Below are 49486 nucleotides of genomic sequence, written 5' to 3'. Positions count from 1 at the left end.
GCGCTGGCGGGGGGGGGGGGGTTGGGGGGGGGCGTGGGGTCGTCCGCGGCGTGCTTCCGCCATGGAAGCACCCCGCGGTGGTGGGGGGGGGGGGGGGGGGGGGGGGCCCGCGCCCCCGCCCGCTCCCCACCCCTGTATCTATTGCACGAACGGGATCTCCCGTTGCACCGGGCGGATGACATAACCGACCGGTAGCCATCCCGTGCCACCCGGCGCCAGCGACACCGTTTCGAAGATCACCGCGCGGGTGTAGTGGGCCACGAAGATCACGTTGAGGTAATCGCCGGCGGGCAGCCCCACCGGATCGCGCACCCGCGTCACCTCGAACCATTCGCGGCCGACGAGGAGTCCACGATCCACGCGGATCTTGCGCAGATAGCGCACCCATTCGGGGCGCGAGACGAGCTTCTGCATCATCGCGCCCGCTTCCAGCCACATGGCGTCCGCGCGGCGGCCGTCGGACATGCGGACCCAGTGCGTGGCGCAACTCACCGCGTTGTCCAGCGAGTTGGGCTGCGGGCCGAGGCGCGGCGCGTTGCTGATGCTCAGCAGCGAGGCGAAGGGCTTCGCGCCGGGAATGCCAGCCGCGGGAATTTTTCGTGCGGGTGCCGGCACCGAGGACATGGACCGTTCTCCGTCATGGGATCTCAGCTTCCGGCGCCGGGCGGCCGGTGCCAAGTCAGCCGGATGGGATACGCGGTTGGTGGGGGGCGGCGGGGTTGCCGCGCTGGCGCGCGGATCGCCGACAAGGTCGGCTCCCACCAGGCAGAGGGAAACTTGAGGGAGGGGAAACTTGAGGGAAGGGAAGCTCGAGGGAAGGGAAACTTGAAGGAAGGGAAACTTGAGGGAAGGGAAACTTGAGGGAAGGGAAACTTGAGGGAAGGGAAACTTGAGGGAAGGGAAACTTGAGGGAAGGGAAACTTGAGGGAAGGGAGACGTGGGGGAAGGGATGCCTGGTGGGAGCCGACCCTGTCGGCGATAGCTCACTTGTGTGGGAGCCGACTTGTCGGCGATCAGCGCCGCCCGAAGGCGAGGACGTCGGACGTATAGGTCTCCACCACGAGGCTGAAAGGCTGGTTCGCCTCCGTATACAGCACCGCCCGGTGCCGCAGCACCTCGTGCGGAATGGCCAGCGCCGCCTTGTGCGCTGGCGGTAGCGGCGCGTCCATCTCCCAGCCCGCGGGCAGCGGCGACCACAGCAGGTCGGCGCTGATCGTCTGCCGGCGGAAATGCAACGCCTGGACCACCTTCCCGAACGGCTGGTCGGTGGTGTCGAGGATCTGGTTCATTTCCGGGGTGAGCCGCGCGGGCACGTACCAGTTGTCCGCCTCGGACAGCACGTGCTCACCGCAGGCCAGCTGCACGCGGCGATAGCGCACCGGCTCGTTCGGACCGATGCCCAGCGCCGCCCGCTCGTCGTCGGGCAACGGCTTGTCCTGCCCCTTCACACGGCGGGCGAGGATCTTCACCTCCGGCGCCAGCGCATGCGCGCCGCACCAGCGCTCCAGCGTCAGTGTGGCGCTGGGGTGGCTGAGCAGGTCGGCATTGAGCGACTGCAGGAGCGCCAGCGCCTGCGTGCGCGAGGTGATGTCGTCCGTCCACGGCTCGCGCGCCTGCGCGGTGGCCGCCATGACGGCGAGGGACGTGGCGGCGATGATCGTTCGGGTGTTCATGGAAACAGGAACCTTGGGGGGAAGGTATCGCCGCTGAAGCGGCTCCCACATGCTGGTTTCGTGACGTGTGCGGGTCAGAGGCCCTTGGCTGCCTGGGCGACGGCGCGGAAGAGCGCGCGGCCCTTGTTCATGGTTTCTTCCCACTCGGCGGCCGGGTCGGAGTCGTAGACGACACCGCCGCCGGCCTGCACGTGCAGGCGGCCGTCCTGGATCACCGCGGTGCGGATCGCGATCGCGGTGTCCGCGTCGCCCCACCAGCCGAGGTAGCCGATGGCGCCCGCGTAGATGTTGCGCTTGAACGGTTCGAGTTCCTGGATGATTTCCAGCGCGCGGATCTTCGGCGCACCGCTGACCGTACCCGCCGGGAACGCCGCCTTGAGGACATCCATGTACGAGAGATCGTCACGGATATCGCCTTCCACCTGGGAGACGATGTGCATCACATGCGAGTAGCGCTCGACGACGAACGAATCGGTGAGCTCCACCGTGCCGGTCTTGCTCACGCGGCCCACGTCGTTGCGGCCGAGGTCGATCAGCATGAGGTGCTCGGCACGCTCTTTCGCGTCGGCGAGCAACTCGGTCTCGAGCGCGACGTCTTCCGCCTCGTCCTTGCCACGGCGGCGCGTGCCGGCGATCGGGCGCAGCACCACGCGGCCGTTCTTCAGGCGCACGAGGATCTCCGGTGACGAACCGACGATCTGCGTCGAGCCGATGTCGATGAAGTACATGTACGGCGACGGGTTCATCGCGCGCAACGCGCGATAGACGTCCACGGGGCGCGCGTTGAAGCCGATGCTCAGGCGCTGCGAGGGCACCACCTGGAAAATGTCGCCGGCGCGGATGTATTCCTGCGCCTTGCGCACCGTTTCTTCGTATTCCTCGCGCGTGAAGGAGGATTGGAAGTCGGATTCGTCGAGCGCTTCCGGCTGCAGCATCTGCGGATACGACACGCCACTCTGGCGCAGGCGGAAAGCCAGCGCGTCGAGGCGGCGCGACGCTTCGGCATAGGCTTGCGGCTTCGCCGGGTCGGCATGGACGATGAGGTACAGGCGGCCCTTGAGGTTGTCGAAGACGGCCACTTCATCCGCCAGCATCAGCAACACGTCGGGCGTGCCCAGCTCGTCCTTCTTGTCCCATTGGGCCAGGCGCTTCTCGATGTAGCCGATGGTCTCGAAACCGAAGTAACCCACCAGGCCGCCGGTGAAGTCCGGCAGGCCGGGCAGCTTGGGCACGTCGTATTGCTTACGCAGGATCTCGATCTCGGCAAGCGGATCGTCGAGGTGACGGCGCTCGACCACCTCGCCGTTGTCCTCGACTTCCAGTTCGTGCCCGCGCAGGCGATACACGCGACGCGCCGGCAGGCCGATGATCGAATGACGCCCCCAGGTGGCACCGCCCTCCACGGATTCGAACAGGAAGGTGTACGGGCCATCGGCCAGCTTGAGGTACACCGACAGCGGCGTGTCGAGATCGGAGAAGACCTCGCGCACCAGCGGAATCCGGGTATGGCCCTGGGCGGCGTAGGCGTCGAACTGTTCGCGGGAGATCATCGGGCGATGGGGGCGCGTTGGAGTGATCGCCGATTGTAGCCGCTTAAGGTGGGAACCGACCCTGTCGGCGATGGGTGCTCGCCGCAACCTGGCCCGCTGTTGTGGGAGCCGCTTCAGCGGCGATGGGTGCTTGCCTCACCTGGCCCGCTGCCGCGGGATCGCCGACAAAGTCGGCTCCCACAAGGCTCCTACAAGGTCGGCTCCCACCAGGGCGATTGCCACCCGAGTGGGGCAACGGAGGACTCCCACCGCTCAGGCGAGGCGTTGGCGGGGGAGGCCCTTGAGGTGCAGGGTGAAGGCGACGCCGTCTTCGAGGTTCCGGGCGCTGGCGCTGCCCTGGTGGCGCTCGGCGACCAGGCGCACCACGTACAGGCCGAGGCCCAGGTGCGGCGCGTCGCCGGGCGTCGCCTTGTCGCGCAGGCTCACCAGCGAATCGAACAGGCGCCCCTGCATCGCCGCGGGCAGCGGCGGGCCCTGGTTCGACAGTTCGATGTCCGCGCCCTCGGCCGTGGGCCGCAGGGCGATGCGCAGCCAGCCGCCGGGCGGCGTGAACGACAGTGCGTTGTCGAAGAGCTTGTCGAGCGCCTGCGCGATCAACTCCGGCGACACATGCATGAAGACCGGCGCGGACGGCAACTCGACTTCCAGGCGACGGTCGCCGGCCAGTCCGCGATACCCCTCGGCGCACCCGCGCACGATGTCGGCCAGGTCCACGTCTTCGGCCTCCGCCGAGGCGATGGCGCGCTCCATGCGGCTGGCTTCGCTCATCGCGCGGACCAGCGCACCCAGCCGTGCCACGCCGTCGCGCGCGCGGGCCAGGTAAGGTTCCGCCTCGGCCGGCAGGCCGGCGTGGTCGAGGTTGTCCAGCGAGGATTTCACGATCGCCAGCGGCGTGTTGAGTTCGTGCGAGAGCTTCGAGGCCAGCGTGCGCAGGTAATCGGTGTATCCGCCGACCACCTCGAACAGGCGCTCGAAGCTGCGCGCGAGATCGCCCAGTTCGTCGGTGGCGTCGGTCAACGGGAACGGGCCGTCCAGGTGGCCATCGTTGTCCTGCGCGCGTTCCGCCGCGTTGCGCAGGCGGCGCAGGCGGAAGGTGAGCCGCGTGGCGAACAGCAACAGCACGCCACCGGCGATGAGCAGCACGGCGAAGCTGGTGAGCAACAGGCCGAACAAGGCGCGATTGGCGAGCAGCGGCACCGCGCGGCTGGGCTGTTCGAGCAACACCACGCCATGCAGCGCGCCACGCATCTGGATCGGCATGGCCGCGGCGAGCACCACGCTGCCACGCGCCTCGCCCGCGCGCCACGCCGTGGCCGGCTTGCCTTGCAGCGCTTCGCGCACCTCGGGCAGGTCGATGCGCGGGGCGTCTTCGGCCCATGCGCTTTCGTCGTCGAGACGGGTCGCCAGCAGCGATCGGTACACCAGGGAGGCGAACCAACCCGGTCGTTCCGTCGCGGGGAGATCGGGCAATTCGAGCTTGCCGCTTTGCGCCACCAGCCACGCGTCGGCCGAGAGCACGCGCACGCGCACGCCGTCGGGCGCCAGCCTCGCCACTTCCTGCGAGAGCGACGGAGAGAAGTCCAGCAACGGCCGGCTCTCGGCGGTGAGCGGTTCGTTATCGCCGTCGGCGGCGACGTGCACGCCCAGGCCGAAACGGTCGAGGCGCAGGCCACGCGGCAGGCGGAACTCCACGCGGAAACCGCTGCCGTCTTCCTGCCACTGCGCATTGATGCGATCGGGCAGCACGCCTGCTTCCGCGTCCAGTGCGATGGCGGTGGTGGGACCGGGCGCGGCGCTGGCCATGAGGTAACGCTGCACGTCCTCGCCGCTGGCGATCGACACGATGAGGTGATCAGCGCTGAGGACGAGGCGATCGCCGGCATCGGCGCGTCGACGGTGCGTGGCGCGCACGTCGACGTAGAAGTACAGCCAGTGGTCGTCCTCGGCGAGCATCACGCGCGCGTTCTTGCCGAAGGTCTGCGCCCAGGGGCTGAGCGATGCCCAGTCGTCGGCGTAGCCATCGACGGTGATCGGCACCGGGGTGTGCTGGAGGTACCAGGCGGCGCCGGCGGGTGGCAGCGGGGCGTCGACCACCACGAGGCTGCGTGCCATGGCGCGGGCGGAGGCGACCAGGGCCTGCGCCTGGCCTTCGCGCAGGAGCGTTTCCATCTGGCGCACGTAGAGCCACCCGGCGATGGGCAAGGCCAGGGTGCAGAGGGCGACGAGAAGGAGTTTCTGGCGGAGGGTCATGGCGAGAGCATCGCCGACAGGGTCGGCTCCCGCCAGATGGGTGGCGAGTCAGCTGATTCGATGGTGTGTGTGGGAGCCGCTTCAGCGGCGATGGGGTGCTCGCAGCGAGTTTGCCCGCTGCCACGGGATCGCCGGCATAGCCGGCTCCCACGAGGACCACTCCCCGACGGACCACTTCCAGACAGTTCACTCCCACAAAGGCCACCCCCACTCATGGAACCGGTTGGGATGGAAGCGGCCTGACGGGAGCCGGCCAGGATGGCTTGGTGGGAGCCGACCCTGTCGGCGATGCGGTGTATCACGGCGTCCAGCGATACCCCACGCCGTGCACCGTCTCGATGGCATCGAAATCCGGCGCCAGCGCCACGAACTTCTTGCGGATGCGCTTGATGTGCGAGGTGATCGTCGCGTCGTCGACCACCAGTTCCGCCTCGCGCATCAACTGGTCGCGGTTCTTCACGTGGCCGGGGAAACGCACCAGCGTATGCACCATCCAGAATTCCGTGACCGTGAGCGGAATCTCGATGCCGTTCCACAGCACGCGCATGCGCTCCGATTCCAGTTTCAGCGGCCCGTGCTCGATCACCGTCTCGCTCGCGGCGGGCGCCTTCAACGATTCGATGCGACGGAACAGCGCCGCGATACGCGCGGCCAGCTGGTGCAGGCTGGTGTCCTTGGACAGGTAGTCGTCCGCGCCAAGGCGCAGTCCCGAGATCACGTCGAAATCCGAATCGCGCGCGGTCAGGAAGATGATCGGCAGCGTGGCCGACTTCGCGCGCAGTTCGCGGCAGAGATCGAAGCCGCCTTCGGGCTCGTCGCCCAGGCCGATGTCGATGATGACCAGTTCCGGCAGGCGCATGGCGAAGGCCATCGAGGCCTCCGCGCGCGAGCCGTAGCCACGCGTTTCGTAGCCGAACCGGTTCAGCGCCTCCACGTAGTTGGCGCGGATGAGCGGTTCGTCTTCGACGATGGCGATGCTGCGGGCCATGGGGCATTCCGTGGATGTGTGGATCGGCGTGCGCAGGGTGCTATGGGGGCGCCCTCTCCGCAAGGGTGCGGGCGCGATTGCCCGCGTTTTGCCCCTTCTTGCGCCGGTGGCGAGCCGCAGCGCCAGCCCGGCCGTGCGTGGCGGCCATTATTTCACCTAGTGCAATGATGAAGTGTCAGATCAGGTGATTCTCACTACGCATTAAGTACCGCAATCTGGCGGCGCGGTACGGGAATCGGCCCGGCCGGACTCTCTCAGGACATCGACATGAAGCTCTATCACCATCCGCTGTCGGGCCACTCGCACCGCGCCCGGCTGTTCGTCTCGCTGCTGGGCCTGCCCCATGAACTGGTCGAGGTCGACCTCATGGCCGGCGCGCACAAGGCCCCGGAATTCCTGAAGCTCAATCCCTTCGGCCAGGTGCCGCTGCTGGACGACGATGGCGTCGTGGTCGCGGATTCGAACGCGATCCTGGTGTACCTGGCCAAGAAAGCCGGCCGCACCGACTGGCTGCCGGACGACCCGGCGGGTGCCGCCGCCGTGCAGCGCTGGCTGTCCGTGGCGGCCGGCGACGTGGCCTACGGTCCCGCCGCCGCGCGACTCATCACGGTGTTCGGGGCGAAGTACGACGCCGATGAAGTGATCGCCCGCGCCCATGTCCTCCTGAAACGGCTGGAAGCCCGGCTGTCGGTGCAGGAGTGGCTGGCCAGCGAGCACCCGACGATCGCCGATGTCGCCATCTACAGCTACGTCGCGCGGGCGCCGGAAGGCAACGTCGATCTCTCGGACTACCCCGCCGTCAACGCGTTCCTGCGCCGGATCGAGGATCTTCCCGGCTTCGTTCCCTTCGCCCGGACCCCGGTCGGCCTCGCCGCCTGACCTTGCCTTCTCGCCCCGCACAGGACATCGCCATGACCGCGTCACTGAAAAAGCTGCCGACATGGCACGAGGGCGAGACCTTCATCCAGGAGAAGGTGGGCGTCGCCGAACGGATGGCGGTCGTCGGCCAGCGCGTGGTGCGCGACTTCATGCCGGAGCAGCACCGCGAGTTCTATGAACAGTTGCCCTTCGTCGTGCTGGGCAGCGTCGACGCGCACGGCGATCCCTGGGCCACGCTCCTCGCAGGCATGCCGGGTTTCATGTCGTCGCCGAATCCCACGACGCTGGATATCGACCTCCGCCCCGACCCGAGCGACCCCGCGGCGGAAGGTGTGCGCGCGGGCGAGGCCATCGGCCTCCTGGGTATCGAGATGCATACGCGGCGCCGCAACCGCATGAACGGCTTCGTCGCTGCGCCAACGGCGGGGGCGGGGTTTCGGGTCGACGTCGACCAGAGCTTCGGAAACTGTCCCCGTTACATCCAGCTACGCGACGCAAGGTACGTGCGTGACCCTGCCCTGCCTTACACGGGCGCCGTGGAAGAGTCGACGCAGCTGGATGACGCGGCGCGCGACACGATCGAGGCAGCGGACACGTTCTTCGTCGCGACCTACGCCGACCGTGAGGACCGGCGGCAGGTCGACGTGTCGCATCGGGGTGGCAAGGCGGGCTTCGTCCGCGTCGACGCGGACGGCACGCTCACCGTGCCCGACTTCAATGGCAACCTCTTCTTCTCGACGCTCGGCAACATCGTGCTCAACGGCAAGGCGGGGCTCGTCTTCGTCGACTACGAAAAAGGCGACCTGTTGCAGATGGTCGGCGATGCCGAGGTGATCCTCGACTCGCAGGAGATCGCCGCGTTCCAGGGCGCGGAACGGCTGTGGACCTTCCGGCCGCGCCGTATCGTGCGCCGCACCGGTGCCTTGCCGCTGCGCTGGTCGTTCCGCACGGACGGCTGGTCGCCCAGCTCACTCATGACCGGCGATTGGGACCAGGCGGCGGCTCGTTTGCAGGCGGCCTCGCTCGCGACGCGCTGGCGCCCTTTCAAGGTGACGCGGATCGTCGAGGAAAGTCCGTCGATCCGCTCCTTCCATCTGCAACCGGATGACGGCGCGGGTCTTCTTTCGCACGCCGCCGGGCAGCACCTTCCGGTGCGCGTCACCATCAGCGGCACGGACAAGCCCGTCATACGTACCTATACGCTGTCCGTCGCGCCATCGGACGGCGTGTACCGCATCAGCGTCAAACGCGACGGCGCGGTATCGCGCCATCTCCACGACACCCTGAAGATCGGCGACATCATCGAGGCCCGCGCGCCCGATGGGGACTTCACCATCGATCCCCACGAGGCGAGGCCGGCGGTGTTGTTGGCGGGAGGCATCGGCATCACGCCGTTGCTCGCGATGCTGCGTCACATCGTCTACGAAGGTTTGCGCAAGCAACGGATGCGTCCGGTCTTCCTCATCCAGGCGGCGCACTCGAAGGCCGACAGGCCGTTCGACAAGGAGATAGCGACACTCGTCGAAGCCGCGCAAGGCGCGGTGAAGTGGATCCGCGTGCTGAGCGACACCCGCGGTGCCGAAGAAGGCACCGACTACGACGTGGCCGGACGCATCGACATGGCCCTGCTGACACGCGTGCTGCCCTTCAACGACCACGATGTCTATCTTTGCGGGCCCGCGGCGTTCACGCAGTCGCTCTACGACGGCTTGCGCAAGTTCGGCATCGACGACACGCGAATCCACGCGGAGGCGTTCGGACCATCGTCGTTGAAGCGCGCGGTGGACGCGGGCATCGCGGCACCGGTTCGTCCTCCGGTGTCGACCGAGCCGGTGCCCGTCACCTTCATGGATTCACTGAAGGAAGCACGTTGGACGCCGGCATCCGGCAGCCTGCTGGAACTGGCGGAAGCGCGTGGCCTGGACCCCGAATTCAGCTGCCGCGAAGGCACCTGCGGAACCTGCCGGACGAAGCTGCTCAAGGGTGCCGTCACCTATATCGAGGAACCCACCGCGCGCGTCGCCGCCGACGAGGTATTGATCTGTTGCGCGGTGCCTGCCCAGCGCGAAGGCGACGAGGAAAACCGCATCCAGCTCGCGCTCTGATGCTTCAGGCACGGGTGCTATCATCCTCGCGGAACGGGCGAGGGGAACGGATGGATCGCTGGCAGGCCATGCGCATCTTCGTAAAGGTGGCGGAAACGGAGAGCTTTTCCGAGTCCGCGCGTCAGCTACGCATGAGCGCGCCGGCAGTGACACGCGCCATCGCCGCGCTCGAAGACCTGATCGGAGCGAGGCTGTTCATCCGCACCACGCGTTCGGTGAAACTGACCGAACCGGGCAGTCGTTACCTCGACGATTGCCGCCGCATCCTGGCCGATATCGACGAGGCGGAAGCCGCCGCCGCGGGCTCGTACGCCACGCCCACCGGCACGCTCTCCATCACGGCATCGTTGCTGTTCGGACAGATGTACGTGCTGCCGGTCATGCACGAATACCTCGAGACCTATCCCACCGTTTCCGGCAGCCTTCTGTTCGTGGATCGGCCTGTGAACATCGTCGAGGAAGGCATCGATGTGGCGATTCGCATCGGCCATCTTCCGGATTCGGGGTTTTCCGCCATCCAGGTCGGCTCGGTCCGGCGCGTGGTCTGTGGATCGCCGGACTACTTCGAACAGCATGGCGTTCCCGCCACCCCTGCCGACCTCAAAGATCACCGTATCGCCGTGTCGACCAGCGCATGGACCTCGCCGCATTGGCGCTTCGCCGGCGACCATCGGGTGACGATCGACGCCTGGCTCCAGTGCAACACCAACGATGCCGCGATCGCGACCGCCACGGCGGGCCTCGCCTTGACCCGGGTGCTTCATTACCAGGTCGGTCCGGCCCTGCTCGATGACCGTCTCCGGGTCGTGCTCGCCGACTACGAGGAGCCGCCGCTGCCCATCCACGTGCTTCATCCCGAAGGCCGGCACGCGCCCGCCAAGGTACGGGCCTTCGTCGACCTGGCCGTATCGCGCCTTCGCGGGAACCCGCTGCTCAACTGAGCAAGGCGTTCGTCCCTGCACGAAGTCTTTGCCCGCGATTTGCCATAAACGATCCGCGGATTGCCCCACCCGGGACGCTCCGCCCGCCGCGCGTGGCATTCAAATGGCCATGACGGCGCGCCACCCGGCGCCGGAGGAGAACCCATGAAAACCAAGCCCGACGCCGACAACACCGAACTGGACCGCGACTTCGAGCCGCTGCGCGTCGCCCTCGCCTTGGGCGCGCTGGTCCTGGGCCTGCTGTTCGGCCTGCACTGACGGGAGACGCACGCATGGATCTCTTCGACGACTTCGTGGAACCGGCCATGGAAGGCCTTGGGGCGATCGGCACGCACGGAAGCGCGCCGATCGCCGGGCCGGCGGAACCCGACCCGAACTGGCAACCCGTGTGATCGACTGAGCCTCCTTCACTCCCCCGGCCCGATGGCCCGGGGGAGCTTTTTCGTGCGTCTCGTCAGTCGGCCCGTGACTTGAGCGCGGCGACCTGGCCGATAGGCACCAGTTCCGCGTCGCCGACGAACACGTGGCTGTCGTAGCCGTAGAAGTACATGGCCTTCTGCGTCTGCAACATGCGGCCGAGCGAGAAGCCACTCTGCAGCGGTGCGTCTTCGACAAGGCCCGAGGCGCCGTAGGGCACGGTCACGCCGTCGATGAACACGCTGCCGCCGAAGTTGGTGGCCCAGGCGATCTGCTGGTATTCCCGGTCGAAGCGGCGTTCGGCGCGCGGAGCGGCGACGTCGTCGGCGTAGGTGGCCTTCAGCTCCTTCCAATAGGCATTGGCCTGGGCCAGTTCCTCCGGCGTGACCTGCTTGTACGCGGAGATGAAGGTGGGCTCGTACGAGGGGTCGTGGCGTTCGGCGGCCAGCGCCAGCCAGGCGAGGCCCAGCGGGCGGTTCTTCTCGGCGTGGTCGCCATTGAAGTACATGACGCCGAGCGCGTACTGCGCGGGCTTGCTGGCCCAGCGGGCGGCGTCCTTCAGGCTTTCGCGAGCCAGGCCGTCATGGCCGCTCCAGTAGTTCCGGGCGGCCGAGCAGAAGTAATAGTCGCCGGGCAGGAAGCGCTCCAGGCCCCCGGGGCACGGCAGCAGCGACTTGGACACGACGCTTTGCTGGTCCGGCAGCGGCTGCGGGCGATCGCCCGCGGTGGCGGCGAGGGGCGCGGCGAGCGCCAGGGACAAGGCAACTACGGACAACGTCTTCATGAGCGCATCCTCCAGAAAGCCCCCCCGGGCGTACCAACGGTACTACGGTACTCCCCTTGTCGCCGTGAAACCTTGTTTAGACGGATGGCCGCTTACTTGCCGTCGATGGCCGCATGCATCCGGCGGATCACATCGGCGTAGTCCGGCGCGTTGAAGATGGCCGAGCCCGCCACGAAGGTGTCCGCGCCGGCGGCCGAGATCTGGCCGATGTTGTCGGCGTTGACGCCGCCATCCACCTCGAGGCGGATCTTGCGGCCGCTGGCGTCGATGCGCTCCCGCACATGACGGATCTTGTCCAGCGCGCCCGGGATGAACTTCTGCCCACCGAAACCGGGGTTCACCGACATGATCAGCACCATGTCGATCTTGTCCATCACGTAGTCGAGCCAGTTCAGCGGCGTGGCCGGGTTGAACACCAGGCCGGCCTCGCAGCCCTCGCCCTGGATCAGCTGGATGGTGCGGTCGACGTGCTCGCTGGCCTCGGGATGGAAGCTGATGCTGCGCGCGCCGGCCTTGGCGAAGTCGGGCACGATGCGGTCCACCGGCTTGACCATCAGGTGCACGTCGATGTGCTCGGTGATGCCGTAGTCGCGCAGCGCCTTGAGCACCATCGGGCCGATGGTGAGGTTGGGCACGTAGTGGTTGTCCATCACGTCGAAGTGCACCCACTGCGCACCGGCGTCGAGAACCTTGCGCGTGTCCTCGCCCAGGCGGGCGAAGTCGGCCGAGAGGATGGACGGGGCGATGACGGGGGACTGCTTGGCCATGATGGGTACCGTGGTGTGACGGAAGGTGGTCAGGGTATACGGTTGTCACTAAAGCTGGCGTGGACGGGAGTGCTTTGTGTCGCTGCCGCGACATCGCCGACAAGTCGGCTCCCACCAGGCTGCTCATCGCCGGCAGGTCGGCTTCCACCGGTTAGGTGGCCCTACCGGAGTGCCGGCTCTTGTGGGAGCCGACTTGTCGGCGATGCTCTCACTTGAAGCCCCTCTCCGCCTTGATCCGCTCGTACGCCGCGTTGATCTCGCTGGCCCGCGCCTCCGCGCGCCGGCGCATGTCGTCCGGCAGGTCGCCCAGGCGGTCGGGGTGGTGTTCGGAAATCAGCTTGCGATAGGCACGCTTGATCGCACGGTCGTCGGCGTCTCGCTGGATGCCGAGGACCGCGTACGGATCCGGCCCCTGCGTGTTCCGCTGCGGCGGCACGTAGCCGCCACCGCCACCGTACGAGCGGCCACTGGCGCCGGCGTTCCAGGCGTAGCCCTTCATCGCCATGAGCGCCATCAGTTCCATGTCGCTGACCCGAAGGGCGAAAGCGAGCTGGCGCAGGATGGCCATCTTCTCCGGGGACGGATTGCCCTCGGCGAGCACCGTCTCGATCACCACGTCGATCACCGGGAAGGCATGGTCGCGGCGGTGGCCGACCCATTGGCGCAATTCGTCGATGACGGCGGTGGCGTTGAACTCGGGCTGCTTGCCTTCGTTGAACGCCTCGATGGCGACGCGCCGGGCTTCCTGGTCGAGGCCCATCCGCGCCATCAGGCGCTCGGCGATGGCGATTTCCCTCTCGGAAACGCGGCCGTCCGCCTTGGCCACGGCGCCGATCAGTGCGAACAAGGGGGCGACATACCCGCCTTGCGTCGGCGTGCGCCGGCGTTGTTGCTGGCGACTGGCGTCGAACATGAAGCCGAGCGCGCCGCCGACGAGGGCGCCGAGCAGGTTGTGCGTCAGCCACATGCCGAGCACGGCGCCGATGAGAGTGCCGGTGAAATTCATTGAACGGCCCTTGGGGGGTGCGGGGCGGCGGGATTCTGCGCGGAGAACCACTGCGCGAGCTGGTCGAGTTCGGCGTCGGAGAGAGGACCGGTCGCGGCGCGCATCACGGGAATGTCGCGGCGGCCGTCACGGTACTGGCGCAGGGCTTCGCGCAGGTAGTCGAGCTTTTGCCCGGCGAGATTGGGCGCGCCCGGGATCCGCGCCATGCCGTCCTCACCGTGACAGGCCGCGCACAGACCCAGCCGCGCCGGCTTCGCGGGCGGTGCGGCAAGGGCGGGGGCGGTGAAGGCCAGGGCTAATGCCGCGGTCGTAAGGATTCGCATGGCGAGGCTATGGGGGCGGTAACCTAAAATTCTAGCAGGCCGACCCGGCGACCACCGCTACAATGCCCGGATCGATCGCCCCACCGGAGCCCCCACCGTGCCGACCACCCTTTCGCAATCCGACCTGCCTGGCCTGGAGCTCATCCATCGCGGCAAGGTCCGCGACGTCTACGCCCTGCCCGGCAACCGCCTGCTGATGGTGGCGACCGACCGGCTGTCGGCGTTCGACGTGGTGCTGCCCGACCCGATCCCCGGCAAGGGCGAAATGCTCACGCAGATTTCCAACTTCTGGTTCGCCCGCACCGCGCACATCATCCCCAACCATCTCACCGGCGAGGATGTCGCCTCGGTGCTGCCCGCCGGCGTGGATCCGAAGCTGTACGCGAAACGCGCCGTGATCACCAAGCGCCTGAAGCCGGTGCCGGTGGAAGCCATCGCGCGCGGCTACCTCATCGGTTCGGGCTGGAAGGATTACCAGGCCACCGGCGCCCTGTGCGGCATCACCCTGCCCCCGGGCCTGCAGCAGGCGCAGAAGCTGCCGGAGGCGATCTTCACGCCATCGACCAAGGCCGCCGTCGGCGACCACGACGAGAACGTGAGCTTCGACGCCGTGGTGGCCGCCGTCGGTGAAGACCTCGCCAACGCCGTGCGCAAGGCCACGCTCGCCATCTACGCCTTCGCCGCCGCCTTCGCCGCGGAGCGCGGCATCATCGTGGCCGACACCAAGCTGGAGTTCGGCACGGACGAGAACGGCGTGCTGCACGTGATGGACGAGATGCTCACCCCCGATTCCTCGCGCTTCTGGCCCGCCGACGCGTACAAGGTCGGGATCAGCCCGCCCAGCTACGACAAGCAGTTCGTCCGCGACTACCTCGTGGACATCGGCTGGAACAAGTCCCCGCCCGCCCCGAAGGTGCCGGAAAGCGTCATCGCCGGCACCGCGGCGAAGTACGCCGAGGCGCTCGACAAGCTGGCCGGCATCCGACTGGACTAAGCTTCCCCCATCGAGGCATCACGGAGGGGAGCGCCATGCGCGACGCAGCCACCTGGTTCGGCAACTACAGCCGCGACCACCAGAACCCGACCAACCAGCTGATCCACTGGATCTGCGTGCCGGCGATCACCTGGACGGTGGTCGCGCTGGTCTGGCTGATCCCCGTCCCCGGCTGGCTGGGACGGCCGGGTCTCTGGGCCGTGCTGGCGATGTTCCTTGCCTTCTGCTTCTACTACTACCGGCTGTCGCGAACGATCGGCCTGGCCATGGCAGGTGCTTTCGTCGTGCTGGCCCTGGTCACCGATACGATCTACCAGGCCATCGGGTCCACCGGCTTGCTGCGGCTGGCCATCGGCGTGTTCGTGGTGGCCTGGATCGGCCAGTTCATCGGTCACAAGATCGAAGGCCGCCGCCCCTCTTTCTTCACCGACATCCAGTACCTGCTGATCGGCCCCGCCTGGTTGATGAGCAAGGCCCTCGGCCGCTTCGGCGCGTCGTACTGACGGATACGCCGTGACCCAGCCCCTCCTGACCTTCCTCTCCGCCGCCATCTGGTGGGTGATCTATTCCAGCGCCGTCGCCGTCGTCCCCGCCCTGATCGTGTGGCTTGCCCTGCGCTGGCTGGAAAAGACGCCCGTGGTCTTCAACCGGGCCTACATGGCCAGCCTGGTCTGGTCGCTTGCCGCCGTGTTGATGGGCGGCCTGGCGATCGCCGCGCAACATGGCCAGGCGCCGGGGCAGTCGATCTTCGTGCTGCCGTGGATGCGCGCGTCGCTGGTGGCCGACATGCTCCTCGGGGCCTGGCTGATCTGGTGGCTGGTGCCGCGGGTCGACGCCCGCCGGGTGAAACCGACCAGCGCCTGCATGGCGGTGGCCCTGGTGATGGTGGTGGCGATGGTCGTCGGAACGGCCATTCGTCGATAGAAGCCTCCTATCGGCGCCATCCATACGATCACTTGGACTCATGGAACGGCATCCCCATAATGAGATGCATTCCTATTGGAGAGTCCGGCCATGGCCAGAAAGATCAAATACGCCGCGACGCACTTCAGCATCGCGTTTTCCATGAGTTATGCGGTGAACCAGAACGTGGCGATCAGCACGATCGTCGGCATCGCCGAGCCGATCGCCTTCGCCCTCGGCCGCGACGCCTCCCGCGAGGTCCGACGCAGCCTTCCCCTAGCGCGCGCCGCCTGATCCACCGCCTGTGCGGGCGTTGGCGTCGGTGACGGCGCGGGTAAACCCTTCGAACGGGATGTCGGTGATGCCGACCAGCCCGATGTGTGCGTTCTCCCCGTCGAGGATGCGTCCCGTCACCGGCTGGTCCACGTACTGGAACCAGTGCGTTCCCACGATCACGCCCGACGCCACCGCGGCGTCGACGAAGCGCGCATAGGCCTTGCCGCGCTCTTCCTCGCTGGCCACCGCGGCGACGCCGTTGCCGAAGGGACCGCGATCCGCCGAGCCGAAGTGGAATTCCGTGATCAGGACGGGCTTGTCCATCTTGCGGAAGGCGGCTACGTCGAAGCCGTGCTCCGGCAGGTCGGTATAGGTGTTGATGCTGGTCACGTCCGCATAAGCCGCGCTGGCTTCTTCCACTTCCGGCGTTCGGACGGCCAGACGGCCGCCGAGAAACAGATGGTGCGGGTCGGCTTGCTTCAATGTCTGCGCGACGGTGCGGAAATACTGGTTCGCATAGAGTTTCAGGAAGGCGATGTAGTCGGCCGCGATCGCCGGATGCGCTTCGTTGGGGTCCGGCGCCTTGAATCCCTTGGCGGCCACCTGTTCCCAATTCGCCACGGGCACGTCCCAGGCTTTCGCGAACGTGGCGGCGTTGCCGTGGGTCTTCTTCAGGTAGTCGAGGAAGGCTTGTTTCGCGGGACTTTCCGGACCCTGCGCAAGGCTGCCCGTGGCGAGCGCCCAGCGGCCTTGCGGCCCCCTTCCCGCCCATGAGAGTTCGTTGTCGGCGAAATAGCCCAGCAACCAGGGGTCGTCACGCACGCCCTTGGCCGCGTTCGCCACGGCGGCCTCGGTCGCCTTGACGAAACGCGGATCGAAAGGGTCGGGCATGCGGCCCCAGTAGTCGAAACCGGTGCCCACGGTGTTGAAATCGCCCTGGATCAGGATGGGTACGGTATAGGCGATGCGATGATCGTCGGCGAAAGCCGGATCGCTCCAGTTGCCCAGCGTGTTGAACCGCCAGGCCTTGAGCCGATCGACGGCGCGCTTGCGCCATGCGGGCTCGGCCTTGTCGCCGAGCGAACGCGCGACGTTGTTCGCATAGACATCCCACCAGCGCCCGTGATTCATGCCGTTGTCGCGCTGCGAGCCCTGGTCGCTACGGCTGTCGGCCGCGCCGCCGAACGGTCCCTTCGCGGCGCCGGGGTCCGCGAACATGTACTCGCGGCCTTGCACGTAGGTACGTCCGTCGGTGAGGTTGACGGCGTTGACGCCGAGCGAAAAGAAGGCATGGCCTTCGGGCGTCACCAGCCACCAGCGGCCGCCATGTTTCTGCGCGTGGAACCAGCCGGTGGCTTGCATCGCGGGCAGGTCGGTGCGGCCACCGTAGCGATCGAGTCCTTTCGGCGCGGCGATATCCGGCGCCGCGTTGGCCCGTGCTTTCAGTTCGTCCTCGGTGGCGACCTTCTCGGGCCAGGTGGTGCGGGTGTACTGGCCGTACCGGTCGACGATCGCGGTATAGGCATGGCGCAAGTCGTCACCACCGGCGACACCGTCGAGCTTGCCGAACAGCAAGGTCTGCGGAGCGCCGGGTTGCGGCATCGACAACGTCACCGAGGTGACGGCATGCGCATCGATCGCACCGTCGACCGACGTGGCGACGATGCTGTCGTCGAACGGCATCGGCGGGCCCACCTGCATGCCGAACGCACGCGGCGAGGTGGCCTGCAGTGATACGGACACGGTCTGCGGCGGGCCAGGTGGTATGCCCACCGTCGCCGTGAGGTGCTTCGAGGCCGAGGCGACGTCGATCATGAGCGTGACCGGCCACGGCATGCCGTTCTGCACGCGCAAGCGCAGGGTGCCATCGGCGGGCCATGACCAACCGCCCTTCGCAGGAGCGAGTACGAGCGACGGCTTCGCCGCCGGCTTGAACGTCACCGCCACCAGTTCCTCCCCTTCCGCGCTCTTGCGCACGGTGGGATCGAGCACGGTGTCGTGCGCCGCGATGCGCACGGATGCGCCGGGATGGACGAGGTTCACGGCCGTCGCCTGCGCGCTGGCCGGCGCGGCGGCTACGACGGAGTCCATGGCGGCGACCGCCGTGGCTAGCACGAAGAGAGTGATGGGACGCATCGCCCCAATCTGCCACGCTACAGGTGAACGGTGCCACCCCATGCGCAGAACGAGTGTTGTTGTGGGAGCCGGCTACGCCGGCGATCCCGCGGCAGCGGGCCAGGTTGCCGCCGCGCTCGTCGCCGCTGAAGCGGCTCCCACACTGCCGCCACTACTCAAGCCACCGCCCGGCGGCGCCACAGGTAGTACACCGGCACGCCGATGGCGATGATCACCAGGCTCATCCCCGCATCCGCGGGCGCCGTCACCGCGGTGGCGGCGATCACGCAAAGCACCGTCGTGGTGAAGACCAACGGCAACCATGGATAGCCGGGCACCAGATAAGGCGACGGCTCCGACAGCAATTTCTTGCGATACCAGAAGATCGTCGCGATACCGAACGCATGCGACAACCACTCACCCACGGTCGTGTAGTTGAGCAAGGCATTGAAGCTGCCCGAGAGGATCAGCACGATCGCCCAGGCGCCGAGCGCCACCAGCGCGAACTGCGGCGCGCCGGTGCGGGCGTCGATGCGGGCGATGGGGCGGAAGAACATGCCGTCGGCACTCATCACCTGTAGCACGCGCGCGCCGCCCGCGATGGCGATGCTGCAGTAGCCGAAGGTGGAGCAAGCGATACCGACGGCGATGATCGTGGCACCGGATTCACCGAACACGCGGCGCATCAGGTCGGCGGCGGGCGCGGTGCTCGCGGCGAGACCGTCGTGGCCCAGGCCCGCCATGTAGGCGATATTCACCAGCACGTAGCACACCACCACGCTGGCCATGCCGAGTCCGAGCGCACGTGGCAGCGTGCGTTGCGGATCGCGCACTTCGCCGGCCAGGTCGTTGAGGTAATGGAAGCCGCCATACGCGAACATCGCCGGCAGCAATGCGCCGATCACCGTGCTTGCCGGTACGTCGTGGGTGGGATCCGCGGCGAAGGCCAGGCCGAGATGGCCATGGGCGAGGAACAGCCCGACCACGATCAGCAGCGCGACGGCGGCAAGCTTCAATACGGTAAAGATGTTCTGCACCCAGGCACCGGCGCGGATGCCGAACAGGTTCACCGCCACGATGAAGCTGATCGCGCCGACCGCCAGCGGCTTCACCCATTCGTGCGGAAGGCCCATGGCGCGGCACGCGTAGTCGGCGAAGGTGGTCGCGACCGCGGCGACGCTGCCCGGATAGTTGATCAGCGCCATCGTCCAGCCGAACAGGAAGGCCGGCAGCTGGCCGAACGCCTCACGCAGGTAGACGTAGGTGCCGCCGGCTTGCGGACGCCTGGCGCCGAGTTCGGCGTAGCAAAGCACCCCGGCGAGCGTGAGCAGGCCACCGAGCGTCCACAGCACGATGACTTCGGTGCCGGAGCTGGTGAGCTGGGCGACGGTGGCCGGCGTGCGGAAAATGCCCGCGCCGATGACACCGCCAATGACGATCATGGCGGCATCCCAGATGCCGAGGCGACGGAGGTAATGGGCTGGCTGAGGGGCTGGCATCCGCCGACCATGCCATAACCGGCGATGCAGGGCGATATGGCCGTGGTCACGGTGGCCTGCGGGCCTGTTTTTGGTGGGCCTGCTTTGGTGGGACCCTGCTTTGGTGGGAGCCGACCCTGTCGGCGATTCCAGGTCACCGCAAGCCCAATCGCCGACAGGGTCGGCTCCCACCAAGCCGTCACGCTGGCCATGTCCCATCAGACCCGCCGGCCCGGCTTATGGGCTACAGCCAGACCGCGTTCCAGTACGGGTAGTCGCCGACGTTCTGCGCCAGGCCGGCGCGAACGGGATTCGCGACGAGATAACGCGCCGCCGCCTTGACGTCGTCGTCCTCTCTCAGCCCCGCATCGTGGAAGGTCTTTTGCCAGACCGGATAATCGCGACCGCGATGTTTCTTCATCGCCTTGGTGGCCAGCGATTTGAACCGCCCCACCACCTTCGAAAGATCGCCGTCATGCAACTCGACGAGGCCGTGCCAATGGTCGGGCATCACCACCCAGGCGAGGCATGCGGCGCCCGTCCATGTCGCCGGCAAATGGGCGACGCGGGCCACCGCGCGCGCGTAGCCGTGGTCGCGGAACAACGGAGCGCGGTTCCACGTCGTGGTCGTGACGAAGTAGACGCGACCGGGTTCCGATGCCCGGCCACGGCGAAGATCGCGGGAATGGGGTCGTGAAAACATTCACCGACCATGCCCTGCCGCGACGGCCCGCGATGCCGTACGGCACCGCGGGTGTCGGTAGGTTATTTCTTCTTCGGGATGTACAGGTCGGTGATCGTGCCTTCGTACACCTCGGCCGCCATGCCGACGGATTCGGCAAGCGTGGGGTGCGGATGGACGGTGCGCCCGATATCGCCGGCTTCGGCGCCCATCTCGATCGCGAGGGCGAGTTCGGAGATGAGGTCGCCCGCGTGCGGACCGACGATGCCGGCACCGACGATGCGGTGGGTTTCCTCGTCGAACAGAAGCTTGGTGAAGCCTTCGGTGCGGTCGATGCCGATGGCGCGGCCGGACGCCGCCCAGGGGAACTTGCCCACGCCGATCTTCAGGCCCTTTTCCTTGGCCTCGCGTTCGGTCACGCCAACCCAGGCGATTTCCGGATCGGTATAGGCCACCGACGGGATCACCCGGGCATCGAAGAAGCTCTTCTGGCCGGCAGCCGCTTCGGCGGCGACCTTGGCCTCATGCGTGGCCTTGTGCGCCAGCATCGGCTGGCCCACGAGGTCGCCGATGGCGAAGATGTGCTTCACGTTCGTGCGCATCTGGCGGTCGACGGGAATGAACCCGCGCTCGCTGACTTCCACGCCGGCCTTGTCCGCACCGATCTTGTTGCCGTTCGGCGAGCGGCCCACGGACACCAGCACGCGATCGTACACGGTGGTCTCGGGGATGCTCTCGCCGTCGAAGGTGACTTCGATGCCCTTCTTCGTGGCCTTCGCCTCGACGACCTTGGTCTTGAGGTGGATGCCCTTGTAGCGCTTGGCGATGCGTGCCTGCAGCGGCTTCACCAAGTCGAGGTCGGCACCCGGCATGAGCTGGTCGGCCAGTTCCACCACCGTGACTTCCGAGCCGAGGCCCGCGTACACCGTGGCCATTTCCAGGCCGATGATGCCGCCGCCCACGACGAGCAGCTTCTTCGGTACGTCGCGCAGTTCGAGCGCCCCGGTGGAATCGATGACGCGCTCGTCGTCCCACGGGAACGAGGGCAGCTTCACCGACTGCGAGCCCGCGGCGATGATGGCGTTCTGGAAGCGGATGAGTTTCGTGCCTTCGGCCGTCTGGACTTCCATTTCATTCGGCGAGATGAACATGCCGATGCCGGTGACGGTACGCACCTTGCGCGCCTTCGCCATCTGGGCGAGGCCGCCGGTGAGCTTGCCGACGACCTTTTCCTTGAACGAGCGCAGCTTGTCCAGGTCGATCTTGGGCTTGCCGAAGGTGATGCCGTGCGCCTCGATGGCGGCGGCCTCGTCGATCACGGCGGCCGCGTGCAGCAGCGCCTTCGACGGGATGCAGCCCACGTTGAGGCAGACGCCGCCCAGCGATTCGTAGCGTTCGACCAGCACGGTGTCGAGGCCGATGTCGGCGCCACGGAACGCCGCGGTATAGCCACCCGGGCCCGAGCCGAGGACGACCAGCTGGCACTCGATGTCCGCCTTGCGCCCCGAATCGCCCGCCGCCTTCACGTTCGCGACGGGAGCCGGGGCCGCGACGGCCTGCTTCGGCGGTGCCGGAGCGGGCGACGGCATGGCGGGCGCGGGCGTTTCCTTCGCCACGGACTGGCCGACGATCTTGCCGGCCGCCGGTTTCCCGGTGCCGTCTTCGGCTTCGATCAGGGCGATGACGCTGCCGTCGTTCACCTCGTCGCCGACCTTGACCTTCAGTTCGACGATCTTGCCGGCCTGCGTGGCCGGCACGTCCATCGTGGCCTTGTCGGACTCGAGGGTGATGAGGCTCTGGTCCTTCGCGACCGTGTCGCCGACCTTGACCAGGATCTCGATGACCGGCACGTCGTGCGAGCCGCCGAGGTCGGGAACCTTCAGTTCGATGGTGTTAGCCATGATCCGGTCCCCCCGTCAGAGCAACAGCCGGCGGATGTCGCCGAGCTGGTTGGCGAGGTATACGGCGAAGCGCGCGGCGAGCGCGCCGTCGATCACGCGGTGGTCGTACGACAGCGACAGCGGCAACATCAGGCGCGGCGCGAATTCCTTGCCGTTCCAGACGGGTTTCATCTGTGCCTTCGACACGCCGAGGATCGCCACTTCCGGGGCGTTGATGATCGGCGTGAACGCCGTGCCACCGATGCCGCCGAGCGAGGAAATGGAGAAGCAACCGCCGGACATGTCGTTGGCGGTGAGCTTCTTGTCGCGCGCCTTCTTGGAAATCTCGCCCAGTTCCGTGGCGAGTTCGAGCAGACCCTTCTTGTCGGCATCGCGGATGACCGGCACGACGAGACCGTCGGGCGTGTCCACGGCGATGCCGATGTGGAAGTACTTCTTCAGCGTGAGCTTTTCGCCGGAGGCATCGAGCGAGGCGTTGAAGGTGGGGAACTTCTTCAGCGCCGCGACCACCGCCTTGATCTGGAACACCAGCGGGGTGATCTTCAGGTCCTTGTTCTCTTCGCCGAGCTTCTTGCGGAAGGCTTCCAGCTCGGTGATGTCGGCATCTTCGTACTGCGTGACGTGCGGGATCATCGCCCAGTTGCGCGCCAGGTTCGCACCGGAGATCTTCTGGATGCGCGACAGCGGCTTCTCGTCCACCTCGCCGAACTTCGAGAAGTCGACCTTCGGCCACGGCAGCAGGTTGAGCCCGCCACCGGCGGCGACGGCGCCGCCCGCGGCCACCGGAGCGCCAGCGGACATCACCTGCTTCACGTAAGCGGACACGTCTTCGCGCTGGATGCGGCCACCGCGGCCGCTGCCCTTGACCTGGGCCACGTCGACGCCGAGCTCGCGCGCGAAGGCACGCACGACCGGGCTCGCGTACGGGACGGCGTCGGGCATGACGACCGATGCATCGAACGACACCGGCGGCGTGCGCGGCGCGCCACCCACCGGCAGGTCAGCCGACGGCGCGACCGCGGCTTCGCGGCGCGGCGCTTCGGCGGGGGCTTCGGAAACGCCCGGCTTGTCGCTGGACGGCGCCGGCTGTTCGTCGGCGGCAGCGGCTTCGCCGCCCTCGCCTTCGAGGATCGCGATGATGTGGTCGTCGTTGACCTCGTCGCCGACCTTGACCTTCAGTTCCTTGATCACGCCCGCCGAGGGCGCGGGAATGTCCATCGTGGCCTTGTCGGACTCGAGCGTCATGAGGCTCTGGTCCTTCTCGACGCGATCGCCGGCCTTGACCATGATCTCGATGATCGGCACCGGCTTGCCGCCGATGTCGGGAACCTTCACCTCGACCGGGCCGGAGGACTTCGACGCCGACGGCGCCATGGCCGCGGCTGGCGCGGGCGCGGGCGCGGGAGCAGCTGCCTTCGGGGCCTCGGCCTTCGGTGCTTCCGCCTTCGGAGCCTCGGCCTTCGGCTGCGCGGCCGGGGCATCGCCCTCGGCTTCCACCAAGGCGATGACGTGGCCTTCGTTGACTTCGTCGCCGACCTTGACCTTCAGTTCCTTGATGACACCGGCAAAGGGTGCCGGGACTTCCATCGTGGCCTTGTCGGACTCGAGCGTCACCAGGCTCTGGTCTTTCTCGACGCGATCGCCGACCTTGACCATGATTTCGATGACGGGGACCGCGCTACCACCGATATCGGGGACGCGGGCTTCTTTGACGTCGGCCATGGAACCTCCTAAAAACAGGCGCTTGCGGGCGGACGAACCCGCTGGCGGGGGAATGACGGGCGCCGTGCTGCGGCGCAACCGGTCGATTGTAATCCCTAGGGCCCGCCGGATGACCCGTTTTTGCTCGATTCAAACGGTCGTTTGGGACGATTTCTGGTTTGCGGGGCGGTTCTGAAAGGCCGTGGGCCCACGCTGCTTCGTGAGAGCCGACCTTGGGGTCGCTTGGAGGGAGCCGACTTCGTCGGCGATGGATGCTCGCCGGGACCCTGCCCGCTGCCGCGGGATCGCCGACAGAGTCGGCTCCCACTCAGGCGGCTTCCCTCACTTCGCAGGCTGCAGCGGATTGCGCTCGCCCTCGGACGGTGGTCCCACGAGACGGATCTCGCTCTGTGGGTAAGGGATGGTGATGCCGGCCTCGTCGAATCCTTCCTTGATCCGGCGCAGGAGCGTCGTCTGCGTCTCCCACATGTCGGCCGTGGCGGTCCATCCACGGATGACGAGGTTCACGCTGGAATCGCCCAAGGCCTCGGTCCACACGCCGGGTGCGGGGTCCTTGAGGATGCGCGGGTCCGCGGCGAACAGATCCTGCACCACCTGCATGGCCTTGCCGATGTTGTCGCCATAGCCGATACCCACCTTCAACTCGAAACGGCGCGTGCCACGCACGTTGTAGTTGATGATCGCGTCGCCACCCACCTTGGCATTGGGCACGACCGCCTGGCGGTTATCCGGCGTGATCAGGTAGGTATGCATGAGGTTGACGCTTTCCACCGTGCCGTCGATGCCACCCAGGCTGACGAAATCACCCACGCGGAAAGGACGGAACAGGATCAGCAGCACGCCCCAGGCGATGTTGGACAGCGAGCTGTTGAGCGCAAGACCGATGGCGAGGCCGGCGGCCCCCAGCGCGGCGATGAACGAGGTGGTCGGGACACCGACCGTGCCGAGCACGTTGATGAAGAGCAGCGCCAGCAGTACGCCATAGATGAGGTTACGCAGGAACAACGCCAGCGTGAGGTCGACACGCGCGCGTTCGAGCGCACGGCGCCCGAAGTTGGCGATACGCGCGGCAAGCCAGAAGCCCACGACCAGAAGCAGCAAAGCCAGTCCGATGCGGATGGCGTAACCGACGATGAGGACGCTCATGGCGTGTTCGACGCCGAGTCGCTCGAGGAGATCCGTCATTTCCCTGCCCTTGTGCGATGAAAAAGCGCATCGAGGCTATCAGGAAAAGGATGAATGCGTGCTCTGGTGGGAGCCGACCCTCTCGGCGATGGGGTGCTTGCCGCCAACTGGCTCGCTGCCGCCGGATCGCCGACAAGGTCGGCTCCCACCAAAAAACGACAGAGTGGAGCTCCCCATAAAAGAGTGGGGGTCCGCATAAAAAAAGGCGCCTTGCGGCGCCTTCTTGTTACGGGGTGCTGTCGGCCGGTGCTTTTGCCGGTACCTGCGCCGTTTGCGGGGCGTCGATCTTGCGGCCACCGTACGGAAGCACTTCCGCGGCGATCTTGGGATCGGCCTTGATCATCGCGACTTCGTCGCCGACGATGTGGGCGGCTTCGTCCAGCGGCGTGTCCTTGGCCTTCTTCGCGTCGGCTTCCTGCTTGATCTCGGACTTGATGCTGCGTTCGTTGGCGTTGAGGCCGTCGTCCGCCGTGTTGCCATCGTCGCCCAGGTCCGCCGGGCTGCCGTCGCCGCCGAAGATCGCCTTGCGGCGGTTGCGGAAGTCGGTCTGGATGGTGTCGTACTGCTTGCGCTCGGCCTGGCGCGCCGCGAAGTTCAGCGAGATGTCGGTCTTGTCGCGCAGCTTCTGGTACTGCGCCAGCTCGTCGAGCATCAACTTCCACGAGGGCGAAGTGGCCACGCGCGCCTGGTGCTTCTGGTTGAGCGGACCGATGATCGGCTTGAGATCGGCGACCGGCTTGTAGTCGGCCGGATCGATGTGACGCCACGGCAGCGCATTGTCGTAGGTGGACTCGCCGAATTCCTTGGCATCGCCGTTCTGCGGGAACTGCACGTCGGGCGTGACGCCGCGCAGCTGCGTGCTGTCGCCGTTGATGCGGATGAACTCGGCGATCGTCATCTTGAGTTCGCCGTACTTGGCGTCCTCGCCCGTGGTGGCCTTGCCGAAGCGGTCGAGGTCGACCAGGTTCTGCACGGTGCCCTTGCCGAAGGTGGGCTCGCCGATGATGATGCCGCGGCCGTAGTCCTGGATGGCGGCGGCGAAGATCTCCGACGCCGATGCCGAACCACGGTTGACCAGCACCGCCATCGGACCGTCCCACGCCATGCCCGGCGCGTCGTCGCCCTGGGCGTCGACCTGACCACGCGCGTCGCGCACTTGCACGACCGGGCCGGTGTCGATGAACAGGCCGGTGAGTTCGGTGGCTTCGTTGAGCGAACCGCCGCCGTTGTTGCGCAGGTCCATGATGACGCCTTCGACCTTCTGCGCCTTCAGCTCGGTGAGCAGCTTGGAGACGTCGCGGGTGGCGCTCTTGAAGTTGGCGTCGCCGTTACGGCGCGCGCCGAAGTCCTGGTAGAACGTGGGCAGTTCGATCACGCCGATCTTGCGCGTGACGTCGCCATCCTTCACGTCGATGACCTTCGACTTGGCGGCCTGCTCTTCCATCGTGACCTTCTTGCGAACCAGGGTCACGATCTCGTGCTTGCCGTCCACGCCGGCATCGGCAGGAAGGGTCTCGATGCGGACGGTGGTGTCCTTCTTGCCGCGGATGAGCTTGACCACGTCGTCCTGGCGCCAGCCGACCACGTCGACCATCGGACCGGTCTCGCCCTGGCCGATGGCGACGATGCGATCGCCCGGCTTCATCTTGCCGGACTTGATCGCCGGGCCGCCGGGAACGAGTTCGCGGATGGTGGTGTAGTCGTCGCGCGCCTGCAGCACCGCGCCGATACCTTCCAGCGACAGGCGCATGGCGATGTCGAAGGCGTCGGCGGCGCGGGGGCCGAGGTAATCGGTGTGCGGATCGGTGGAGTTCGCGTACGCGGTCATGAAGGCCTGCGTCGCATCTTCGTCGTCGAGTTGGCGCACGCGCGAGATGTACGTCGCGTAGCGCTTGTCGAGCGTCTTGCGGATGTCGTCGTCGTTCTTGCCGGCGAGCTTCAGGCGCAGCCAGTCGTTCATCGTGCGCTTGCGCCACACGTCGTCGAGTTCGGCCTGGTTCTTCGGCGCGGCGGCCTTCTTGCGATCGAAGTTGAAGCTCTCGTTGCCGCTGAAGTCGAAGCCCTGCTTGAGCAGGCTGCGCGCATAGTTCATGCGGTCGACGGCGCGCGTGACGTACAGGTTGAACACCGAGAACGGACCGGTCAGATCCTGGTTCCAGATGGCGTCGTCGAACTGCGTCTTCAGCGGTTCGAACTTGGCGAGGTCTTCCTGCGTGAAGAAGACCTTCTCGCTATCGAGCGACTCGATGTAGGCCTTGTAGATCTTGGCCGACATGGCGTCGTCGAGCGGCTGGGCCTGGTAGTGGAAACGCGTGAGGAAGCGCGCGGACAGCTGCGACGCCTGGGCCTCGGCCTGGGTGGGCTTCAGCGGCAGGCTGGATTCCTTGCGCTGCGGCTCCGGCGAGGTCGCCGCTTCCGAGGCATCCTTCGGTTGGGGCGCCGACTTGCCCGCCGGCGCGGTCGTGCCCGGCTGCTGCTGCGGCGCGGCAGCCTGTGCCTGGACACCCGCGGCCGACAAGGCCAGCAGGAGAGCGATCGCGGGGCGAAGAGTCATGTAGTCGGAGCCTCGGAATGCGTTGGGGCGTTTATTCGACGACGCCGGCGGCGTGAGCCATCAGGTCGGCATGGTAGGAGGATCGCACCAACGGACCGGAGGCGACATGGGAGAAACCCATTTCATCGCCAGCGACGCGCAGCGCTTCGAATTCGTCCGGCGTCCAGTAACGGACCACCGGATGGTGGTGCGCCGTCGGCTGCAGGTACTGGCCGATGGTGATCATGTCGACGTCATGGGCGCGTAGATCGCGCATGGTCTCCAGCACCTGCTCGAGCGTCTCGCCCAGGCCCAGCATGATGCCGGACTTGGTCGGCACCGTCGGATGCTGCGCCTTGAAGTTCTTCAGCAGATCCAGCGACCACTGGTAGTCGGCGCCCGGACGGACCTCGCGGTAGAGGTGCGGCACCGTCTCCAGGTTGTGGTTGAAGACATCCGGCGGGAAGTCCTTGAGGACCTCCAGCGCACGCTCCATACGGCCCTTGCCGCGGAAATCCGGGGTGAGGATCTCGATCCGGATGTCCGGGCTGGCATGGCGCACCGCGCGGATGCAGGCCGCGAAATGGGCGGCGCCGCCGTCACGAAGGTCGTCGCGGTCCACCGAGGTGATCACAACGTACTTCAGGCGCATGTCGCGGATCGTCTCGGCCAGGCGAGCCGGCTCGAGCGGATCGGGCGCCAGCGGACGGCCGTGGGCCACGTCGCAGAACGAGCAACGGCGGGTGCAGACCTCGCCGAGGATCATGAAGGTGGCGGTGCCCTTGGAGAAGCACTCGTGGATATTCGGGCAGCTGGCTTCCTCGCACACCGTGGTCAGCGAGTTCTCGCGCAGGCGCGCCTTCAACTGCTGCACGGCGTTGCCCTGGGGCAGGCGCACGCGGATCCAGCCGGGCTTGCGCAGCACGGGCTGGTTGGCGTCGAAGCTCGCGCGGTTGAGCGCGATCTTGTCGTTGCCGAGCATCTTCTCGCCGGGCTTGTCGACGACGGCGATGGGAATGCTGCGGGAAGGGGAAACGGAGGATTGGCTCATAGGGCTACTGCCTCAGACCGCAAGGCGGGCGGGGAGTTCGGGGAGGATGGGCGCGGCGTCGACGGCGTGGAAACCGAACTGCTTGCAGAATTCCTGTACCAGGACGTCTTCCACGTCCGCCAACCGCGACGGACCGCCCAAGTCTAGCACCTGGGTGACTTCCAAACCCTTGTAGCCGCAGGGATTGATGCGGTGGTAGGGCTCCAGGTCCATGTCCACGTTGAAGGCCAGCCCGTGGAAGCTGCAGCCGCGGCGGATGCGCAGGCCCAGCGCGGCCACCTTGGCCCCCGCGGCGTACACGCCGGGCGCGCCCTCGCGGCGCTCCGCGCCGATATTCCACTCCCCGAGGGTGTCGATGATGGCCTGCTCGATGCGGTGGACCAGCTCACGCACGCCCACGCCCACGCGGCGCAGATCGATCATGGGATAGGCCACGATCTGCCCGGGACCGTGATAGGTGACCTGGCCGCCGCGGTCCACGCGGACGACGGGGATGTCGCCCGCCGCCAACACGTGCTCCGCCAGACCCGCCTGACCCAAGGTGAACACCGGGTCGTGCTCCAGCAGCCACAGCTCATCGACGGTGTCATCGGTGCGATTGTCGGTGAAGGCGCTCATGGCCTTCCAGGTGGACTCGTAGGGCACGCGCCCCAGCCGGCGGACGTTGAGCGGGAGGGTCATGGGAGGCAAGGTCGGAGGGGATTCGGGGGAGTTGTGGGCGGGCGCCGGGGGTTACAAGAGTAAACCCGTGGCGCCCGGATCGCCGGCATGGCCGGCTCCCACCCAGCCGGACGGACCCTTGTGGGAGCCGGCCATGCCGGCGATCCCGCGGCAGCGGGCCAGGCCGCCTACATCGTGAAACGAATGTCCCGGTCCGCCCGCAACGTGCTGTGGGCTTCCAGGTATTTCTCGCGGGACGGGGCGACGAAGCTCACCGTCACCGACTGGTAGTTGCCAGCCGGCGTCAGCTTCGTGGAAAGCGTCTCGTGGAGCACCTCCAGCCCGATGCCATGCAGCAACGCCGGCACGTGCTTGTCAAGGCCCGCGTTGGCGTTGCCTATCGCGGTGATCTCGAACTCGCCGGGGAACTGGAACCCCTTCCCTTCCTTCTGCGCATCGCTGAAGTCGATTTCACGCATGGCCTTGCCCTCTTACTTCTTGTCGCCGTCGCTGTGGAACCACAGCATGATCGTGTCCCAGAGGCGCGAGAAGAAGCCGCCTTCCGGCGCATCCGCGAGCGCCACCAGCGGCGCGGCAAGCACCGGCTGGCCATCCAGCGTCACACGCAGCGTGCCCACTTGCTGGCCTTTCTTGAAGGGAGCGATCAGGGTGGCGGGGATATCGAGGTCGGCCTTGAGCTTGTCGTAATCGCCACGCTTGACCGAGACGAGGGCGTCTTCGGTGAGACCCAGTGGGATGGTGTTCTCGGCGCCCTTCCAGAGCTTCGGCGTGGCCAGCGGCTTGTTGGCTTCGTAGAGCTTGTGCGACTCGTAGAAGCGGAAGCCGTAGTTGAGCAGCGCCAGCGCCGCGTCGGCGCGACCCTTCTCGCTAGTGGCGCCCATGACGATGGCGATCATGCGCGCGTCGCCCTGCTTCGCCGATGCGGCAAGGCAGTAGCCCGCCGCAGCCGTATGGCCGGTCTTGATGCCATCGACGGTGTTGTCGCGCCAGAGCAGCAGGTTGCGATTGTGCTGCTTGATGCCGTTCCACTCGAACTCCTTCACGGCCGAGATCGCGTAGTCCTCCGGGAAGTCGTGGATCAGCGCGCGAGAGAGGATCGCGATGTCGCGGGCCGTCGTGTAGTGGTTGGCCACCGGATAGCCGGACGCATTCTGGAAATTCGAATGCGTCATGCCGAGCTGCTTGGCGTAGGCGTTCATCAGGTTGGCGAACGCGGGCTCGGAGCCCGCGGTGTGCTCGGCCAGCGCGATGGCGGCATCGTTGCCCGACTGGATGATCATCCCGTAGAGCAGGTCCTTCAGCGGCACCTGGCTGTTGAGCTTGAGGAAGCTGGTGGAGCCATCGGTGCCCGCGCCGCCGCCACGCCACGCGTTCTCGCTGATGGTGACCGGGTCGGTCATGTGGATCTTGCCGTTGCCGACCTCGGCCGAGACCACATAGTCGGTCATGACTTTCGTGATCGACGCCGGTTCGACCTGCAGATCCGGTTCCTTCGACGCGATGATCTGCCCGGTGTTGTAGTCCATCAACACCCAGCTCTTGCCCTCGACATCCGGCGGCGGCGGCACCGGCGCCTCGGGAACCACCGGACGCGGCACGGACGGACGGGGCGGGGTCTGCTGCGCCACGGTCACACCCGCGACAAGCGCGGCGGCGGCGAAAGCGAACAGGGAACGGGGCAAGAGCTTCATCGTTTCAACGGTCCAGTTCAAAGCAGGAAAAAGGGGGTCAGTCTACCGCGACCTGCGGCCTGGGCAGGCCCATGCCGGCAATCTGTTCGGTCACGCGGTCGGCCGTGTCCACGTCGGCCAATGGTCCCACGCGCACGCGGCGCACGTTGCGGCCGCCGATATTGGTCTCCACGACACTGACCGGTCCGAGGCCCGCGCGGTTCAACCGGTCGGCCACGCGATTCGCGTTCACGACATCGGAGAAGGCGCCGACCTGGAGATAGATGCTGGGCTTGCCGGCCGAGGGAGCGGTGATCGGCCCCGGGTTGGCGGCGATGCCTTGGCTGGACGCCGCCCCCGGAGGGGACGGGGGTGCCTGCCGGGCGGCTGTGGCCTGGGCCGGGACGGGAGCCGAAGACGTGGTCGAGGCTGGCACGTTCGTCGTCGCGGCGGCCAACGGCGGCAACGCTTCGCTCGGGGAAACCCCGGTCATCCCGGGCACGTGGCCATCATCGTCCGCCGGGTTGGTCCCCACCGAAGCCGTGACCGCGCGCTGCGGTGACGGAGGCGGCGCCATGATCGGGGCCGGCTTCGGCGCGTTGTTCACATACGGCGCGCCGCGGTCGCTGCCCGGGTCGTTGGGGTCGATGGCGCGGACTTCCACCAGCCCCGTGCCCTTGGGCCACACGCCGATTTTCACGGCCGCGGCGAACGATAGGTCGATGATGCGGTTTTCGTGGAACGGGCCGCGATCGTTGACGCGCACGATGACGCTCTTGCCGTTCTCGAGGTTGGTGACGCGCGCGTAGCTCGGCAGCGGCAAGGTCTTGTGCGCCGCCGAGAACTGGTACATGTCGTATTCCTCGAGGCTCGAGGTCTTGTAGCCGTGGAACTTGTTCCCGTAGAACGAGGCGATGCCGCGTTCCACGTACCCGCGCGGGCTCGGCAGCACGTTGTAGGTCTGGCCGAGCACCGAGTACGGCGACTTGTTGCCGTAGAGCGAGCGCGGCTCCACCTTCGGCACCGGCTCCGGGAGCTTGTTCACGTCCGGGATATCGGTGGGAACGCTGTCGGAACGGGAGCGATAGCGCGAGCCTTGGGACTTGCGGATGTCGTCGTAACGGCCGCCGCTGGGTGCCGTGGAACTGCCGCCGCGTGACGAGGGGCGCGCGTTACGGGAGCCGCCGCAGGCGGTGAGGAACAGCGTGATGAGGACGATCGCGAGGATGGTGGCGTGGCGTTTCAGCCTGGTGGGAGCCGGCCCTGTCGGCGATTCAAGGCTGTCGCGAACTCCCATCGCCGACAGGGTCGGCTCCCACCGGGCTTGGCCTGGGAGGGCGGTATGCCACCCAGGGATCATCGTTCGCCGGGTCCATGCGTGCGGGCGCGGATCTCGCGCGCCAGCTGGTCCACGGCCATGGCGTACATGGGGCTGCGGTTGTACGTGGTGATCACGTAGAAGTTCTGGAACACGAACCAGTATTCGTCACCCGCCGGCCCGTCCAGGCGCACCAGTTGCGCATCGCGGCCGGGATTGAGGTGTTGCAGCGGCGCGAAGCCGTCCGCGACGAACGATTCCACCGGCGCCACCGGCTTCCAGTCCTTGGGCACGGCCGGATCCACGGCGCGGGCGTCGGGCTGGGCACGCGCGGCGACCGGGCCACCCGCTTCCCAGCCGTGCTGGGCGAAGTAATTGGCGACGCTGGCGAAGATGTCGCCCATCGAGCCCTTCATGTCGATACGGCCGTCGTGGTCGTAATCCACGCCCCAGTCGCGGATGGACGAGGGCATGAACTGGCCCCAGCCCTGCGCGCCGGCATACGAGCCGGTCAGCGTGTCGAGCGGACCGCCCAGGTGATTCTGCGGCAGTTCGAGCAAGGCCTTCAGTTGCTCGCGGAAGAACGGTGCGCGTTTGGGGTAGTAGAACGCCAGCGTGGCCAATGCATCCAGCACCTTCCATTTGCCCGTGTTGCGGCCGTAGAAGGTCTCCACGCCGACGATGGCGACGATGTATTCGGGCGGCACGCCGTACTTGCGGCCGATGCCGTCGAGCAACTGCCGGTGCTGGCGATAGAAATCGGCCCCCGCCTGGATGCGCTGCTCGGTGAGAAAAATCGGACGGTAGTCGCGCCACGGCTTGCCCTCGGCCGGACGGCTGATCGCATCGAGGATGGCCTGCTGTTTCTTCGCGCCGTCGAGCAACGCGTTCAGCGAGGCTTTGCTCTTGCCGGTGTCCCTGGCGACTTCGCGCACCAGTTGCTCCTGCCCCGGATGGGTTTCGGCGAAGGCCGCGGAGGCGAACATCAGGGGGAAGGCGATCATCGCGCCAGCGAGGCGCGGGAGGTGACGTGCGGGTCGTGCGCGGCGCGCGGCGAGAACTTCATCCATGCGTGGAAGCGTAGCACGCGTATATGGCGCATCAGGCGCGGTCCCGGGCGAACGTTCAGGCCGCGGAGGCCTAGTCGTGCAGTTTCCGGTTCGCATGGATCGACATCAGCACGCCGAAGCCCGTGAGCAGGGAAACCGCCGAGGTGCCGCCGTAGCTCACCAGCGGCATCGGCACGCCCACCACCGGCAGGATGCCCGCGACCATGCCGCCGTTCACCGCCACGTAGACGAAGAAGCTCATGCCGATCGCGCCGGCGAGCAGGCGCGAATACGTGTCGCGCGCATTCATCGCGATCCACAGGCAGCGGCCGATGATGAAGGCATAGAGCAGCATGATCGCGATGACGCCCACCAGGCCGAATTCCTCGGAGAAAACGGCGAAGATGAAATCGGTGGTGTGCTCGGGCAGGAACTCCAGGCGCGACTGCGTGCCCTGCTGCCAGCCCTTGCCGAACATGCCGCCGGAACCCACCGCGATCTTCGACTGGATGATGTGCCAGCCATTGCCCAGGGGATCGGATTCGGGGTCGAGCAGCGTGCGCACGCGATTGCGCTGGTATTCGTGGAGGAACTGCCACGCCACGGGAATCACCGCGCCCACGCCGCCCACGAGCAGGCCGATGCGCCACCAGGCCATGCCGGAAAGGAACAGCGCGAACGCACCGGCTCCGGCCACGAGCAAGGCGGTGCCGAGATCGGGCTGCTCGGCGATGAGCCCGGCCGGCACCGCGATCAGCAGGCCGACCACGATGATGTCCTTCCAGCTTGGCGGCAACTGCCGTGGATGCAGGTACCAGGCGACCATCATCGGCATGGTCAGCTTGAGCAGCTCGGATGGCTGGAAGCGCATGACGCCCAGGTCGAGCCAGCGATACGCGCCACGGCCTTCGCCGAGCACGGCCACGACCACCAGCAAGGCGGTGCTGCCGAGGTAGAGCCACGGCGTCCACGAGCGCAGCACCGGCGGCGGGATGCGCGAGATGACCAACAGCAGCACGGCGCCGAGGACGAAGCGCGCGGCCTGTCCGGTGACCAGCGAGAAATTGCCGTTGCCCGCGCTGTAGAGCGTGGCGAGGCCCGCACAGCCGAGCACGAAGAGCGCCAGCAGGAGCGGCAGGTCGAGCCGTGGCCGCGTGAGCAGGCGCAGGCCGAAGCGCTTCATCCGCGTGGTGAGCGTCTGGAACATGGCTACTGGTCCTCCCCATCGTCCTGGGGCGGCAGGTCGGTACTGGCGGCCCCGGCGGGCTGGGCGTCCTGCACGGACGAGGCTTCGCCCGGCGCGGGTTCCGGTATCGCGTCGGCGGTGACGATCGGGCCCGGTGGCAAGTTCTCCGGCCGTTGCCCGCCTTCGTCCACCACCCACTGATCGAGGATCTTTCGCGCGATCGGACCGGAATCCTGCGCACCCCAGGCACCGGCCTCCAGCACGACGGCCACGGCGATCTTCGGATCGTCGGCGGGCGTGTAGGCGATGAACAGCGCACGGTGGCGGCTGGCGAGGTACGCGGTGTTCTTGTTGGTGTCGTAGGCGTCGGTCTTGCGCGAGAAGCGCTCGGCCGTGCCACTCTTGCCCGCGATGATGTACGGGAAGCCGAATGGCAGGCGCTTGCCGGTGCCCCTGCCCGAGTTGATGACGGCCTTCATGCCATCATTCACGGCATCCCAATCGGCCGCCTTGCGGATCACCGACGGCCCGGACGGCGGGAACGACTGCGGCACGCGTGGGCTGTCGACGCCATCCTGCGTGTCGAGCAGGAAATGCGGGGTATAGGGGATGCCGCGGCCGGCGAAGGTGGCCGTGGCGTGCGCCAGCTGGAGCGGTGTGACCGCCCAGTAGCCCTGGCCGATACCCGAGATGATGGTCTCGCCGGGGAACCAGCCCGCCTTGCTGCGCGCCGCTTTCCACTCGCGCGAGGGCAGCACGCCCTCCACTTCGCCGACCAGGTCGATACCGGTCTTCTTGCCGAAGCCCAGCTTGCCCATCCAGTCGGAGAGCCGGTCGATGCCCATATCGAGCGCAAGCCGGTAGAAATAGGTGTTGGTCGACAGTTCGATCGCCTGGATCATGTTCACCGTGCCGTCGCCCCCGCGCTTGTCGTCGCGGTAGCAGCGCGACTGGCCCGGGATACAGAACTCACCCGTGGACAACACCGTGTCGGACGGCCGGCGAATGCCCATGGTCAGGCCACCCAGCGCAAGGAACGGCTTCACCGTCGAACCCGGCGGATAGACGCCACGCAGCGCGCGGTTGTAGAGCGGCTTGTCGGGCGCGGTGGTCAGCGCCTTGTAGTCGGCCGAGCTGATGCCGTTGACGAACAGGTTGGGATCGAAGCTCGGCACGCTGGCGAAGGCCAGCACCTGGCCATTGCGCGGATCGATCGCGATCGCCGCGCCGGAGCGGCCGTCCATCGCTTCCTCGGCCGCCTTCTGCAGGCGCACGTCGATGGAGAGGTAGATGTTCTTGCCCGGCGTGGGCGGGGTCGTGTCGAGCACGGCCTGCGTACGGCCGTCGGCGTTCACTTCGACCAGCTCGTAGCCCGGCGCGCCGTGCAACAGCTTCTCGTAGTAGCGTTCGATGCCGATGCGGCCAATGTGCGTGGTGCCCTTGTAGCTGGCTTCCTCGTCGTCGTCCATGCGGTCGAGATCGTCCACGTCGATACGGCTGACATAGCCGATGACATGGGCCAGCAGCGGGCCCATCGGGTAGCGCCGGGTGAGGTACGGCACCACGTCCACGCCGGGGAACCGCCAGCGATTCACGGCGAAGCGGCCGATCTCGTCCTCGGTGAGTTTCAGCTTGAGCGGAATCCCCTCGAACCGGCGCCCCTGCTTCACCTGTTTCTTGAAGGTGGCGATGTCCTCGTCGCTAAGCGGCACCACGGTACCGAGCTTGCCGAGCATGTCGTCCATGTCGCTGACCTGCTCGGGGATCACTTCCAGCCGGAACGCAGGGACGTTGTCGGCCAGCAACACGCCGTTGCGGTCGTAGATGAGGCCGCGCGCCGGCGGTATGGCGCGCGGCTTCACGCGATTCTGGTCCGAACGCGCCACGAACTCGTCGTGGTGCAGCACCTGCAGGTACACATAGCGAGCGCACACGGCGGCGAGGCCGAGCAGGATCAGCGCGAAGCCGGCCATGGCGCGGCGGCGGAACAGCGCCACCTCGCCACGGACTTCCTTGATCGAGGCGCGCCGCCGGCTCATGCCTCGTGGATGCGCAGTCGCGCGCGAAGGTCGTCGAGGATGAGGAACACGAACGGCCACAGCGCCGCGCCCACCAGGGGCGATATCCAGTACTCGGGTGGCGGCAGCGGATCGCCGCCGAACACGCGCACCAGCAGGAGCAGGATGCGGTCGTTCACGAGCAGGCCGAGCACGGCGAGCGACTGTTGCCACATCGGGAAGAAGCGCAGGCGCGAACGGAAACGGAGCGCGATGAAGACCATCGCCGTAAGGCGCAAGGCCTGCTCACCCAGCAGGATGCCGTCGAAGAGATCGGCGGCCACGCCGACACAGAAGGCCAGGCCAAGGGTGACCCTGTCGCCCGACTGCAGGCACCAATAGAGCAGGATCAGGGCGGGCCAGTACGGCTTGAACGGCGTGAGCGGGCCCGGCAACGGGACCAGCATCAGGAACAGTGACATCAGCAGCGTGGCGGCGAACCACAGCTGGCGAACGCGAACCTTGTTCATGGCGTGGTCCCCGTCGACGGCGCGGCGGTGGACGTACGTGCCGGTGCCGGCGTCGCGGTCGGCGAGGTCACGGAGGGCAAGGTCGCCGCCGGCGGCGTGCCAGGAGGCGGCGCGAGGTCGGCGGGCGGGCCGACGTTCGGCGCGGGCGCCGGTGGGCCGGCGGGTTCGGCAAGGTCGTGCAGCAGCAGGACGTCCTCGCTGCGATCCAGGTCGGCGGCCGGCTTCGCCTGCGCGGAAAGGAAGGTGCCGGAGGGCGTCTGTGCCACGTCGCGGATCTCGCCCACGGGGAAGCCCGGCGGGAACCGGCCGCCCAGGCCGGACGTGACCAGCTTGTCGCCCGCCTGCACGTCGGCCGAGACGGGGATGTTCGGTAACGTGAGTGAATCGCCCGTGCGTGAGCCGTAGGCGATGGTCCGCAAGCCGGTGCGCTCGATGGTCACGGGAATCGCGTGGTTGGGATCGGTGATCAGCATGGCGACCGAGGTGGTGGGCATCACTTCGACGATCTGGCCCATCACGCCGCGCGCGTCGATCACGACCTGGCCCGGCTGGACCTTGTCGCGGGCTCCCACGTTGAGCACGATCCGGTGGCGAAAGCTGCCCAGGTCGACGCCGATCAGGCGTGCGAGCTGCACGTTGAGCGAAAGGCTGTGCTGGGTGTCCAGCAATTCCTTCAGGCGCTGGTTCTGCTCGGCCACCGACGCCATGCGGTTGAGCTTGGCGTTGGCCAGGAGCAGGTCTTCACGCAGGCGCTGGTTCTGCTCGGTGAGGCGCTGGCGGTCGGCGAACGCCACCGTCGCCGCCTGGAATCCCTGCGATGGCAGGCCCGCGATGCGATAGACAGGCTCGACCAGCAGCGAGAGGCCGTAGCGCACATTACCCAGCCAGTCGCCACGGTGATCGAGCACCATCAGCACGCAGGCGAGCGCGAGGTAGACGATGAGGCGCAGTGTCCCCGCCACGCCGGGCGCGAACAGGGGCGACGTGTCGTCGCGATTCAGGGCCATGGATCAGCGCGCTCCGGCCAAAGCGCCGCGCGCGCGGCCATCATTCGAACGCGAAGAAGTCGCTGCCGTGCTGGTCGATCATCTCCAGGGCCTTGCCGCCGCCGCGCGCCACGCAGGTGAGCGGGTCGTCGGCCACCTGCACGTGCAGGCCGGTTTCCTCGGAGATCAGGCGATCCAGATCGCGCAGCAGGGCGCCACCGCCGGTGAGCACGATGCCGCGCTCGGCCACGTCGGAGCAGAGTTCCGGCGGGGTCTGTTCCAGCGCCGCCTTCACCGCCGCCACGATGCCGGACAGCGGCTCGTGCAGGGCTTCCAGCACCTCGTTGGAGTTGATCGTGAACATGCGCGGCACGCCCTCGGCCAGGTTGCGGCCGGAGATCTCGATCTCGCGGACCTCGCTCTGCGGGAAGGCGCAGCCGATCTCCAGCTTGATCCGCTCGGCGGTGGATTCGCCGATCAGCGTGCCATGGTTGCGGCGCACGTAGTTGATGATGGCTTCGTCGAAGCGGTCGCCGCCGACGCGGACCGACTGCGAGTAGACGATGCCGTTCAACGAGATGACGGCCACTTCCGAGGTGCCGCCGCCGATATCCAGGACCATCGAGCCGCGCGCCTCGTGCACCGGGATGCCGGCGCCGATCGCGGCCGCCATGGGCTCCTCGATCAGGAAGACGTCACGGGCGCCGGCGCCCTCGGCCGATTCCTTGATGGCGCGGCGCTCCACCTGGGTGGAGCCGCAGGGCACGCAGACCAGCACGCGCGGGCTGGGCCGCAGCATGCGCGAGCGGTGCACCTGCTTGATGAAGTGCTGGAGCATCGCCTCGGTCATGGTGAAGTCGGCGATGACGCCGTCCTTCATCGGGCGCACGGTGGCGATATTGCCCGGCGTGCGGCCGAGCATGCGCTTGGCGTCGCCACCCACGGCCGCGACGGCACGGGGGCCGCCGGGGCCACGATCCTGGCGGATCGCCACGACCGAGGGTTCGTTGAGGACAATGCCCTGCCCACGCACATAAATAAGCGTATTCGCCGTGCCGAGATCGATGGAGATGTCGTTCGAGAAAAGTCCGCGGAACTTCTTAAACATGATGCGGCGGGCGCCCATAGCGGGAAAAAGTAAGCGTGCGAGTCTAGATTGGCGCCCTCCCCCACGCAAGGGCGCATACGTTAAGAAAGCCTTGTAACTCCGGGTGATGCGAGCGGAACCCCCTTCCGGCAGACAAACTCACCGGCCAGGAAGAGGTCGCCTCGGGACCCGATTTTGGGTACGATCCGCAGGTTTGCCGGACCCGTCGCGGGCGGCGTTCGCGGCGGCCCTTCGCGGCCGCGCCACTTACCATCCTCCAGGGTCACCCAACGCATGACTGCCGTTATCTGCGGATCGCTCGCCTACGACACGATCATGGTCTTCCAGGACCAGTTCAAGAACCACATCATCCCGGATCAGGTGCACATCCTGAACGTGTCGTTCCTGGTGCCGGCCATGCGTCGCGAGTTCGGCGGTTGCGCGGGCAACATCGCCTACAACCTGAAGTTGCTCGGCGGCGAGCCGATGCCGGTGGCGACGGTCGGCCAGGATTTCGCGCCGTACCGCGCGCACCTGGAGAAGTTCGGCATCCGCCTCGACGGCGTGCGCCAGTTCGACGACCAGTTCACCCCGCAGTGTTTCATCACCACCGACCTGGACAACAACCAGATCACCGCCTTCCACCCGGGCGCGATGTCGAGCGCGCACGAAAACCACGTGCGCGACATCAAGCAGTGCGAGTTCGGCATCGTCGCGCCGGATGGCCGCGACGCGATGCTGCAGCATGTCGACGAATTCGCCGCGCGTGGCGTGCCCTTCATCTTCGATCCGGGCCAGGCGATGCCGCTGTTCAACGGCGACGAGTTCCGCGCGATGATCGAGAAGTCGACGTATGTCATCGTCAACGACTACGAGTCCCAACTGTTGCAGCAACGCACGGGCTGGAGCGCGACGGACATCGCGTCGAAGGTCGATGCGTACATCGTGACACTGGGTCCCCGTGGCTCGCTGATCCACGTGAATGGCGAAACGCTCGAAGTGCCGCCGGCCCGCGAGCACAAGGTGGTCGATCCGACCGGCTGCGGCGACGCTTACCGCGCCGGTCTCATCTTCGGCATCATGAAGGGCTACGACTGGCCCACCGTCGGCAAGATGGCATCGCTGATGGGCGCACTGAAGGTCGAGCATCCGGGCACGCAGAACCAGTACTTCACGTACGAGCAGTTCGCCGCCGAATTCAAGGACCAGTTCGGCTACGCGCTGGCCTGATCGTCCCGCGGAGTGCATGAATAAAGGGGCGGCGCATCACTGCGCCGCCCCTTTCCATGGGCACCGATCCCATCGGCACCAACCGCCCTGCGTTCCGCGGCCCGGTGGGAGCCGACCTTGTCGGCGATGGGTGCTTGCCCCACCCCGGTGGGAGCCGACTTCGTCGGCGATGGGTGCTTGCCTCGACCTGGCCCGCTGCCGCGGGATCGCCGACAAAGTCGGCTCCCACCAGGTTGCGGCAAGTTCAATCGCAAGGTTCGCTCCCACCCAGCCGGCCCGGACTAATTGCGCGGTTTGAATCCCATCGTCGCGCTCACCGCCTGCTGCCAACCTTCATACAGGTCGTCGCGACGCTCTTTCGTCATCTGCGGCTTGAATTCGCGGTCGACCGCCCAGCGCGTGGCGATCTCCTTCTTGTCCTTCCAGAAGCCCACCGCCAGGCCGGCGAGATAAGCGGCACCTTGCGCCGTGGTCTCCTGTACCTTCGGACGCAACAGTGTCACGTCGAGGATGTCGGCCTGGAACTGCGCCATGAAGTCGTTGGCGATGGCGCCACCGTCCGCGCGCAGTTCCTTGAGCTGGATGCCGGAGTCGGTCTGCATCGCCTCGAGCACGTCGCGCGTCTGGTACGCCATCGATTCCAGCGCGGCGCGAATGAACTGCTCTTTTGTCGTACCGCGCGACAGCCCGAACACCGCGCCGCGCACGTCGCTTCTCCAATACGGCGCACCGAGACCGACGAACGCGGGCACGAAATACACACCATCGTTGTCCTTGGCACGTTCCGCATAGGCCTGCGAGTCGGAGGCCTTGCCGAGCATGCGCAGGCCATCCCGCAGCCACTGGATCACGGAACCAGCGACGAAGATGCTGCCTTCCAGCGCGTACTCCACCTTGCCGTCGACACCCCAGGCGATGGTGGTGAGCAGGCCGGTCTTCGAGCGCACGGCCTTCTCGCCGGTGTTCATCAGCATGAAGCAGCCGGTGCCGTAGGTGTTCTTCGCCATGCCCTGCTCGAAGCAGGCCTGGCCGAACAGCGCCGCCTGCTGATCGCCCGCGATACCGGCGATCGGCACTTCGCGGCCGAAGAACTGTTTCGCCTGCGTGTTGCCGTAGATCTCGCTGGAGGATTTCACCTCCGGCAGCATCGCGCGTGGCACGTTGAGCATCTTCAACAACGCGTCGTCCCACTCACGCTTGTAGATGTCGTACATCAGCGTGCGCGAGGCATTGGTGTAGTCGGTGACGTGCACCTTGCCGCCGGTGAGGTTCCAGATCACCCAGGTATCGATGGTGCCGAACAGCAGGTCGCCCGCCTCGGCCTTCGCCTGCGCACCTTCCACATGGTCGAGGATCCAGCGCACCTTGGTACCGGCGAAGTAGGCGTCGATCAGCAGGCCGGTCTTCTCGCGGACCATCTCGTCGTAACCGTCCGCCTTGAGTTTGTCGCAGATGTCGGCGGTCTGTCGCGATTGCCAGACGATCGCGTTGTAGATCGGCTGGCCCGTATGCTTATCCCATACCACCGCGGTCTCGCGCTGGTTGGTGATGCCGATGCCCTCGATACAGGCGGGGTCGATCTGCGAACTGCTGATCACCTCGGTCATGGTCGAGAGCACGCTGGTCATGATCTCCCGCGGATTGTGCTCGACCCAGCCCGGCTGCGGGAATATCTGCGGAAATTCGCGCTGGGCGGTGCCGGCGATGTTGCCGTCATGGTCGAACAGCATCGTGCGCGAGCTGGTCGTGCCCTGGTCGATGGCCAGGATGTATTTCTTCTTGGTGGTCACGATGAATCCTCGAGTCAGGCCGCGAGGGCGGTATAGGCGAAGGCGGCAAGCATGGCGCCGATGATCGAACCGACAATGGGCACCGGTGCATAGGCGAAGTCAGAACCGCCCTTTCCGGGGATGGGCAGCAAGGCGTGTGCGAGGCGAGGACCGAAGTCGCGCGCGGGATTGATCGCATAGCCGGTGGGGCCACCAAGGCACATGCCGATCACCACCACGAGCAGTGCGACGGCGATCGGCGCCAGGCCCTTGGAGAGATCGTTGCTACCGATGGCGAGCACGCAATACACCAACACGAACGTGCCTATCACCTCGGTGACCAGGTTGGCCGGGATCGAACGGATCGCGGGGATCGTGCAGAAGATACCGAGCTTCTTGGCCGGATCGGCGGTGCCACGCCAGTGTGCCAGGTAGGCGAGGTAGACCAGCACGGCGCCGGTGAAGGCACCCGCCATCTGCGCCGCGACATAACCCGGAACGAGCGACCACGAGAGCTTGCCGATGGAGGCCATCGCCAGCGTGATCGCGGGATTCATGTGGGCACCGCTTTTCGCGGCGACGAAAATGCCCATGAGGACGGCAAGGCCCCAGGCCCAGGTGATCACGCCCCAACCCGCGTTCTCCGCCTTCGAATCCTTCAGCAGCACGCCGGCGACGACGCCATCGCCTAACAGGATCATCACCATGGTTCCGAGGAACTCACTCAGGTAGACCGACATGCTGAGTACTCCTTTGTGTCGTGGGGCGCGTGCCGGTCAGCAGTACGGCACGCGTCTTGGAAATGCCCCCGTGGCGCCTCAGCGCTTCGTGGACAGGTAATCGGTAAGGCGTTGAACGTCCGGCGGGGTGACCCTCAGGCCGAGCTTGCTTCGACGCCAGAGGATGTCCTCGGCCTCGGTGGCCCATTCATGGCGCACGAGGTAATCGACTTCCGCCTGGTAGAGATCCGCGCCGAAATGCTCGCCCAGGGCGTTCAGGCCATCGGCCTCGCCCAGCAGATCGCGGGCGCGGGTGCCGTAGCTGTGCACGAGCCGCCAGGCGAAGGTCTCGGGGAGCCACGGACGGGTGGCGCGGACATCCGCGAGCAACTCGTCGATATCGCGTTCGCCACCGCCCGGAAGCGGGCGAGCGTCGGCGGTCCAGGCCGGCTGGTGGTTGCCCAGCAGTGGGGCGAGCTTGTCCACGGCCTCTTCGGAAAGCTTCCGGTAGGTGGTCAGCTTGCCGCCGAAGACGTTCAACAGCGGTGGACCGTTCTGATCGATATCCAGCAGGTAGTCGCGCGTGACTTCGGAGGCGCTACCGGCTTCGTCCTGCAGGAGTGGACGCACGCCGCTATAGCTCCACACCACGTCGTCGGGCGTCAGCTGTTTTTTGAAGTAGCGGTTCGCGGCATCGCAGAGATAGCTCGTTTCCTCCGCCGTGATCGTCGGATGCGATGGGTCGTCCTTATACTCGACGTCCGTCGTGCCGATCAGGGTGAAATCGCGCTCGTAGGGGATCGCGAAGACGATGCGGCGGTCCGGCTGCTGGAAGATGTACGCGTAACGATGCTCGAAAATCTTCGGCACCACGATGTGGCTGCCCTTGATCAGGCGCAACGAGTGCTGATGCTTCACATGGGCCACGTCGTCGAGGAAACTGGCGGCCCACGGGCCGGCTGCATTCACCAGGGCACGTGCTTTCACGAAATGGCGGCTGCCGTCGCGCGATTCGAGCTCCGCGGTCCAGCCTTCCCCATCACGCCGGGCGCTCACGCAGCGCGTATGGGTTTCGATGTGCACGCCCCGCCGCGCGGCATCCATCGCATTGAGCACCACCAGGCGGGCGTCCTGTACCCATGCATCGGAATAGACGAAACCGACACTGAAGTCGGCGCGCAGGGGCTCGCCGGTGACGTGCTTGCCGAAGCGCACCCGACGCGAGCCCGGCAACGTGCGGCGGCCGCGGCCGAGATGGTCGTAGAGGAACAGGCCCAGGCGAATCATCCATGCCGGACGCAGGTGTGGCTGGTGCGGCAGGACGAAGCGCAGCGGCCAGATGATGTGCGGCGCGGCGCGCAAGAGCACCTCGCGTTCCGCGAGTGCCTTTCCGACCAGGGCAAACTCGAACTGTTCCAGGTATCGCAGGCCGCCGTGGATCAGCTTGGTGCTGGCGCTCGAGGTATGTGCGGCGAGATCGTCGCGCTCGCAGAGCCAGACGCTCAGCCCGCGCCCCGCGGCGTCACGGGCGATGCCGACGCCATTGACGCCACCACCGACCACCAAAATATCGACCTGCTCGACCATCGCGAACTCCGCTTAGCTGGAGGCGAGGCCTGCTGAAGGGTGAAACCCTACGCTCGGGTATGTTCGTTTTATCTTGCGATTCGCAAAATATGCTTGCGATTACGAACATTTCACGCGTCAGTCAGGCTTCGCCTGCGTGGAAATGAGCATATTCGAACACAAACGAACATCGCACGCTGCAGTGCAGCGTAGACAGCATGTCGGAGGGCTGTCTCGCTCTCAGGGTTCCGCGATATGCAACTGGGTGCCGGCGGCTTCCAAGACGGGTAGCAAGGCATCGGGCGGCTGCCGATCGGTGAACCACGCGTCTACACGCGAGAAGTCGCCGAGGCGGACCATCGCGTTGCGGCCGATCTTGCTGTGGTCGGCGCCGAGGAAGACCTGGCGCGAATGCTCGATGATCGCCTGGGCAACGCGGACTTCATGGAAATCGAAATCCAGGAGCGTGCCGTCGAGTTCGATACCGGAGATACCGATGATGCCGAAGTCGACCTTGAACTGGCGGATGAGCTCGATCGTTGCCTCGCCGGTCACGCCATGGTCGCGGCCCCGGACGACGCCGCCCGCGACGATGACCTCGAACGTAGGGTTGTCACTGAGCAGGATCGCGATATTGAGATTGTTGGTGATGACGCGCAGGTCTCGGTGCTCGAGCAACGCGCGGCCAACGCCTTCGTTCGTCGTGCCCAGATTGATGAAGAGCGACGATCCATCCGGAATCGACTTTGCGATCGCCGTGGCGATGCGGTTCTTCTCCGCGGTCTGCAGCGACTGGCGTGCGGCATAGGCCACGTTCTCGACGCTCGAGGAGGACGCGCTCACACCGCCGTGGTAGCGGCGGATGAGGCCTCCATCAGCCAGGAGATTGAGATCGCGGCGGATCGTCTGCGGGGCCACGTCGAAATGCGTGGCCAGTTCGTCGACACCGACGAAGCCCTCCCGCTGGACGATGGCGATCAGTTCTTCCTGTCGCCGATTGAGTCGTGGATCCATCGATCTTTCCCGTTGCTACATCTCGCTTGGGCATGATGACGCGTTGCCGCGCGGGTGTCATGCCGCAGGCGCGAATACAGCGTTCCCGTGGGGCCGTCCAGCTCCAGGCACTGATGGCCCCTGGTGGGAGCCGACCCTGTCGGCGATCCCGCGGCAGCGGGCCAGGTTGAGGCGAGTCCCATCGCCGACAAGGTCGGCTCCCACCGGGCAAAGAAAAACCCGGCCTCTGGTGAGACCGGGTTTTTAGGATAAAGCCCCTGGCGGTGACCTGTTGCGGGTCGCGCTGCGCGCAAAGAAAAAACCCGGCCTCTGATGAGGCTGGGTTTTTAGGATAAAGCCCCCGGCGGTGACCTGTTGCGGGTCGCGCTGCGCGCAAAGAAAAAACCCGGCCTCTGATGAGACCGGGTTTTTAGGATAAAGCCCCTGGCGGTGACCTGTTGCAGTGCGTGCCCTTTGGGCACGACAGCAACACCACAAAAGACGAAGGCCTCCCCGACTGGGGAGGCCTTCTAGATAAAGCCCCTGGCGGTGACCTGTTGCAGTGCGTGCCCTTTGGGCACGACAGCAACACCACAAAAGACGAAGGCCTCCCCGAATGGGGAGGCCTTCTAGATAAAGCCCCTGGCGGTGACCTACTCTTGCATGGCTTGAGCCACACTACCATCGGCGCATGCGCGTTTCACTTCTGAGTTCGGGATGGGATCAGGTGGGACCACGCCGCTATAGCCGCCAGGGAAGGGGTGGGAGCAGCGCGTTAAGCGCCGGCTCCACAGAGGGTGTAAACGAGTGACAAGCGTCCGGGTTGTAAGTCGAACCGCGAGTAAGAGATGAAGACGGTGAAGCGTCTTGGGGTTATATGGTCAAGCCTCACGGCTCATTAGTACGCGTAAGCTCAATGCATTGCTGCACTTCCACACCGCGCCTATCAACCACCTAGTCTTGATGGTGCCTTAAGGAGAGTCAAGCTCTCGGGAGATCTCATCTTGGGGCGTGCTTCCCGCTTAGATGCTTTCAGCGGTTATCACTTCCGTTCGTAGCTACCGGGCAATGCCATGGGCATGACAACCCGAACACCAGCGGAACGTCCACTCCGGTCCTCTCGTACTAGGAGCAGCCCCCCTCAAATCTCCAACGCCCACGACAGATAGGGACCGAACTGTCTCACGACGTTCTGAACCCAGCTCGCGTACCACTTTAAATGGCGAACAGCCATACCCTTGGGACCGGCTACAGCCCCAGGATGTGATGAGCCGACATCGAGGTGCCAAACACCGCCGTCGATATGAACTCTTGGGCGGTATCAGCCTGTTATCCCCGGAGTACCTTTTATCCGTTGAGCGATGGCCCTTCCATACAGAACCACCGGATCACTAAGACCTACTTTCGTACCTGCTTGATCCGTCGATCTCGCAGTCAAGCACGCTTATGCCTTTGCACACAGTGCGCGATGTCCGACCGCGCTGAGCGTACCTTCGTGCTCCTCCGTTACTCTTTGGGAGGAGACCGCCCCAGTCAAACTACCCACCATACACGGTCCCCGATCCGGATTACGGACCTAGGTTAGAACGTCAAGCACTTCAGGGTGGTATTTCAAGGATGGCTCCACCGAAACTAGCGTCTCGGTTTCATAGCCTCCCACCTATCCTACACAGAAGAACTCAACGTTCAGTGTAAAGCTATAGTAAAGGTTCACGGGGTCTTTCCGTCTTGCCGCGGGAACGCTGCATCTTCACAGCGATTTCAATTTCACTGAGTCTCGGGTGGAGACAGCGCCGCTGTCGTTACGCCATTCGTGCAGGTCGGAACTTACCCGACAAGGAATTTCGCTACCTTAGGACCGTTATAGTTACGGCCGCCGTTTACTGGGGCTTCGATCAAGAGCTTCGCCTTGCGGCTGACCCCATCAATTAACCTTCCAGCACCGGGCAGGCGTCACACCCTATACGTCCACTTTCGTGTTTGCAGAGTGCTGTGTTTTTGATAAACAGTCGCAGCGGCCAGGTTACTGCGACCCCTCGATGCTCAGTCACGCACGTGACCACACCAAGGGGCGCACCTTCTCCCGAAGTTACGGTGCCATTTTGCCTAGTTCCTTCACCCGAGTTCTCTCAAGCGCCTTGGGATTCTCACCCTGCCTACCAGTGTCGGTTTACGGTACGGTTTTTCTACAGCTGAAGCTTAGTGGCTTTTCCTGGAAGCGTGGTGTCAGTCACTTCGTCCTCATAGGACTCGTCTCGGTGCTCGGCATAAAGATTCCCGGATTTGCCTAAGAATCATGCCTACCGCCTTTCCCCAGGACAACCAACGCCTGGTAGACCTAACCTTCTCCGTCCCCACATCGCACTGTAGAAAAGTGCAGGAATATTAACCTGCTTCCCATCGACTACGCATTTCTGCCTCGCCTTAGGGGCCGACTCACCCTGCGCCGATGAACGTTGCGCGAGGAAACCTTGGGCTTTCGGCGGGGGGGCTTTTCACCCCCCTTATCGTTACTCATGTCAGCATTCGCACTTCCGATACCTCCAGCAAGCCTTACGACTCACCTTCACAGGCCTACGGAACGCTCCTCTACCGCGCACACCTCAAAAGGTGTGCACCCCGAGCTTCGGTGCATAGCTTAGCCCCGTTAAATCTTCCGCGCAGACCGACTCGACCAGTGAGCTATTACGCTTTCTTTAAAGGGTGGCTGCTTCTAAGCCAACCTCCTGGCTGTCTATGCCTTTCCACATCGTTTTCCACTTAGCTATGACTTTGGGACCTTAGCTGCGGGTCTGGGTTGTTTCCCTTTTCACGACGGACGTTAGCACCCGCCGTGTGTCTCCCGTGTATCACGTGTTGGTATTCGGAGTTTGCCATGGTTTGGTAAGTCTCAATGACCCCCTAGCCATAACAGTGCTCTACCCCCAACAGTGTTCGCACGAGGCGCTACCTAAATAGCTTTCGAGGAGAACCAGCTATCTCCGAGTTTGTTTAGCCTTTCACTCCGATCCTCAACTCATCCCCATCTATTGCAACAGATGTGGGTTCGGTCCTCCAGTGCGTGTTACCGCACCTTCAACCTGGTCAAGGATAGATCACTCGGTTTCGGGTCTACTGCCAGAGACTATTCGCCCTATTCAGACTCGGTTTCCCTTCGCCTCCCCTATACGGTTAAGCTTGCCACTGACAGTAAGTCGCTGACCCATTATACAAAAGGTACGCAGTCACCCTTGCGGGCTTCCACTGCTTGTACGTATACGGTTTCAGGGTCTATTTCACTCCCCTCTCCGGGGTTCTTTTCGCCTTTCCCTCACGGTACTAGTTCGCTATCGGTCAGTCAGGAGTATTTAGCCTTGGAGGATGGTCCCCCCATGTTCAGACAGGGTTTCACGTGCCCCGCCTTACTCAATTTCATGCCATGCACCCTTTCGTCTACCGGGCTATCACCGTCTACGGCCCGCTTTTCCACGCGGTTCGACTAGAATGTACGACACTTTTGGGCTAGTCCGCGTTCGCTCGTCGCTACTGACGGAATCTCGGTTGATTTCTTTTCCTCCGGGTACTTAGATATTTCAGTTCCCCGGGTTCGCTTCGTACAGCTATGTATTCACTGCACGATACCGCCTAAGCGGTGGGTTTCCCCATTCGGACATTGCCGGATCAAAGCTTGTTGCCAGCTCCCCGACACTTTTCGCAGGCTGCCACGTCCTTCATCGCCTCTGACTGCCAAGGCATCCACCGTATACGCTTAGTCGCTTGACCATATAACCCCAAGTCGCCTCAGGGCCTATCGTCCAAGCCACTTCGTTTCGCCTTAACACTTATCTCGGTTCGGTTTGAACCAAGACGCTTGTCACTCGTTTACAGGTTTTCAAAGAACACCACACCGGCCTCAGCGCCGGTTGGCTTCAAAATCAATCTTCGTGTGCGCTACACATCCGCTACCGTGAACTGGTGGAGCCTGTCGGGATCGAACCGACGACCCTCTGCTTGCAAAGCAGATGCTCTCCCAGCTGAGCTAAGGCCCCATAAGTGCTCTCAAGTGGTGGGTCTGGGTGGACTCGAACCACCGACCTCACCCTTATCAGGGGTGCGCTCTAACCACCTGAGCTACAGACCCATAAGGCATCGCTTACGGCATGCATGCCTAAAGCATGCGTGGATGTGCAGGTGACTTGTGTG

The 49486-nt window shown here is 65.8% G+C and carries 39 protein-coding genes, 2 tRNA genes and 2 rRNA genes; 8 read left to right on the top strand and 35 right to left on the bottom strand.

Annotated elements, in window-relative coordinates; genetic code table 11:
* Window positions 1-138 precede the first annotated feature (138 nt).
* The 5 genes from J2T07_RS10055 to pdsR form a co-directional block, all read right to left on the bottom strand.
* Complete coding sequence (locus J2T07_RS10055) at window positions 139-624, bottom strand: DUF4019 domain-containing protein (protein ID WP_306849483.1); 486 nt, start codon at window positions 622-624, stop codon at window positions 139-141.
* Between the two features lie 389 nt (window positions 625-1013).
* A complete protein-coding gene (locus tag J2T07_RS10050) occupies window positions 1014-1673 on the bottom strand; it encodes a chorismate--pyruvate lyase family protein (protein WP_306849481.1) in 660 nt (219 codons plus the stop codon).
* A 74-nt stretch (window positions 1674-1747) separates the two neighbouring features.
* Window positions 1748-3223 (bottom strand): anthranilate synthase component I, encoded by a 1476-nt coding sequence (gene trpE / locus J2T07_RS10045; protein WP_306849479.1) that lies wholly within the window; start codon window positions 3221-3223, stop codon window positions 1748-1750.
* Window positions 3224-3475: 252 nt separating this feature from the next.
* Complete coding sequence (locus tag J2T07_RS10040) at window positions 3476-5473, bottom strand: ATP-binding protein (RefSeq protein ID WP_306849477.1); 1998 nt, start codon at window positions 5471-5473, stop codon at window positions 3476-3478.
* A gap of 298 nt (window positions 5474-5771) precedes the next feature.
* Window positions 5772-6461: a proteobacterial dedicated sortase system response regulator gene (pdsR, locus tag J2T07_RS10035; protein WP_306849476.1), complete on the bottom strand. Its 690-nt coding sequence runs from the start codon at window positions 6459-6461 to the stop codon at window positions 5772-5774.
* A 267-nt stretch (window positions 6462-6728) separates the two neighbouring features.
* On the opposite strand from pdsR, the gene J2T07_RS10030 reads away from it, so the two are divergent.
* From J2T07_RS10030 to J2T07_RS10020, 3 genes are all read left to right on the top strand, one after another.
* Window positions 6729-7340 carry a glutathione S-transferase family protein gene (locus J2T07_RS10030; protein WP_306849473.1) on the top strand — a complete coding sequence of 204 codons (612 nt, stop codon included), beginning with the start codon at window positions 6729-6731 and terminating at the stop codon, window positions 7338-7340.
* A gap of 32 nt (window positions 7341-7372) precedes the next feature.
* Window positions 7373-9445: a pyridoxamine 5'-phosphate oxidase family protein gene (locus J2T07_RS10025; protein WP_306849472.1), complete on the top strand. Its 2073-nt coding sequence runs from the start codon at window positions 7373-7375 to the stop codon at window positions 9443-9445.
* 68 nt (window positions 9446-9513) lie between these two features.
* Entirely contained in the window at window positions 9514-10386 is an 873-nt protein-coding gene (locus tag J2T07_RS10020; protein ID WP_306849470.1) for a LysR family transcriptional regulator, read from the top strand.
* 454 nt (window positions 10387-10840) lie between these two features.
* On the opposite strand, the gene J2T07_RS10015 is transcribed toward J2T07_RS10020, so the two are convergent.
* The 4 genes from J2T07_RS10015 to J2T07_RS10000 form a co-directional block, all read right to left on the bottom strand.
* A complete protein-coding gene (locus J2T07_RS10015) occupies window positions 10841-11587 on the bottom strand; it encodes a hypothetical protein (protein WP_306849468.1) in 747 nt (248 codons plus the stop codon).
* 92 nt (window positions 11588-11679) lie between these two features.
* Window positions 11680-12354, bottom strand: coding sequence for a ribulose-phosphate 3-epimerase (gene rpe, locus J2T07_RS10010; protein WP_306849465.1), 675 nt, complete (start codon window positions 12352-12354; stop codon window positions 11680-11682).
* Between the two features lie 208 nt (window positions 12355-12562).
* Window positions 12563-13360, bottom strand: a complete 798-nt coding sequence (gene djlA / locus J2T07_RS10005; protein ID WP_306849463.1) for a co-chaperone DjlA — start codon at window positions 13358-13360, stop codon at window positions 12563-12565.
* On the bottom strand, window positions 13357-13683 hold the full coding sequence (locus J2T07_RS10000; RefSeq protein ID WP_306849461.1) for a c-type cytochrome: 327 nt from the start codon (window positions 13681-13683) through the stop codon (window positions 13357-13359). The genes djlA and J2T07_RS10000 overlap by 4 nt, the downstream gene beginning before the upstream one ends.
* A 97-nt stretch (window positions 13684-13780) precedes the next feature.
* Here J2T07_RS10000 and J2T07_RS09995 point away from each other — a divergent pair, with 97 nt between their 5' ends.
* The 4 genes from J2T07_RS09995 (at window position 13781) to J2T07_RS09980 (ending at window position 15874) form a co-directional block, all read left to right on the top strand.
* Window positions 13781-14677 (top strand): phosphoribosylaminoimidazolesuccinocarboxamide synthase, encoded by an 897-nt coding sequence (locus J2T07_RS09995; protein ID WP_306849459.1) that lies wholly within the window; start codon window positions 13781-13783, stop codon window positions 14675-14677.
* A 35-nt stretch (window positions 14678-14712) separates the two neighbouring features.
* On the top strand, window positions 14713-15180 hold the full coding sequence (locus J2T07_RS09990) for a DUF962 domain-containing protein (protein ID WP_306849458.1): 468 nt from the start codon (window positions 14713-14715) through the stop codon (window positions 15178-15180).
* A 10-nt stretch (window positions 15181-15190) separates the two neighbouring features.
* Window positions 15191-15601, top strand: coding sequence for a hypothetical protein (locus J2T07_RS09985; RefSeq protein ID WP_306849457.1), 411 nt, complete (start codon window positions 15191-15193; stop codon window positions 15599-15601).
* 90 nt (window positions 15602-15691) lie between these two features.
* The gene (locus J2T07_RS09980; RefSeq protein ID WP_306849455.1) at window positions 15692-15874 is read left to right on the top strand and encodes a DUF2061 domain-containing protein; all 183 of its coding nucleotides are present in this window, start codon (window positions 15692-15694) and stop codon (window positions 15872-15874) included.
* On the opposite strand, the gene J2T07_RS09975 is transcribed toward J2T07_RS09980, so the two are convergent.
* The 18 genes from J2T07_RS09975 to J2T07_RS09890 all read right to left on the bottom strand — a co-directional run bounded on the left by J2T07_RS09975 (window position 15857) and on the right by J2T07_RS09890 (window position 39048).
* Window positions 15857-17992 carry a beta-agarase gene (locus tag J2T07_RS09975; RefSeq protein ID WP_306849453.1) on the bottom strand — a complete coding sequence of 712 codons (2136 nt, stop codon included), beginning with the start codon at window positions 17990-17992 and terminating at the stop codon, window positions 15857-15859. The genes J2T07_RS09980 and J2T07_RS09975 overlap by 18 nt on opposite strands.
* A gap of 155 nt (window positions 17993-18147) precedes the next feature.
* Window positions 18148-19470 (bottom strand): APC family permease, encoded by a 1323-nt coding sequence (locus J2T07_RS09970; protein ID WP_306849451.1) that lies wholly within the window; start codon window positions 19468-19470, stop codon window positions 18148-18150.
* 223 nt (window positions 19471-19693) lie between these two features.
* Window positions 19694-20152 (bottom strand): REP-associated tyrosine transposase, encoded by a 459-nt coding sequence (locus J2T07_RS09965; RefSeq protein ID WP_306849449.1) that lies wholly within the window; start codon window positions 20150-20152, stop codon window positions 19694-19696.
* A 62-nt stretch (window positions 20153-20214) separates the two neighbouring features.
* Entirely contained in the window at window positions 20215-22032 is a 1818-nt protein-coding gene (lpdA, locus tag J2T07_RS09960) for a dihydrolipoyl dehydrogenase (protein ID WP_306849447.1), read from the bottom strand.
* A gap of 15 nt (window positions 22033-22047) precedes the next feature.
* On the bottom strand, window positions 22048-23754 hold the full coding sequence (gene aceF, locus J2T07_RS09955) for a dihydrolipoyllysine-residue acetyltransferase (protein WP_306849445.1): 1707 nt from the start codon (window positions 23752-23754) through the stop codon (window positions 22048-22050).
* 321 nt (window positions 23755-24075) lie between these two features.
* Complete coding sequence (locus tag J2T07_RS09950; RefSeq protein WP_306849443.1) at window positions 24076-24939, bottom strand: mechanosensitive ion channel family protein; 864 nt, start codon at window positions 24937-24939, stop codon at window positions 24076-24078.
* Window positions 24940-25165: 226 nt separating this feature from the next.
* Window positions 25166-27493: a carboxy terminal-processing peptidase gene (locus J2T07_RS09945; protein WP_306849441.1), complete on the bottom strand. Its 2328-nt coding sequence runs from the start codon at window positions 27491-27493 to the stop codon at window positions 25166-25168.
* A gap of 31 nt (window positions 27494-27524) precedes the next feature.
* On the bottom strand, window positions 27525-28523 hold the full coding sequence (gene lipA, locus J2T07_RS09940) for a lipoyl synthase (protein ID WP_306849439.1): 999 nt from the start codon (window positions 28521-28523) through the stop codon (window positions 27525-27527).
* Window positions 28524-28535: 12 nt separating this feature from the next.
* Window positions 28536-29204, bottom strand: coding sequence for a lipoyl(octanoyl) transferase LipB (gene lipB / locus J2T07_RS09935; RefSeq protein WP_306849436.1), 669 nt, complete (start codon window positions 29202-29204; stop codon window positions 28536-28538).
* A 167-nt stretch (window positions 29205-29371) separates the two neighbouring features.
* Window positions 29372-29662 (bottom strand): DUF493 family protein, encoded by a 291-nt coding sequence (locus tag J2T07_RS09930; protein ID WP_306849434.1) that lies wholly within the window; start codon window positions 29660-29662, stop codon window positions 29372-29374.
* 12 nt (window positions 29663-29674) lie between these two features.
* A complete protein-coding gene (locus J2T07_RS09925) occupies window positions 29675-30895 on the bottom strand; it encodes a D-alanyl-D-alanine carboxypeptidase family protein (protein WP_306849432.1) in 1221 nt (406 codons plus the stop codon).
* Window positions 30896-30932: 37 nt separating this feature from the next.
* Window positions 30933-32171 carry a septal ring lytic transglycosylase RlpA family protein gene (locus tag J2T07_RS09920; RefSeq protein ID WP_306849430.1) on the bottom strand — a complete coding sequence of 413 codons (1239 nt, stop codon included), beginning with the start codon at window positions 32169-32171 and terminating at the stop codon, window positions 30933-30935.
* Between the two features lie 59 nt (window positions 32172-32230).
* Window positions 32231-33262, bottom strand: coding sequence for a lytic murein transglycosylase B (gene mltB, locus J2T07_RS09915; RefSeq protein WP_430539339.1), 1032 nt, complete (start codon window positions 33260-33262; stop codon window positions 32231-32233).
* A gap of 70 nt (window positions 33263-33332) precedes the next feature.
* Entirely contained in the window at window positions 33333-34448 is a 1116-nt protein-coding gene (gene rodA / locus J2T07_RS09910) for a rod shape-determining protein RodA (RefSeq protein ID WP_306849428.1), read from the bottom strand.
* Between the two features lie 2 nt (window positions 34449-34450).
* Window positions 34451-36466 carry a penicillin-binding protein 2 gene (gene mrdA, locus J2T07_RS09905; protein WP_306849426.1) on the bottom strand — a complete coding sequence of 672 codons (2016 nt, stop codon included), beginning with the start codon at window positions 36464-36466 and terminating at the stop codon, window positions 34451-34453.
* Entirely contained in the window at window positions 36463-36954 is a 492-nt protein-coding gene (gene mreD / locus J2T07_RS09900) for a rod shape-determining protein MreD (protein ID WP_306849425.1), read from the bottom strand. The genes mrdA and mreD overlap by 4 nt, the downstream gene beginning before the upstream one ends.
* A complete protein-coding gene (gene mreC / locus J2T07_RS09895) occupies window positions 36951-37961 on the bottom strand; it encodes a rod shape-determining protein MreC (protein WP_306849423.1) in 1011 nt (336 codons plus the stop codon). The genes mreD and mreC overlap by 4 nt, the downstream gene beginning before the upstream one ends.
* Window positions 37962-38001: 40 nt before the next feature.
* Entirely contained in the window at window positions 38002-39048 is a 1047-nt protein-coding gene (locus J2T07_RS09890) for a rod shape-determining protein (protein WP_072322142.1), read from the bottom strand.
* Between the two features lie 273 nt (window positions 39049-39321).
* Here J2T07_RS09890 and J2T07_RS09885 point away from each other — a divergent pair, with 273 nt between their 5' ends.
* Window positions 39322-40257: a carbohydrate kinase family protein gene (locus tag J2T07_RS09885; RefSeq protein ID WP_306849416.1), complete on the top strand. Its 936-nt coding sequence runs from the start codon at window positions 39322-39324 to the stop codon at window positions 40255-40257.
* Between the two features lie 281 nt (window positions 40258-40538).
* Here J2T07_RS09885 and glpK read toward each other — a convergent pair whose 3' ends face one another.
* From glpK to J2T07_RS09845, 8 genes are all read right to left on the bottom strand, one after another.
* Window positions 40539-42047, bottom strand: a complete 1509-nt coding sequence (gene glpK / locus J2T07_RS09880; RefSeq protein ID WP_306849414.1) for a glycerol kinase GlpK — start codon at window positions 42045-42047, stop codon at window positions 40539-40541.
* A 14-nt stretch (window positions 42048-42061) separates the two neighbouring features.
* A complete protein-coding gene (locus tag J2T07_RS09875; RefSeq protein ID WP_306849412.1) occupies window positions 42062-42766 on the bottom strand; it encodes an MIP/aquaporin family protein in 705 nt (234 codons plus the stop codon).
* 78 nt (window positions 42767-42844) lie between these two features.
* Window positions 42845-44332 carry a glycerol-3-phosphate dehydrogenase gene (gene glpD / locus J2T07_RS09870; RefSeq protein WP_306849410.1) on the bottom strand — a complete coding sequence of 496 codons (1488 nt, stop codon included), beginning with the start codon at window positions 44330-44332 and terminating at the stop codon, window positions 42845-42847.
* A 219-nt stretch (window positions 44333-44551) separates the two neighbouring features.
* A complete protein-coding gene (locus J2T07_RS09865; RefSeq protein WP_306849408.1) occupies window positions 44552-45325 on the bottom strand; it encodes a DeoR family transcriptional regulator in 774 nt (257 codons plus the stop codon).
* 619 nt (window positions 45326-45944) lie between these two features.
* Window positions 45945-46059, bottom strand: a 5S ribosomal RNA gene (gene rrf, locus J2T07_RS09860).
* 122 nt (window positions 46060-46181) lie between these two features.
* Window positions 46182-49066: ribosomal RNA gene (locus J2T07_RS09855) — 23S ribosomal RNA — on the bottom strand.
* Window positions 49067-49256: 190 nt separating this feature from the next.
* Window positions 49257-49332 (bottom strand) — tRNA-Ala (locus J2T07_RS09850).
* A gap of 15 nt (window positions 49333-49347) precedes the next feature.
* Window positions 49348-49424: transfer RNA gene (locus tag J2T07_RS09845), tRNA-Ile, on the bottom strand.
* Between the last annotated feature and the right edge of the window lie 62 nt (window positions 49425-49486).

Origin of the sequence: Luteibacter jiangsuensis (assembly GCF_030812295.1) — a bacterium.
GTDB lineage: Bacteria > Pseudomonadota > Gammaproteobacteria > Xanthomonadales > Rhodanobacteraceae > Luteibacter > Luteibacter jiangsuensis_A.
This window is presented reverse-complemented; position numbering and strand designations above follow the sequence as displayed.

Excerpts from the sequence above, each read along its gene's own strand:
- mrdA (WP_306849426.1), bottom strand. The coding sequence starts at position 36,466 with ATGAGCCGGCGGCGCGCCTCGATCAAGGAAGTCCGTGGCGAGGTGGCG.
- mreC (WP_306849423.1), bottom strand. The coding sequence starts at position 37,961 with ATGGCCCTGAATCGCGACGACACGTCGCCCCTGTTCGCGCCCGGCGTG.
- trpE (WP_306849479.1), bottom strand. The coding sequence starts at position 3,223 with ATGATCTCCCGCGAACAGTTCGACGCCTACGCCGCCCAGGGCCATACC.
- J2T07_RS09970 (WP_306849451.1), bottom strand. The coding sequence starts at position 19,470 with ATGCCAGCCCCTCAGCCAGCCCATTACCTCCGTCGCCTCGGCATCTGG.
- djlA (WP_306849463.1), bottom strand. The coding sequence starts at position 13,360 with ATGAATTTCACCGGCACTCTCATCGGCGCCGTGCTCGGCATGTGGCTG.
- J2T07_RS09930 (WP_306849434.1), bottom strand. The coding sequence starts at position 29,662 with ATGCGTGAAATCGACTTCAGCGATGCGCAGAAGGAAGGGAAGGGGTTC.
- J2T07_RS09990 (WP_306849458.1), top strand. The coding sequence starts at position 14,713 with ATGCGCGACGCAGCCACCTGGTTCGGCAACTACAGCCGCGACCACCAG.
- J2T07_RS09865 (WP_306849408.1), bottom strand. The coding sequence starts at position 45,325 with ATGGATCCACGACTCAATCGGCGACAGGAAGAACTGATCGCCATCGTC.
- pdsR (WP_306849476.1), bottom strand. The coding sequence starts at position 6,461 with ATGGCCCGCAGCATCGCCATCGTCGAAGACGAACCGCTCATCCGCGCC.
- mltB (WP_430539339.1), bottom strand. The coding sequence starts at position 33,262 with ATGGATGAAGTTCTCGCCGCGCGCCGCGCACGACCCGCACGTCACCTC.
- aceF (WP_306849445.1), bottom strand. The coding sequence starts at position 23,754 with ATGGCCGACGTCAAAGAAGCCCGCGTCCCCGATATCGGTGGTAGCGCG.
- J2T07_RS09975 (WP_306849453.1), bottom strand. The coding sequence starts at position 17,992 with ATGCGTCCCATCACTCTCTTCGTGCTAGCCACGGCGGTCGCCGCCATG.
- lipB (WP_306849436.1), bottom strand. The coding sequence starts at position 29,204 with ATGACCCTCCCGCTCAACGTCCGCCGGCTGGGGCGCGTGCCCTACGAG.
- J2T07_RS10050 (WP_306849481.1), bottom strand. The coding sequence starts at position 1,673 with ATGAACACCCGAACGATCATCGCCGCCACGTCCCTCGCCGTCATGGCG.
- J2T07_RS10040 (WP_306849477.1), bottom strand. The coding sequence starts at position 5,473 with ATGACCCTCCGCCAGAAACTCCTTCTCGTCGCCCTCTGCACCCTGGCC.
- J2T07_RS10055 (WP_306849483.1), bottom strand. The coding sequence starts at position 624 with ATGTCCTCGGTGCCGGCACCCGCACGAAAAATTCCCGCGGCTGGCATT.
- J2T07_RS09890 (WP_072322142.1), bottom strand. The coding sequence starts at position 39,048 with ATGTTTAAGAAGTTCCGCGGACTTTTCTCGAACGACATCTCCATCGAT.
- J2T07_RS09925 (WP_306849432.1), bottom strand. The coding sequence starts at position 30,895 with ATGAAGCTCTTGCCCCGTTCCCTGTTCGCTTTCGCCGCCGCCGCGCTT.
- J2T07_RS09945 (WP_306849441.1), bottom strand. The coding sequence starts at position 27,493 with ATGACTCTTCGCCCCGCGATCGCTCTCCTGCTGGCCTTGTCGGCCGCG.
- J2T07_RS09965 (WP_306849449.1), bottom strand. The coding sequence starts at position 20,152 with ATGTTTTCACGACCCCATTCCCGCGATCTTCGCCGTGGCCGGGCATCG.
- J2T07_RS10025 (WP_306849472.1), top strand. The coding sequence starts at position 7,373 with ATGACCGCGTCACTGAAAAAGCTGCCGACATGGCACGAGGGCGAGACC.
- mreD (WP_306849425.1), bottom strand. The coding sequence starts at position 36,954 with ATGAACAAGGTTCGCGTTCGCCAGCTGTGGTTCGCCGCCACGCTGCTG.
- J2T07_RS09980 (WP_306849455.1), top strand. The coding sequence starts at position 15,692 with ATGGCCAGAAAGATCAAATACGCCGCGACGCACTTCAGCATCGCGTTT.
- J2T07_RS09885 (WP_306849416.1), top strand. The coding sequence starts at position 39,322 with ATGACTGCCGTTATCTGCGGATCGCTCGCCTACGACACGATCATGGTC.
- rodA (WP_306849428.1), bottom strand. The coding sequence starts at position 34,448 with ATGTTCCAGACGCTCACCACGCGGATGAAGCGCTTCGGCCTGCGCCTG.
- J2T07_RS10000 (WP_306849461.1), bottom strand. The coding sequence starts at position 13,683 with ATGCGAATCCTTACGACCGCGGCATTAGCCCTGGCCTTCACCGCCCCC.
- glpD (WP_306849410.1), bottom strand. The coding sequence starts at position 44,332 with ATGGTCGAGCAGGTCGATATTTTGGTGGTCGGTGGTGGCGTCAATGGC.
- rpe (WP_306849465.1), bottom strand. The coding sequence starts at position 12,354 with ATGGCCAAGCAGTCCCCCGTCATCGCCCCGTCCATCCTCTCGGCCGAC.
- J2T07_RS10030 (WP_306849473.1), top strand. The coding sequence starts at position 6,729 with ATGAAGCTCTATCACCATCCGCTGTCGGGCCACTCGCACCGCGCCCGG.
- J2T07_RS09950 (WP_306849443.1), bottom strand. The coding sequence starts at position 24,939 with ATGACGGATCTCCTCGAGCGACTCGGCGTCGAACACGCCATGAGCGTC.
- J2T07_RS09875 (WP_306849412.1), bottom strand. The coding sequence starts at position 42,766 with ATGTCGGTCTACCTGAGTGAGTTCCTCGGAACCATGGTGATGATCCTG.
- J2T07_RS10015 (WP_306849468.1), bottom strand. The coding sequence starts at position 11,587 with ATGAAGACGTTGTCCGTAGTTGCCTTGTCCCTGGCGCTCGCCGCGCCC.
- lipA (WP_306849439.1), bottom strand. The coding sequence starts at position 28,523 with ATGAGCCAATCCTCCGTTTCCCCTTCCCGCAGCATTCCCATCGCCGTC.
- J2T07_RS09920 (WP_306849430.1), bottom strand. The coding sequence starts at position 32,171 with ATGGGAGTTCGCGACAGCCTTGAATCGCCGACAGGGCCGGCTCCCACC.
- J2T07_RS10020 (WP_306849470.1), top strand. The coding sequence starts at position 9,514 with ATGCGCATCTTCGTAAAGGTGGCGGAAACGGAGAGCTTTTCCGAGTCC.
- lpdA (WP_306849447.1), bottom strand. The coding sequence starts at position 22,032 with ATGGCTAACACCATCGAACTGAAGGTTCCCGACCTCGGCGGCTCGCAC.